Raw genomic sequence first — 57,671 nt, 5'->3', positions numbered from 1 at the left:
TCGTTTGCTTTCACGCTGTTTGCCATGGAGCGCATAAAATCGCTTACTGGTTTTTGTTTTGTTTCTTCGTTATCAAAGGCGTCTGGTGGTAATTGATTAAAGCTTAACAGGCCGCGCATCTGTCCTGTTTCATCGGTTACAATCAACACGCCGCCACCTTGAACCACAAGAAGCTCTCGCGCTTTAATCACTGTTTCAGTTTCGCGGATAGTGAAGAAGTCTCTGCTCATATGATCCGAGATACGCGCGGATTTAAGAAGGTATGTAGCCCGGCCGCCTTCAAGGCAGATGCCCCGGTTCTCAAGCTGCATCAGGAAGATGCTGCGCTTGTAGAAGATGTTTGAGATGGTGCTGGCAACCGCAGAAGCGATCATCACTGCGATGGTGACATTATAATCGCCTGTGATTTCAAACACGATCAGCATGGTTGAAATAGGTGCGCCCAGAACGCTTGATGCAACAGCACCCATACCGATTACGGCATAAAGTCCGGGTGTGGATGCAAACTCTGGCGAGATGGAGCCCACAATAATGCCGAACGAGCCACCAACCATAGCTCCAAGGAATAGTGAAGGGCTGAAAACTCCGCCACCAAATCGCCCGGCGATGGAGATAATCGTGGCTGCCATTTTAGCAAATACCAGCGCAACAAGCAGAGAAAAGCTGTAGTTTCCATTCAGTGCTTCACTTGTTGCTTCATAGCCAACGCTGAGAATTTCAGGATAGGCCAGTGCAATGCAGCCAAGAAGGATACCGGCAATGGCAGGATGCAGCCATATAGGGATCAACCGGAAATGAACCCGAATTTTATCGCTCCAGTTCAGGCCTGACATAAAGATAATAGCCATGATGGCAGAAACTATGCCGAGCATGAAGAAGGCTGGAAATTCCCAGAAACTAGTGATGGCATATTCAGCCGTATGGAAGACCGGAAAATCACCAAGGTGGGAGCGGCTTACAAGAGTTCCCGCAATAGCTGCGATAACGATGGGGGCGAATGTATGAAGCGCATAGTGACCAATAATCACTTCAAGTGCGAAAAATACCCCGGCAATTGGGGCATTGAATGAAGATGCAACAGCTGCAGCAACACCGCAGCCTAAGAGTGTTCGAGCGACAGCTGGATTAAGCTTCAGTGTTCGGGTTACCCATGAAGCAAGTGTGGCGCCCAGATGTACTACAGGGCCTTCGCGGCCAGTTGAAGCGCCTGCGCCTAGTGAAATAATGGTGGTGGCAGCGCTCAGGAAACCACTCTTTAATCCGACACGGCTATCATGAAGAGCAGCAGCTTCAATGACGTGCGGTACACCACGGGCCTGATTTTTATTAATGAAGCGAATGATCTGCCCGACAATAAGGCCGCCAATAGTGGGAACCGCTATGATTTGCCACGCTGGGAGTGATTTGGCACCGGTTGCCAATTCTTTTTCGCCAATTCCAAAACCTAAATGAAGAAGCCAGTCAATAGCGAGGTAAAAGCCTATGGCAGCATAGCCGGAGATGACACCCACAAGCACAGCAAGCAGAGTGATGGCGCCAAATTCCAGCCCTTCAGTGCTGAACATAGTTGCCCTGATATACCGGTTTATTTTACCGGAGATACTTCCCTCTGTATCAGCCATCTATGACTTTTTCCTGAACCCTAAAGCCTTACCTATATGGTCAGGTATACCGCGCTTTGAATTTGAAACAAGCTCTTGCAGCATTTTATATTTATCTTCAGGGAGTTTTTGGCTCTTTCGTGTGTCCATGTTTACGTAAATAGACATAGATTCCATAGTGGCGATTAGCTCACCAGTTGCGGCTTTTTCCATACCCACCCAGAAATGCATCCGCTTTTCATCGAGATCAAAAGGGTTTACATGGAGCTGGATTTTCTCGCCGGGTAATACTTCATTCAGGTAGGTAAGTTGTTGTTGAAGAGCAAACCAAGATGCGCGGTCGTTTTTGATGCCATCGGCGCCAAAACCGATACTTTCAAAAAAAGCCATTGCAGACCTGCTGAAATAGAAAAGGTAGCCGGTCACATTCATGTGTCCGTTGAAGTCTTCCCACTGTTTATCAACAGTAAAGTCTATTTTAAAATCAGTATGTTGCATATGTACTCAATCCGAAATTTGATGCAGCTTAGACAGCTGGATTGAAAAGGTTAAGAAAAAAGCGTCTAATGATTGCCTAAATCTTATAGTTAATTGAAACATAGGTCATTTTCGGTGACCTTCCATTGTCATTCTGAGTGCGGAGATCGGTTGTGAAGCATAGTTGGCCCTTGAAGATGCTGTATGGCTTTTTAGGCGGGGTTTTGATTGCGCTGGTAGGGATTTCCGTTGCTCTTAATTTCCTTGATTGGAATGAATACCGGGAAGAAATGTCTGCTATTGCATCTGATCAGCTCGATATGCAGGTTGATCTAGCTGGTGATGTTTCCTTTGCGCTTTTTCCGCGCCCCTCTGTTTCTCTCGAAACCATAAGCTTGGCACCAAATACTGAAGGTTTCTCTGAATCGGTTGCAACAGCTGAACGTATTCAGATGCGCCTTGGCTTCAGTAGCTTGTTTAAAGGTGAGGTTGCTATCCAAAGCCTGTCGCTTGACGGTGTGTCCGTCACTCTCGCGGAAACCGAAGGTGGTGCGTGGAAAGTGAAGGGTTGGCCTGTTGCAGAAAACCCTGAAAGCGCGAATGTGAATATGGCGTTTGAGCGTATGGGGATTTCGGGTGGTGCGCTTGTTCTTGAACATCAGAGCGGTGAAAAACGAACGCTGGAGAATATCAAATTTGATATTGAAGGTAGCCTGCCCAGAGGCCCGCTTGATTGGGTGGGTGGTTTTAGCAGCAATGGACAAGTGATTGAAGCGAGCGGCCGTATGCGCCCCGTTTCTGTGCGGGATGAGGTTTCCCTGAAAACAGATATTACTGTTGGTGGTTCGACCCTTGAAGTAGCCGGACGGATTAGTGGTACAGGTGATGTCACTGGCAGGGTCATTATGTCGGGCAGTGAATTGCAAACAGTGCTTTCGGCTCTTGCCTTAGCGGCAGGTAGTTCAGATGTTTCTGCACCCAATTTACCATTTGCTTTTGATGTTCAACTGGAAAAGCAAGGGGATATCACAAAGCTTGTAAGCCGTGAATTAATGGTTGGTGATACTAGAGGGCGTTTGGATGTAACGGTGGCTGACAGGAGAGGCATGCAGCATGTAACAGGTAATGTTGCGCTTGGTGTGATTGATGCAGACGCGTGGATTAAATCTCTTGTTTCGGTGCCTGTGAACAGTAATGAGGTTCAGCCTCAAGCATCAACTGACGGTATTATCCGTGGGGCACTGGACTTCACTATTGAAGGCGTGAAACTTGGAAGCGGTATTGGGCAGCGGGTAGATGCCGTTCTTTCCTTTTCAGAGGATGGAGCGTCAATAACATCGATGCAGGCTCTGCTACCGGGGGCAACAAGTTTCACGTTTGCTGGTGCGCTTAATGCAAAAAACGGCGGCGGTACTATTGCTCTGAATTCAGGTAATCTGAAAGGCCTGATGGTTTGGCTTAATCTGGAGGCTCCTGCTGAATTAACAGCAGGAAGATTGGCGGCAGCGAAACTTAATACAAAGCTATCACTAAATAACGGTAGTTGGACACTTGATGATATCACGGGGGAAATTGACACCACTAAATTTACCGGAGGAATCTCTGGAAAGGTATCCAGCCCGGTGCCAACACAGTTTTTACTACGCCTTGAGGAATTAAATCTGGATTCCTATTTGATTGAAACTTCAGGTGATAAATCTGATGAAGAGTTTCAATTCCCTAATCTGGAAACAGCTGTTGATCTGGAAATCAAAGAGCTTCTCTATAAAGGGGCTGTTCTTGAAAAGGTAAAGATTACAGCCGTAGTTTCGGAGAATAAGGTTGAGGTTTCTCATGCGGGGGCCGAACAACTTGGAGCTACTTTTATTACTAATGGTGGCGCTGCTCTCATCGGCAATCAGATAGAGATTAACCTGAATGGTGAAATGATTGCTTGGCCTATTTTGCAAGGCTCCTTCTTAAGTTCTGATTATAAATCTCAGGCACGAGCACTCGGCTTTCAATTGGTGAGCGGAAAAATTTCTCTTTCTGGGCCAATGGATAATATGCGTCTGGGATTAGATATTGGAAACGGTGCGGACAAATTATTATTGACCGGACAATTGGGTATTAGCGGTGGTGCCGTAACAGATTACAATCTTCAGGGAAGCATTAATCACCGAAATATCGCCGACTTTGCGCAGTTAATATCTGATGATTTGGATTGGAACAATGTCCCTGTTGAACTAGCGCTTGATCTGGAGAAAAAGGCTGCTTCAGAGGAAGTTGGGTTTAAAATTGGAGGCTCTGCTGCTGGCGCAAGGTTAACCCTTGAAGGCAATCGCGGCGCTGAGAATACATCTGCCCAGATTACGGTCAATCACGACAGGGCAGGCACATTGCTTTCAAGCCTTGGAATAGAAGCCTCGGTTCTCAACGCTGCAGAAAACTTGCTGGTTGATATGGCCTATAATGACAAAGCTGGTGATATTTCGATTTCCGTGAACGAAGTAAGGAATGGGCAGGGCCTTTTAAAGGGGCAATTCAGCCTTTCCTCAGCTAAAGTGTTGCAGGGGCAAGGGATAATTGAAAATTGGTCTGTGAACTCTTTAACTGAGGGGCAAAGTAATGGAGCACCGACAAAATTAGATCTCTCTAATTTCGGGAGTTATGTGGGAACAATTGGGTTATCTCTAAAAAACCTTACTATATTTGGGCAACGCCTTGAGGCCAATGATGTATCAATCGCTCTCGGTGATGCAACGGCTCAACTTCAGTTCGGGCGGGGAGCTACACTAAACGGAAAACCTTTAAGTGGTAATTTAACAGCTGTTCTTGAGGGTGAGCAGCGTTTTAATGGTACGCTGAATACTGATGGTATAGCACTGGATAGGTATTTGAAATCTCAAGGATATAAGGTGTTTGCGAGTTCTACCATCAAAGGTGGGTTAGAATTTAGCGGTGCGTTGAATGCAGGCAAGCCAGTTGCTGCAACTCTGTCTGCGACTGGAGATTTTTCAGGCGAGGGCGGTGCGCTGGAGTTTATTGGTGTGCCTAATCTTGTTGCCCAGATGCAGTCGGCTAAATCAAGCCGAGGCTTTTTGAATAATATTGGCGGGCTGCTGCGTACAGGTTCTACCCCACTTGATGTTTTAAATGCTAAATTTACGATGGATAGTGGGGTAATGCTGCTTGAACAGGCAAATGCTTCTGGCAGTTGGGGTAAGTTCAACATTGATGGGCAGCTTAATTTTGTAAGCGAGTTTATGTCTCTTAAAGGGCAATTGGAATTAACTCAGCCCAAAGATACTCCCACAATCCCTGTAAATTATCAGGGAGCATTTAATAACCCCAATGCACAGTGGGAAAGTCGTTTGTTCGAACGGTTTGTGATAGCAGGGATTGAGCGTCGCCTTAGAAGTGCTCTGTTCAAAGAGCGGGAAGCTGCTGGTGATGGAAAACAACAAACACCTGGCGCAGCTGTTTTCAGTCGGGCATTTGGTCTTTTGGGTGCTCTCCAAAAAGCGCAGGAGAAAAAGCGAGAAGAAGAACGGAAGAAGCAGGAAGCTGCTAAAGCTGCTTCTCAAGAGACTGAAGGACAAAAACCCTAAGCGCGCCGGAAAGCGAGCCTGCTCTGGCTTCATCCAGTTGGCGTACCAGTTCATTAACCGATAGATCTTGTTCTTTCGCAAGCGCGCGTAGATGCTTCCAAAATCCCCGTTCAAGCGAAATGGACGTGCGGTGGCCTGAGATGGTCACCGAATGTTTTTCAAGCTGGGCTTCTTCTAGATCAAACATAAAGTGTCTGTTGCATGGCAGTAGAGATGCGTCAAGTATCTTGCGGTTTTGACAGGTTTAGTTAATTTGAGAACATTAAGTGAACATTTTATTGGAAGTTCAATATGGCTGAAGCGTTTAAAAATGCATTTAACGAACAGGTTATCACCTTAATGGCTGATATTTTAAAACGTACTTATCCTGCATTCAGGCGTGATGATTTTATTTGCAGTTGTATGGAAACGCTTGAAGCGCTTGAGCTTAAAGAGCGTGTGGGGTTGATTGTTGATCGGCTTGATCGATTTTTACCCGCTGGTTTTGATGAATTTGCCAATATACTTTTAGGCGCTATGCATCCCGCAGAGGATAATACGGAACTTGCGCCTGTAGAATGTGATGAAACGGGCCTAAGAGGTTTTCCTGCTTGGCCGCTTATTGATGCAGTCACTAAACGCGGTATTGATGTGCCAGAAAAGGCGCTGCCGGTTTTGAAAGAACTAACGAAACGGTTTAGCGCTGAGTTTGCGATACGGCCTTTCATTGCTAAATACCCCGATTATTGCGCCTCAGTGTTTAGGGAATGGATTAAGGATAAAAACCGCCATGTACGGCGTTTGGTGAGTGAAGGGTCGAGGCCCCGGCTGCCTTGGGGGATACAGCTTAAGGCGCTTGTGACTGATCCTGCACCGATGTTGCCGTATCTGGAAGCGCTCAGGGATGATGAAGAAGAATATGTGCGACGCTCGGTGGCTAATCATCTGAACGACATCGCGAAAGATCATCCTGATTTGGTTGCTGGTATAGCGGCAGATTGGCTTAAGGATGCCAGTAAAAATCGAGAACGCTTGGTAAGGCATGCATGCCGTACGCTGATAAAACAAGGGCACAAAGGTGTTCTTCAGGCTTTCGATTATGGTGCTGTCGGTAAAATGAAAGCTGATATCCGTATCCACACATCCAAGGTGGTTTACGGTGAAGCGCTGGCGTTTGATGTAGCTTTTTCAGGTGGTGTGAAAGAGCAGGGAGTGATGGTTGATTATGCTATTCACTTTGTAAAAGCGAACGGGAGCACTGCACCAAAGGTTTTCAAATGGAAAGATACGAAACTAGATAAAACGGGTGCATTGAAAGCTGGTCGCAAACATGCCATCAAGCCAATCACTACAAGGAAATATTATGCTGGTGAACACCAGCTTGAGATCATTGTGAACGGCGTATCACTCTCAAAGCAACCGTTCACATTGGTAATGTGATTAATCTACCTGAACGTCTTCTGGTGCCCAGATGCAGATACCCTTGTTGTGGTATTCCACGCCCATGCGGCGGTAAAAAGCAATGGTGCTGAAGTTTTCTCGCTCTACACCCCAACGGATATGAACACCACGTTCTTTACCCATGCGGCCAATTTCCTTGAGGAGTTTGGAGCCAATACCGTGCCCACGGGCATCATTGCTTACATAGAGATCATCAATCTCGATCAGGTCTTCGCCAAACCAGATATGGAAACGTTCATAGTAGGTTGCCATTCCCACAACGTTACCTTCTTCTTCCGCAACTAAAATATTGAAGCGTTTGCCTTCACCAAAAGCTGCATCGGCAAACTGTTCTTTGGTGATTTGGAAATATTCCTCAGCTTCATCATTCACGGCCATAGCTTGTGCTAAGCCGTATGTTGCTTCCAGATCATCTGGTGTTGCGTCTCTGATTGCGAAACTCATAGCCCCTCACAAATTCTGGGGTCAGCATCATTACTGTACCCGTGCCCAAATGTTAGCTTGGGCGGAAGAAGGCTTTATGTCAACCAATGAAAAAGGGAAGCTGTATTAGCTTCCCTTCTCCTAAATGCGGTTGTTTTGAGCCGCCTTAATGTTCCAGCCGGCCTTCATAATCCATTGCGATACCATATTCTGGATCTTCGCTTGGTGCTACTTCAACCCTGTTTCCACCCTTTGTTAACAGGTGTTGGCAGTCTGCGCTAAGGTGGCGTAGTTTCAGCGTTTTCCCTGCTGATTTATAACGTTCTGCGAGGGCATCAATTGCCTGCAGACCCGAATGATCCCAAACACGAGTATCAATGAAATCAATCACGACAGTGTCTGGATCAGTTTTCGGGTTGAACAGATCATTGAAGCTGGAAATTGAACCAAAGAAAAGCGGCCCGTGCATTACGTAAATTTTCTGGCCTTTATCATCCACGCTTGTGTTTGCGCCAATCCGTTTCGCAGCCTGCCATGCAAATACAAGCGCCGAAACAATAACGCCTACTATCACTGCGATGGCAAGATCGCTGGCAACCGTTACGCCAGACACCAGAATAAGAACAAAAGCATCTGCTTTCGGGATTTTGTTGATAATACGGAAGCTGGACCATGCGAAGGTGCCAATTACCACCATAAACATCACACCAACAAGGGCTGCGAGTGGAATTTGTTCAATCAGGCTGCTGGCAAACAGAATAAAGATCAGAAGAAACACCGCAGCCAGTGTTCCAGCAACACGGGTACGACCACCTGAGTTTACGTTGATCATGGATTGACCAATCATGGCACAGCCGCCCATACCGCCAAAGAAGCCAGTAATAAAGTTAGCCGCGCCTTGTGCGAAACATTCTTGGCTGGTGCCGCCTTTTTCATCCGTAATTTCAGCAACTAGATTAAGTGTTAGCAAAGATTCAATAAGACCAATTGCCGCCAGGATTACTGCGTACGGGAAGATAATTTTGAATGTTTCAAAATTGAACGGCACATCAGGAACAGCGAAGTCAGGTAAACCACCGCTGATAGAAGCCATATCACCTACGCGCGGTACATCAATGTTAAAGCCAATCACGATGGCTGAAACAACAAGAATTCCGAGAAGCGGGGCCGGGAACGCCTTCACATACTTGGAACCAAGCCAGATAGTTCCCATTGTAAGGAAGCTGAGACCAAGCATCATTGTAAGCTGGTCTGTCGGCATCCATTCGCCAGTACCCGCCACTTTGAACTGGCCAAGCTGCGCTAGGAAAATAACGATAGCAAGACCGTTTACAAAACCTAACATTACTGGATGAGGTACCATCCTGATGAATTTCCCGAGCTTAAAAGCTCCGGCAAATATCTGGAGTATTCCCATAAGGATAACTGTTGCGAACAGATACTGTACACCGTGGGTAACTACCAAGCTTACCATCACAACAGCAAGTGCGCCTGTCGCGCCCGAAATCATGCCAGGGCGACCGCCGATAAGTGCTGTTACAAGGCCTACGATAAAGGCGGCATAAAGGCCTACAAGAGGATTAACTTGTGCAACAAAGGCAAACGCTACTGCCTCTGGTACTAGCGCCAAGGCAACGGTAAGCCCGGAAAGGGTTTCGGTTTTATACTCAGAGAGTGACAGCTTTGGAATAGCAAACGGTTTAGACACGGTGTTGGCCCTTGTGTTGGGGATTACTCTGCTTCCTGTGAGAGTCTTAAAGGCGGCTTCTAGGCCTTGAAACGACAGAAATCAAGGAAAACCAGTTATACACATAGCGTGAAAGGGATAATATATAGCTAATAGTTGCAACACTTTAGCGAGTCGTTTGTTTTAATCTTTATAGAATAAAATTAAAAGTTGATGTTCAATTTTAAAGTGTTCGGTGGTGCTTAGCTTTTTTGGTTAAATATGTATAATATAAGATATTGATAAATATAATGTAACTTTCTTGTTGGAGAATATTTTAATAATATTTTAAGGATTTTTCTTAGGTTGAATAACACTTAATGATAGCATCCTCCGAACTTTGCAGTGAGGGGGCAGATATGGCATCAAATACACCACCATATCAGATGGCAGCAAATCAATCGCGTACAGCACCATCAGATGATTTTTCAACAAGCTTATTGCTGGCTTTTCGAAGTAAGGCAAAGGCCTTTGCTTTTACCATGGCTATCATGGTCATTTTATTCGTTTTCTATACGTTTGTGCACATTTTTCGAGACGTTCCGGATAAACCGTGGGGCGATGCTTTTGAAATTATGCCCGTTGGATATCTCGAAGTTGATGTGAAAAAGGATATCTTAGCGAAGTTCTTCTCTCCAGAACGATCAAAAGAGATTGTTGAGGAATTGGATGCCAGTTTTAAAAAACAAAGGGAAGTTGCCTTTGAGGAGCGAAAATCTATCCTGGATAACGCTGGTAGATTAGCACGGCGTCTCGATATTAGTTTACCACAGATTTTGGATAGGGCTGGCATCGCAAAAATCAATGAACAAGGTATTCTGCCTGCTACTGATGCAGAATATAAAGCTGCAGACCTTACCGCTTTAACTGCGTGGTTTGAGGTAAACCGTAGTAAGTTCTATGAGAATAAGTCTACGCAGATTGAATATTTAATCGAAAGTCTGCGCAAACAAATCGCAAATGAAAAAAAAGTTGTCCAAAAGCTCTATGATGATGCTGTTGCAAAGGATTACGATTTAAAGTTCTTATGGCTCTATCATGATGGATATGGCTGGATCTTTGAATTGGTGTTTTGGTCATTGGTAGGGGTTTTGTTGAATACGCTTGTATCCCTATCCAAAGCTACTAGAGCGAGCTTGCCTGAATATAAATCAACTGATGGTAACCCAGCGACACCGTATAGCGCGACGCGTTTCCTTCTTGTGTTTCCACAGCTTCTTATTGCGCCAGTTGTAGCACTGATTGTGGTGGCATTTGTCATTGCCGGAGTAACTAACGCGCAGGTGAATCTATCAAATTTACCGTGGTTTCTAATTTTTGCTTTCTCCGCAGGCTTCGCGAGTGAACGTCTCACAGGTATTCTTAAAGAAGCAATCAATAAAATTATTCCTCGGTTCGGTTTGGCGGAAGCCAAGATCGATGTTCAATATGGGCAAGCTGCGAGGAAAAGACTGGCCGATGTCAGTTTTAACGACAACAAACCCGGAAACTTTGAAGAGTTTAAGGTGGTCTTGAAAGATGCTGTGAAATCCAATCTGGCACTGGAGGTTGATAAGGTTTCTGACAAAGCCAAAGCTGCAGCGGTGAGCAAATAGTGAGGGGAACTATAATGATTTTGAAGCTTTTTGATAAAATGCACCTAAGTGCTTCACCACAGAAACTACTGCTTATTTTAGGGGTGTCAGTAACCTTGGGCGCATGTGTGGGCAAGGACGGGGCGATACAGGTGGCCACGCAGGTTGAACATACCTCTGCGAATGCAAAACTGGCTGTTGAGCAATTGAAAAAGAACCATGAACAACAGGTGGCGGCGCATATTAAGACACGTGAGACACTGCGAAGTCTTTTAGAAGGTCGGTTGAACGAAGAAAATAAGCAGGCAGTTGAGCCCTTAAAACAAATTAAGGCAACAGCTCTCGCAAAGATCGACACGCTCTATTTTGAAACGATTACAGCCGTGCGGGCAGATAAGAAAACAGCTCTTCAGCTGTTGGACCAGCAGCTGGATAAAGAAATGCAAGAGCTGCAGCACCGGGCAAATGCTCTTGAACAGTTATCGCTTGCCGCGCGGGAAAAACAAAAGAAATTTCCAAACGACAAAGATGTGGCGCTTGAGGTGAAAGATGCTGACGCAAAATATATGGCTGCTGCCGCAGCGTATCTAGATATCAGGCTTACTGCATATGAAAGAGGTATTAAGGCCTTGGAAGCTGCAGAAGAAGAAGCTTTGGAAAAGCTCAAAGGTAAACGTCAGGAAATCTACGCGAAGATTGATGCTAAATATGTCAAAGCGCTGGAGGATATGCCAGTTCTTACAAAAGAAGATATTGATTTAGGCCCTGATCCAACAGTGCCTGAGGGTTATGATCTAGTACTTACATCGCAGGAAGCAATCTCAAACGGTGCTGTGCAAATTAAAAGGCAGCTTGAATCATCGGGTTTTGGAAAGAATTCATTCTTCCAGTTAGGTCTTCGCTCTTTTGGGCAGGGGCTGATAGCTGGAGCGTTCTCGTCGAAATCTGGCGCTGTGAGTGCTGATGATTTGAAGACTTCTGGTAAGGACCTTTTGGGAGCTGTTAAGGAAGAACTTGCTGACGATTTAGATGATGTAGAAGAAACCGCACGTTCTGTTTTTTCTGACTTTAAATCGGATGCGCTTGATGCCTTACAAAAGAAAGTGAAGGAAAGCATCGAGCCCGTGGTTGATAACGTTATAAAACAACCGGCAGCATTATAGGAGGGGATTATGAGTAAGTTTCGCTTAAATTGGGATATCGTAGAACAAAACATGGATGCTGAAACAGCTGAAGTTGTAGGCCGTACCAAAGTAAATGTTGATGCTGCGGTTGATAAGGTTGTTGAAGACTTTGTAGGGGCTGTAGCCGAAAAGTTAGATAAATTCACTAATGATAGCACCGGCGTGATTACCGCTTTTGATGCCGATATCGCAGAAGCCCGTAAGGAGTTGGATGATACGGTTACCTCGTTAAGAGCACAGTTACAGGCTATTAGAGATGCCGCTGGAGCAGTTCAAGGCAGTATTGAAAATAGTGATGAGATGCAGAAACAGATTAATGCACTGAATACCGCGACGGGCACCTTGAAAGGGGAGCTGGACGGTTTTCAGGAAAAGGTCACTAAATTTGGAAGCACAGCGGGGAAATTTATTGCTGGCAGAGTACGGACTACCTTAATCGGTATTTAACTGTTTGAAGTTAAAAAAAGCAGGCTGGTGTTTTCTCCGCCAGCCTGCTTTTTATTGTTTAAAGCGCTTGGAAGAAATCGTTGCCTTTGTCGTCTACAACGATAAAGGCTGGGAAGTCTTCTACCTCGATTTTCCAAACAGCTTCCATGCCCAGGTCTTCAAAATCAAGCACTTCCACTTTCTTGATATTGTTCTTTGCAAGGATCGCAGCAGGGCCGCCAATAGAACCCAGATAAAAACCGCCGTGCTCAGCACATGCTTTTGTTACATCGCGGGAGCGGTTACCTTTTGCAAGGCTGATCATGCTACCGCCAAGTTTCTGGAATGGGCCAACATAGCTATCCATACGGCCTGCGGTGGTTGGGCCAAAGCTGCCTGACGCATAACCCTCGGGTGTTTTGGCAGGGCCAGCATAATAAATGATGTGATCTTTAAAATATGATGGCATCTCAGCGCCAGCTTCCATATTCGCTTGTACACGTGCATGGGCCAGATCGCGGGCAACAACGATCGTCCCTGTAAGTGAAAGGCGCGTTTTGATTGGATACTGTGAAAGTTCAGCCAACACTTCTTTCATCGGTCGGTTCAGATCAACCTTTACCACTTCTTCAGAAAGGTTTTCTTCCGTTACATCTGGTTGATACTTGGCTGGATCAGTCTCTAGTTGCTCTAGGAAGATACCTTCCGGAGTGATCTTGCCTTTTGCCTGACGGTCAGCAGAACAAGAAACACCAATGCCTACAGGCAGGCTGGCGCCGTGGCGCGGCAGGCGAATAACACGTACATCGTGGCAGAAGTATTTACCGCCGAACTGGGCACCGATGCCGAGGTTCTGTGTCATCTTGTGGATTTGCTTTTCCATTTCCACATCACGGAACGCACGGCCTGTTGCATCACCTTCTGTTGGAAGATTGTCATAATCACGAGCCGAGGCCTTTTTCACTGTCGCCAGATTTTGCTCTGCAGAAAGGCCGCCAATACAAATTGCCAAGTGATATGGCGGGCAGGCGGACGTGCCTAGCGTTTTAATTTTCTCTTCAAGGAAAGCCAGCATCTTGTCTTCGCGCAGAGATGCCGGGGTTTGCTGGAACAGGAAGGTTTTGTTGGCACTGCCGCCACCCTTCGCCATGAAGAGGAAATGGTATTCGTTACCTGTTGTGGAATAGAGATCAATCTGTGCAGGTGTGTTATTCTTTGTGTTCACCTCTTTATACATGGAAAGAGGGGCCATCTGGCTGTAACGCAGGTTGGTTTCTGTATAAGTACGCATCACGCCTTGGGTAAGAGGCGCGCCATCATCCCCGTCTGTCCAAACGTGCTGGCCTTTTTTACCAACAATAATTGCAGTGCCTGTATCCTGACAGCTTGGAAGCACGCGGCCTGCTGCGATGTTAGCGTTTTTCAGAAGCTCTTTAGCAACAAAACGGTCATTGTCACTGGCTTCATCATCATCAAGGATATCAGCGAGCTGTTGAAGATGGCCGGGCCGCAAAAGGTGTGCGATATCTGCCATCGCTTCTTTTGCAAGTAGCTCCAGCCCCTTGTCATCAACTTTAAGAATTTGTCGTCCGTCAACCTCTATGGTTGAAACATAATCAGAGGTGATTTTTCTGTATGGTGTTTCATCAACACCAGGCTGGAATAGTTTTGAATACGTCCAATCAGACATAAGTGGCCCTTTCTGATGGTGCTCATAATCAAGCGGTGTGCACACGAATGTTGCACAGCAAAAATACATGATTTGCTTATAGAAAGGATTGCGCTTACGGGCCAGTTAAAACCGCACCGCCACGCTATTTTCTGCGGAAAGCGTCGAGTGCAACGATATTGTCACTATTTGCGTCGGTATCAGCTGCTTTGTTATCTACATTTTCTTCTGTAGCTGCTTTTTCAATGATTGGTTCAGGAAGATCATCGATTTCTTCCTCTGTATCCAGATCAGCAGGAATATCAGATGCATCGTGAAACTGAAGGGCAAATTGAACGCTTGGGTCTACAAAACCAACAATTGCATCAAATGGAATAATCAGGTTCTCAGGTGCTTGATTAAAGGACAACATGATTTCAAAATAATCTTCATGTACCTTCAAGTTCCAAAATTTATGTTGAACCACAATGGTCATTTCATCTGGGAAACGGCTGATCAGATGTCCTGGAATATCAACACCGGGTGCCTGCGTTTTAAAGGCAATATAGAAATGGTGATCGCCCGGCAGGCCATCATGTTCTACATCTTTTAAAACGTTACTGACTACCTGGCGCAGTGCTTGCTGTACCTTTGCATCGTAATCAATAGTGCTCTCAGCCATTTTAAAACCCGGTCTGTTTGTTGTTTTCAGCGGTCTTATAGTCGCATTCTGTAAATACTTGAAGGGAAAAATCCTTACCTGACTCTATTATTACCTTAACAATAATGTGCAACAAACATATTTCAGCGTTTTCAAAAGCGCGATGGAGATAGATTTTGATGGAGTGTTATGAAATTTTATAACATTTTATCGCACGTTCATCTCAACTCACCGCAACCTTATTGTTTATTACCAGTCCTGAATACGTAGTCCATTTTGAGGAAATTGAAACTACTGAGGGGATGAATGATGGGGAAGATTTCTAATATATCGCTCTTTTGTATTGGTGTTGTAGCTCTTGCGGGCTCGGCTGTCGCAGGGGATATAGAGGATAAGCTCGCAGACAAAGCTTTGTCTGCATACGGCGGGGATAAATTACTCAACCTTAAAGCAGTAAAATTACGCACCAAATATAAGCGGCTGACAAACGATCAGGGTTATATTGTGGGGGAATTTGATATCGATCATTATGACAACAGCGTGATTATTGATTTCGAAAACTCCCGCAAGGAATTCCGAGTTGAAATTGGACTAAGAGATGATCCCTATATTCAGCACCACATCTTTGATGGCGAGAATGCTCACCGTATTTATGCTGCATCAAAACAAATAGATAGAAATAATGGCCGTACTTTTACGTCGCTTGATTGGCGAACGCCGACAAGGTTTGATCCATTTCTCGCCAGATTGCTTTATGAAAATAAAGAACAGGCCAAGCATGAAGGAAATGGCGTTATTGCGGGTAAGCCTGTTGAAAAGATTAGTTTTCGGGCTGAAGGTCATCCTGAATATACGTTGTTTATTGATCCAGAGACAGGTCTTATCCATAAAATGACACGCCCACACTGGATACCTGGCAGTGTCTTTGCCTATAATTTTATTGAGCATACACATGAAGCAGGTATTCCCTTTGCGTCCCAACTTTATGTGACCAAAGGCGGTGTACCTGAAAACCTGTCAATCCTTCGGACAGCAGATTTTGATTATGATCTAAAAGGTGCTTTTCAAATACCTGAAGGATATGCAGATCTGCCTCAGGGGATTGATGTTTCTGAAATGGTTGTAGAGCGGTTGGCTGACGGCATTTACCATGCGGGTAAAGGGTGGGAATTCTCTTTGTTTATTGATGCCGGGGATCACTATATCGCGCTTGGTGGGTATGGTGGTCTTAAAGATCGGTTTGAGGCAGTTCAAAAAGCAGCTGGTAACGAGAAGCCATTAAAAATACTGGCTGTAAGTCATCATCATAGTGATCATATCGGTGGTACGGGGGATGCGTTTGATTTGGGGGCAACTATTGTGACTACTCAGAAAAACTATGATGCTATCAGACGGGTTTCTGCAAAGGATATCCCGGATGAAAGCTTTATAGCAGCGGGAGCTTCAGGCGAGATAGCTGGCGGGTTAGTAAAATATATTGATTTTCCAAATGGGCATGCAGAGCATCATCTGATGTTTTATGTGCCATCGCTTAAAATGATGCTGACAGGGGATTTCTTCTTTTCAAGGCAAGTGGAAGGGTCACCCAAAGGCAGTGAAACATTGGTGCGTTTTAAAGAAGCGATTGAAAAAGCAGGCTTTGATGCTGAATTGTTTGCGGCGGAACATAGTAGCAGAGTGTTAACTTTGGCTGATCTTGATGCAGCAATCGCAGATATGGCACCAAAACAGGTTTGCCCTGCATCATGGGAAATCTGTCAAGATTAGACATTGGAAGGCTAAGCGAAAAACAAAAAAAAGGCTCCCAAGCGGAGCCTTTTTATTAGCGGGCCGTTCTGTTGCTAGGTGGCCCAACCCCCACCTGAAGTCGTCAAACCTCAGGAATTTACATAAATGTAGTTTACTGTGACCGCTTACGCAGCAACAGCGAACTCGACGTCATTGTCGTTTGCATTTATAATAAGGTGGCCCATCACAGCGGTGCCATCCTGGGCAAAAGGCAAAACACCGTTCAATACACGTCGATCCTATTTCACCCCCATAAGAAAACATCTGTTTCTTTGGTGTGGTGCCACCAAGATAATGCCAAAAGGCTTAATGGTGGAGGTGCTGGGTACCGCCCCCAGGTCCGCAATACTTACTTAATGCGCCGTTTATTGCCATAGCTACCGAAGCAGCACCCTTGATATAGTGAATAAATTTGGCAATTAAAAGGCTTAAATCACTTGCGTCTTTAGTTTCAGTTTTGGGAATAGACATTGCCTCAATTGCTCCCAAGGATTATAGATTCCTAAACACCACCTGAGGGGAGCTTTCTGTGCAGCAATATCTGGATTTGATGAAACGTATTCGAGAAGAGGGCGTTTTTAAAGGGGACCGTACAGGAACCGGCACCTACAGTGTTTTTGGCCATCAGATGCGCTTTGATTTAAGCGAAGGGTTCCCGCTGGTTACTACGAAAAAGCTGCACTTGCGCTCTATTATCCATGAACTTCTATGGTTTATTGCTGGCGATACCAATGTGAAATACCTGAAAGATAACGGTGTTTCCATTTGGGACGAATGGGCGGACGAAAAGGGTGACCTTGGTCCTGTATACGGCCACCAGTGGCGCAGCTGGCCAACCCCGAGTGGTGAAACTGTTGATCAGATTAAAAACCTTATCGATCAGATTAAAAACAATCCGAACAGTCGCCGTTTGATCGTGTCAGCATGGAATGTAGCTGATGTTGACCATATGGCACTTCCGCCTTGCCACTGTTTATTCCAGTTCTACGTTGCAGAAGGAAAACTCTCGTGCCAGCTTTACCAGCGCAGTGCTGATGTGTTTCTTGGCGTACCATTTAACATTGCTTCATACGCGCTTCTTACTCATATGATTGCACAGGTTTGTGATCTCCAAGTTGGTGATTTTGTTCACACTTTAGGGGATGCTCATTTATACAGTAATCATATTGAGCAGACGGATTTACAGCTTACGCGTGATCCTTTACCGCTTCCTTCACTTTCGCTTAACCATAATGTGCGAGATTTGTTTAATTTCAAATTTGAGGACATTGAAATTGTCGGTTACGAGAGCCATCCGCATATTAAAGGAGCTGTAGCCGTATAGGTGTTGGAGCTAGGGAATTTTTAGTGGGTCGAGAAAAAGATAGAGAGGCAAGACAGCGACTTTTAGTAATCTTGGTAGCTGTTTTGGGTGTCATAATCACTGTTTTTGCGACGCGGCAAGCTTGGCTCAATGTTGAGCAAGAAGCAGATTCGGCATTTGCTTCAAAAGCTGATCTGTTTATTGATCGGCTTCACCGTGAAATCACCAGCAGCCTCAGTGCCGCTCAGGATTTATACGATTTTTACAATATGTCGAAATCTGTTCCTGAAGAAAGATTTCGCCTTCTGGTCTCTACAAACTCCACTCTTAAGCAGCACAGGTATTTCGTAGCAATCGCCTACCAATTGGAAATGACCGAGAAAGATGGTTTTCTGAGAGGAATGGCATCTTTCTACGGAAATGATTTTCAGTTGAAAGGCCCGGTTCTGGAGCGTGACACCACAAGGTTTCCTTTAATTTACCCTTGGTCCCCTGACGCTGAGTTGCAAACTCAATTGCTGGGAATGAATATTGGTGGCCACGAACAAATTGCAGCCTTTTTACGTGCGACGGGCAAAGAAGATAAGCCATCAGCAATTTTGCTACCTGATTTTCCCGAAATTGATCAGGGGGCAGAAATATCTGTTCTGTTGGTCAATCCATATGTGACCAAAGCAGGTGCTCTTTCCTATATTGTTCAGTTGGTTGATCTTCCCGGTCTGGTTAGAGAAATCGCGGATGATGTTGATAAAGAAGGCGAGCTTATTATCCAGCTGAATAGCAGTTGGTTCGATGCTGAAGATGATAATACGGCGTCAATTGCTGCGGGAAGTTCGGCGATATTAGATAACAGTCGAGAAGCCGCAGATGATCGTAGAGTTTCTACAGAGCTAACTTTCGGTGCTGGTGTTTGGACTGTTCAGGCATATGCGGTGGAGGGCAGTTTTAGGCCTTCTTATTTGGGAGTGATTGTCACTTTCCTTCTTTCGGCGGTTATCAGTATTTTACTCGTTTACGCAATTTGGATTCAGTCTGAACGCTCGAAACGTGTGGTGGAAATTGTAAATCGTCGTACCAGAGCATTAAAGGCAGCACACGAAGAACTCGAAGAACACTATAAGCTGCTACAAAACCTAAACAAAGATGTTGAGGAAGCACGCAGAGCGGCGGAGACAGCGAACCGGGCGAAATCTGAATTTCTGGCAACGATGAGCCACGAATTACGAACACCGCTGAATGCTATTCTCGGTTTTTCCCAGTTATTGGGTGAACAGGCAATCGGACCTATCGGAGATGAACGTTATATCGAATATGCGAAAGATATCCACCAAAGTGGCTCTCATTTGCTTTCGCTAATTAACGATATTCTTGATCTGGCTAAACTGGAATCCGGTAAGGTTCAGATTGAACGCCAGCAACTTTCTGTACGTGAACTTGTTGAACGGGTTCTAACGATACAGGGCCAGCAGGCTGAAGAAAAGGGAATCGCCTTCGGAGCCGAGGTTGATGCCAATATGCCTGATAAAGTGATGGGGGATGAATTACGCCTAAGGCAAATCCTTATCAACCTATCTACAAATGGCATAAAATTTACCCATGAAGGCTCCGTCGGTATTCGGATTATTGAAAAATCTTTCAAGTCGGGCCTCGCCGGCTGGGTGCTCGAAGTAGAAGACACGGGTATTGGCATCCCTGAAGAAAAGCAAGCGACACTCTTTGATCGGTTCACACAGGTAGATACAGCCCTTTCACGGCGTCATGGCGGTGTTGGACTGGGCTTGGCAATTTGCCGTGAACTTGTTGACCGCATGGGCGGGATTATCTCAGTGCAAAGTATGCCTGGGGTAGGAACTACGGTTCGCGTTCATTTACCGCTTGAAGAACCTGCGGAAGATACCGTAGATGATGATAGCATTATCTAAAATCTTCTGAAGGGTTCTTTGTATGATTTCCATCATTGTTGCTATGGGCGAAAACCGCGTAATCGGGGTTGATAATGATTTGCCGTGGCATCTTCCAGAAGATCTAAAATACTTCAAAAAGACAACGCTTGGAAAGCCCATCATCATGGGACGAAAAACCTTCGAATCTATTGGTAGGCCATTACCCGGACGGCAAAATATTGTTATCACTCGCAACGCGGACTGGACTGCAGAAGGTGTGGATGTTGTTTCAACTATCGAAGATGCTATTAAAGCTGCTGGTGACGTTGAAGAAGTGATGATTACGGGAGGGGCGCAAATTTATGCTGCCTCAATGGATTTGTGTGACCGTCTTTATGTTACTGAAGTTGGTTTAGCGCCAGAGGGCCATGCTTATTTCCCAAAAATTGAAGATAGGTGGAAAGCCGTTTCGAGGGAAGATCATGGAGCGCAGGACGGTAAGCCATCCTACGCTTTTGTTGTTTATGAGAAGGCTTAGATTGAAAGCTTGTCCTTTAAGGTCTCTGCAATCTCTAGATAAGCTTTGCTGATTGGGTTGTCTGGTTCGCATGCAACAATTGGTTGCCCGCTGTCGGCGCTTTCACGAACAGACATGTGAAGCGGAATGCCGCCAAGGAAATCGCAACCGATTGTTTTTGCGGTTTCTTTTGCTCCGCCGTGCCCAAAAATATGGCTTTCACTGCCGCATGATGGGCAAATAAAACTGCTCATATTCTCAATAATACCAAGGATTGGCACATCTGTTTTTTCAAACATTGTAATGCCTTTGCGAGCATCAATAAGTGCAAGGTCCTGTGGTGTGGATACAATCACAGCACCTGAAATAACTGCTTGCTGCACCATGGTGAGCTGTACATCACCAGTGCCCGGCGGCATATCTACAACGAGAACATCAAGTGGTTCCCAAGCCACATCTTTAAGAAGTTGTTGAGTTGCTCCCATCACCCGTGGCCCGCGCCATACCACTGGCTGGTCAACATCAATAAGGAAGCCAACAGACATCACCTTAATGCCGTATGCTTCAAGTGGTTGAATAACCTTGCCTTTAATGCCGGGTTTCTCATCGCTTCCCACGAGGGTTGGAACAGAAGGGCCGAAGATATCAGCATCCATTAAGCCAACTTTCAGCCCCTTGGCTTTAAGAGCAAGGGCGAGATTAATGCTGGTGGTTGATTTACCAACACCACCTTTGCCGCTTGCTACCGCTATCACATGTTTCACGCCTGGCAGATTTGTTGGAGTAGGGGCTGATTTACCGCCAACGCCCATTTTCGGAGCTTCTTTTTGAGGCTTGTTTGCGGAAACTACAACGTTTACTGCGCTTACACCCTTAACAGTTTTAGCTGTATTTTCCACAAGAGTGCGAAGTGTCTGCACATCATGGGGTGCATTATCTTTGAAATCCAGAATGATTCCAACCTGATCTCCATCTACAATCACAGCGCCTAATGCACCACTTTCGACGATATTTTGCTCCGAACCTTCTGGAATAATGGAAATAAGTGCTTCGGTGACAGCTTTTTTCAGCGTATCTGACATTAATTTACTTTCTTAACCAGGAAAATGTGCGACATTCGTTGCAGCTTTCAAGTGCCTAACTTATATAGAAATATAAGGTACGAGCAATCCGGTTAAAGAGGTTCGTACGCAATTAGCAAGACATACGGTGCCAAAGGGGAGAAGATTATGCCTTGGCAGAATAACGGTGACGGTGACAAACCAAACCCGTGGGGAAATAACGGCGGCGGTGGACCTCGTCGTGGTGGCGGTGGCGGAGAGCCTCCGCAAATTGATGATATCATCAAAAAAGGACAAGAGCAGTTTAAACAAGCTATGCCAAGTGGTTTTGGTGGTATCGGGCTGATTCTGCTGGTTGCGATTGCTTTTTGGCTCGCGAGTGGTCTTTACCGTGTGGAACCAAACGAGCAAGGTGTTGTTCTTCAGTTTGGTAAACGTACTGAACTTACTGGCCCTGGGCTTCATTGGCATTTACCGTATCCGGTTGAAACGGTGGAAGTACGTGGTGTTACAGATGAGAAGCAGATTCTTATCGGTAGTAGCGTAACTTCAAGCCGCCGTTCCGGACGCCAGACTGTAGCAGCCCTTGATGAAAGCTTAATGCTTACTCAAGACGAAAACATCGTTGATGTTCGTTTTAACGTAGTTTGGCGTATTAAGGATCTGGGTGATTACCTTTTCCGCCTTCAAGATCCAGAAGGTACAATTAAAGCGGTCGCTGAAAGTGCAATGCGTGAGCTGGTTGGTCAGAATCAAATCGTGCCGATCATCACAACAGCGCGTGGTCAACTTGAAGAAAATGCTCTTCAGATGATTCAGCGTACGCTTGATGAATATAGCGCGGGTGTTACTGTTCTTCGTGTGCAGATTATTGAATCCGAAGCACCGGATGAAGTAAAAGATGCCTTCCTTGATGTACAGCGTGCGGAAGCTGATCAGCAGCGTGCCCGTAACGTCGCTACAAAATACGCCAATGAGGTTATTCCTCAGGCGCAAGGTAAAGCAGAGCAACTTCTACAAGGTGCGGAAGCATATCGTGCTCAGACAGTAGCTCGTGCGGAAGGTGAAGCGGCACGCTTCCTCTCAGTTTATAATGAATATATTCGCGCGAAGGATGTTACGAAGAAACGTATTTACCTTGAAGCGATGGAAGAAATCTTGGCTGGCATGGATAAAGTTATCCTCGATAGCAAAGGCGGTGCTGTGCCGTACCTTCCGCTGAATGAACTCACTAAAAAAGGCGGAAAGGAATAAGCAATGAATAATAAACTTATTATTGGCCTAATCGCTCTGTTTGCTATTGTCTTTGTCGGCCTTAGCAGTGTGTTTATTGTGAATGAACGTGAACAAGCGCTTGTTGTGCAGTTTGGTAAAATTCAGCGCCCCGTACAGGAAGCTGGCCTTCATTTTAAAATCCCACTTATGCAGCAGGTTATTTTCCTCGAGAAGCGTGTTCTAAGCTTGGATGTGCGTCCTCAGGAAGTTCTGGCGGCTGATCAGCGCCGTATTCTCGTTGATAGCTTTGCGCGTTTCCGTATCGTTGATCCTGTACTTCGGTATCAGGCTGCAGCCAATGACCGTATTGCAGCTGATCTTCTTGAAAAGATCATGGAATCAACAGTGCGTCAGGTGCTGGCGAAAGAGCCTATGCAGAATATCGTATCTGGCGAGCGTGCACAGCTTATGCAGCAGATTAGTGATATCACTAACGAGCAGGCAAAATCTATTGGCCTGGAAGTAATTGATGTACGCCTGAAGCGTGTTGACCTGCCTGCACAAAACAGCCAGGCGATTTTCCAGCGTATGGAAACTGAGCGTCAACAGGAAGCTGCGGAGAAACGAGCTGAAGGTAACCGTGATGCGGTTAAAATTAAAGCTGATGCGGACCGTCAGGTAGCTGTGCTTGTAGCTGAGGCTGAAAAGCAATCCCAGATTGTTCGCGGTGAAGCCGATGGTCAAGCTGTGAAGATTTTTGCGGATGCATTTGGTAAAGATGAAGAGTTCTTCGAATTCTACCGTACCATGCAGGCGTACCGTAAAGCGCTTGGTAAAAACGATACAACGCTTGTCCTTTCACCAGACAGTGAGTTCTTTAAACTGTTTGTGAATTCAGAAAGCAAAAAATAAACCTTAAAAAGGACGGAGGTACTCCTTCGTTTGCTTCGTAAGGTAAGTGCCGGAGGCCTTGTTTCCTATGAAACAGGGCCTTGGGTTTAAGTGGGAAGGGGTTACTCTTGGCCTGAATCGGGCGTTTGTCGCAGGGATGTCTCCGTTAATCGCAAGCTACGCTTAATGGGGTTGACCCAACCATAGTTTGGTGATGCGATGTAGAAAGACAGCAGTATGCTGCGTACGGCCAGCAAGAGTAATAAATAATATAAGGAGTATGTGCGTGAGCACTTATAAGGTTACAGCGATTAATGCACAGGCACCGATGCAGGCACTTAAAGCCGCAGTCATCGCGATGCTTGTGATTGCGATGACTACGGTTTCTCTAAAGCCCGTAGTTGCGGCTGATTCTCCAGGTAGCTTTGCAAATCTTGTTGAGAAGCTTCAGCCAAGTGTAGTGAATATTTCCACCGTTCAAACAATTGAGCGTAATACACGTAGAAACGGTAATCGCCGTTTCCCTGAAGGCAGCCCATTCGGTGAATTCTGGGAACAGTTCCGCGATCGTTTTGAAGAAGATGATGAGCCGCGTCAGGCGCGCTCGCTAGGTTCTGGTTTCATCGTTGATGAAAGCGGTATTGTTATTACAAACAACCACGTAATTGATGAAGCGGATGAAATCACAGTTATTCTAACTGATGGTCAAGAATATGCTGCTGAAATCCTGGGCCGCGATGCACTTTCTGATGTAGCTGTTCTGAAAATTGAAGCTGGCAACGGCGAGAAGTTTGAAGCAGTTCAGTGGGGTGATAGTGATAAAGACCGCATCGGTGACTGGGTTGTTGCAATTGGTAACCCATTTGGCCTTGGTGGTACGGTATCGGCTGGTATCATTTCAGCACGTAACCGTGATATCAATAACCGTTCTGACGTTGAATATATCCAGACAGATGCACCAATTAACCGCGGTAATTCTGGCGGGCCACTTTTCAATATGGAAGGTGATGTGATCGGCGTGAACACTGCTATCTTCTCCCCAACAGGTGGTAACGTAGGTATCGGTTTCTCAATTCCTGCAAACGATGCTCGCCGCGTTGTAGAAGAACTACGTGAGTTCGGTAAAGTACGCCGTGGTTGGCTCGGTGTGGGTATTCAGCCTCTTAATGAAGATATCGCGAAAGCGATGCGTGTTGACGTTACTAAGGGCGCTCTTATCACACGTGTTGAGCCTGAAGGCCCTGCAGCTGACGCTGGTATCGAAGACGGTGATATTATCATTGAGTGGGATGGTAAGCCGGTTGTAGACAGTAATTCCCTTAGCCGTCTTGTTAAGCGCACTAAAATCGATCAGGCGGTTGATGTTGTTATCATTCGTGAGCGTGAGCGTCAGACAATTCGTGTGAAAACGGGTGAATTTATTAACCCTGAAGCGGAAGAGGAAGAGCAGGAAGAACCTCGTTCCAAGCGTGAGCGTGATAGCGACCGTGCCCTTGTTGAAGGTATGGAACTAGCACCGCTTAACGATAATCTTCGTCGCCGTTACAAGATTGCTGATGATGTAGAAGGTGTTGCCGTTGTGCGTGTTGCACGCCGAACACCAGCAGCTAATGCGGGTATCCGTGTTGGTGCAGTAATCGTACGTGTTGATCAGAAGCGCGTGGACAGCCCAGCTGAAGTTGAAGAGATTATCGAAGAAATTCGTGATGAAGGCCGTGAAAGCGTTCTTGTTCTCATCAACGTACGCGGCGTGTCGGCACACGTACCACTTCGTCTTCTGAAAGAAAAGAAAGATGCTGATAATTAATAATCAGCGTCTTTCGTAAATACCTTGATAGAGGGTCGGTTTTCCGGCCCTCTTTTTTTTTGGTGCCGTGTTTTCATAGATTTTTTGAAAAAATATCGCTCTACATATTGTAATGCATCATACTTGGTAATACATAGTAACTATGTTAAACAAGGTTACGCAATGACAGACCAAGAAAAATTTGAAGCAAAATGGGATGTACAACACCGGAAGGGTACCCTGGAACTGGTGATAATGGCTGTTCTGAAAGGCCGGGATTTGTACGGATTGCAGCTTCTTAACTTCCTACATGAGTTTGAAACTGTGACGATTACAGAGGGCACACTGTATCCTCTTCTGGACCGCCTCAAACGGGAAGGGGTAATCGATGCAGATTGGCGACAGGAAGAGGGTGCAAGGCCAAGAAAATATTATCGGCTTACCGAGCTTGGTGAAAAGGTGCTTCCTACAGTCAGTGCTCGTTGGCGCAAGTCAGCAGCAGATATTGAATGCATACTGGAGGGCGGACCTTCAGACTTTAACAAAGCACAATCAAACTAGGGAGAGAACATGATGTCTGATAGGGAATTGATTCACGAATACCTTAAATCACTCGGTCGCTATCTGTCCCGCCTTGATAAAGCAACCGCCGATGAGGTGATCCGCGAAATTGAAAGCCATATTTATGATCGGCTGGAAGAGCAAGGAGCGGAGGTTACGGTTAGCGATATACTAGATGATTTTGGTAATCCACGTGACCTTGCCAGTGCTTATGTCGATCACATCGTTGATGGCGCACCACCCCCAAAAGGTTTTAAAGCGATCGAAGCGGTGAAAAAAGGTGTGGGTAAAAGCCTTTATTACGGCACCGCAGTATTTGGGTATTTGGTGGCGGCCGCACTGGTTCTGTTGGGGTTAGCAAAGCCATTTTTAGCGGATAGCATTGGTGTTTGGACAGCACCGCACGGTGAAGCGTTCGTAGTGGGCATGATATCTAATCAACCGCCGGGAACTGCTGAGCTTCTAGGATGGTGGTTGGTGCCAATTGCTTTAGTGCTTGGTGCGGTAATTGGCCGTTTAACTGGCAAACTGCTCAGTATCCTTAAACGGCAGATGTAACCACTAACTTAAGACAACCGAATAAACCGAACGATGCTCATGATTATAAGTGAGCGCGAACAGGACACCTTTGCCTGGTGTTCACCTAACGATAACGACGCGGCGAGGCGTCCGTAAATGGAGAAAAATTATGTTTCATTGTGAAGGTAATATTTATTTATGCAATATTTTGCGCAAAAACTTGCATAAATAAATAGAAAGCGATATGCCTGACATACGCAGCCTAAAGTTTAGAGCGTTTGGATTGTAAGTGAGCGTGAACGGGGCACCACTGCCAAGTATTTGGCCAAGAATAACGACGCGGCGTAGCGTCTATAAATGGAGAAAAGTTATGAGACTTATCCTAACCAATTTGAAACATTTCTTTATCACGGCAACTTTGTTGTTGGTAACTCTTATCACTGCGGCGGTGGCCTTTGGTGTTGATATTGATATGGGCGACAATGATCTTGCGTATAAGCTTGGAGGCGAGGGTCCTCATGTGTTTTACGAAGGAGATAATATTGCTGCGCATTATATAAAAGGTGGCGGTAAAGAAGGCTTTTATATCGAGAAAGAATATATGGCGCCGGATGGCCAATTAGATGCAGAGGTGTATTTCCCTCTTGAGGATTCAACATTTAATCTAACAATAACCCCGCATGTGGAAACACCGAAAGCGGTATATAACGATGGAGAGCCGATTGTTGCCATCTCTGACGTTGAAAGTAACTTCAAGACTTTCCGGGATTTCCTTATTGCCCAGCAAGTGATTGATGCTGATCTAAACTGGACTTTCGGCAAAGGCCATCTTGTATTGGTTGGTGATTTTGTTGATCGCGGCGATTCAACAACACAGGTTCTTTGGTTTATTTATAAACTTGAACAAGAGGCAAAAGCGGCAGGTGGTACTGTTCATTTTATCCTTGGTAACCATGAGATCAAGAACTTGCAGGGGAATTTCCAGAAAGCGGCAGACAAATATTTCTATGTTGCTGCTGCCCTAAAAAAACAAGAGTTTGATCTTTTTGGGGATGATGCTCTTTTAGGGCGCTGGATGGCGAGCAAAAACACAATTGAGCGGATTAACGGATATCTGTTTGTTCATGGTGGATTGCACCCTGATATTGTTGAAGCGGGTTATAGCCTTGATGAGTTAAACACTATCGTACGCAATCAGTATCGTCAGGCCTATGTGCCAACGCAAGATGAAGCCGCAGAAGCGGTTTTGGTTCACAGACGTAAAGGTCCTTCTTGGTACCGTGGTTACTTTGAAGCGGATCTAAGTCAGGAAACTGTGGAAAAAGGACTAAAACACTTCGGCGCTAAGGCGGTAGTTGTTGGACACCAACCACAATGGTCAGTTGGGAAGCATTATGACGGTAAAGTATTCGCTGTGAATGTTAAGCACCCGAAAGACTATCGGGGCAGTTTCCCTAGCAAACGTTCTGAAGGCTTGCTTCTAAATGGTGTGGATGCGTTCCGTTTGTTGGACGATGGTACAAAAGAACAGCTTTAAGGGCGAAATATAAGGAGGGGCTGTTATCCAGCCTCTCTTTTTCTACTTGATTTGTGCAAGAAATTTCGGAAAAAATTGCGTAAATTAAAGAGGGAAAATACATGTCTGATATACGAAGCCCGCAGTTTGGTGCGATTTTATTCCGAGCGACTGAATTAATCAGTATTCAAGGTGCTGAGGTGTTTGATCAGTTAGGTATCAGTTTGCATGCCAACAAGATTTCTATTGTTCTTGCACTTTATACCAAGGGAGCAATGTCTTCGACGGAGCTATCAAAACACATCGGTATTTCGCGTCAGGTTTTGGAAAATCGCTTGAAAGGGAGTGTAAAAGATGGGTTTTTTACATCTTCTCCTGATGGAAAGGATTCTCGTAAGCGGGTCTATGATATTTCGGCTGCTGCGCGCCCCGAGGCCGAGCGGATTGTTGCGATCATGAAAGATTTTGAGCACGTCTATGATGTGATGTGGCAGGAAATCGGTATTGACCTTGAGCAGGGTGTGAAATTGATGGAGCGAGCGCTGAACCGCCAATCGCTGCTTTATAGACTATGTGACAAGTTTCCCAAATATAATGAAGAACTTATAGAAACGTAGAAGCGTAAAGAGATAAAAGATGTTGAAACCAATACTTGTTGCTGTCCTTATGAGTTTTCAGGTTCTCTCTGCAAATGCACAGGAGCAAGCTTATGCACAGTTGTTGCCGCAATATATCGAATGGGCAAAGGACGTAGATAAAAAAGGATTAGAGCTTGGCAAGCCACTTAATGAAACTGAGTTAAAACTAGCCAAAGATGTTGGCGTTCAATACCCAGAAAAAGTTAGAGTCATCTATGTAGATGAGGTCCCGTTTCCCTATGAAAATCTGGCACTGAAAGCCCTTGGTGAGAAGTTGGGACTTGTTGGCCCTGATGTTATCAATAATGCACAGGTCTTTGGGTATTCAATTTATGCCCGCGAGGGATATAAGCTTGATCGGCCTAAACTTGCACATGAACTTGTGCATGTGTTGCAAATTGAGCGTTCAAGCCTTGACCAAGTGATCGTTCAGCATATTCAGGATGTTGCCAGATACGGCTATAGAAATGCCCCGCTCGAAGTCGAAGCATTTAAGGCGAATATCAAGTATAAGCTGAAGTAAATTTAAATTAGCAGTTAGTTGGAGAAGTCCGCGTCGCTATACCCTTGAAAATAAAGTAGAGCTGTGAGGTCATTATATGTCACCGCTGCTCTGGCTGCTGCGCGGGTTTTTGGTTTTGCGTGATAGGCAACACCAAGCCCTGCCGCTTCAAGCATAGGAATATCGTTAGCACCATCACCAACGGCGATGATGTCTCTTTGCTCCAGCTCTAGCTTTTCAGCTAGTTCATTCAGCGTATCCAGTTTTGTTTGCGCACCACAAATAGGAGGCACGACCTTACCTGTAAGCTGATCATCAGCTATCTCCAAAACATTGGCGCGGGTCATGTCAAAGCCAACGCGTTCTGCTACTTGCTCGGTAAAGAAGGTAAAGCCACCTGAAACCAGCGCGGCATAGCCGCCATTTGCTTTCACTGTTTGGATAAGTGTGCGTGCACCACCCATCAGCTCAATCCGGTCTTCATAGCATTCATCCAGCTGGCTTGCTGTCAGGCCCTTGAGAAGAGCCACACGTTCTTTAAGGGCTTCTTCAAAATCCAATTCACCCCGCATGGCGCTCTCAGTGATTTCAGAGACTTTATCTTTAAGGCCAACAAAATCAGCGAGCTCATCGATGCACTCAACGGTGATGATGGTCGAATCCATATCTGCGAGCAGGAGTTTCTTCTTGCGTTTCTTAGTTGCCTGAAGAGCCCAATCTAAACCTTCAACCTTATTCAGCACGGGGGTAAGCATCTCACGGGTGCGGCGATGATCTTTGGTTTCAAAAATCAGGTCCATTGCTCTGTTTTCTGATAAGATGCGACCACGATATTCGTTGAGCGATAATAAATCGGTTACCTTGTTTTCAATATTTTCCAGTGAAATATCAAACGCGGGGTTGACGACGAGGGTCAAAGCGATATCCATGAAGCACCATCCTGAACAGAGTGAGGTATTTTTGAAACAGGCTCTTTTTATTGCAGGTCCGACCGCTAGCGGCAAGTCGGCATTGTCCTTAAAGTTCGCAAAAGATCTTAACGGTGTGATTATTAATGCTGACAGTATGCAGGTTTATAAAGACCTGCGTGTGATAACTGCATGCCCGAGTGAAGAGGATGAATTGCAGGCTTCACACAGGCTATACCGTTTTATGGATGGTAGTGAAGTTTGTTCCGCGGCTTACTGGTCTGAGCTCGCGATGACAGAAATAGAAAAAGCATGGGATGAAGGTAAATACCCGATCGTAATCGGTGGTACGGGGATGTATTTCAAATTCTTACTCGAGGGCGTGGCAAAAATCCCAGATATTCCGGATGACATTCGGAACGCGGTTCGGGAGGAAGCTGGCGAGCATGGTAGTGAAAAGCTACATGACGAATTAAAAGGATATGATCCCGTTATCGCGGAACGTTTATTCCCGGGCGATAGACAGCGTGTTTGCCGAGCGGTTGAGGTGTACCGGGCGACAGGTAAACCGCTGAGTGAATGGCAAAAGAATAATGAACCGGGCCCGATGACTGCACATGATAAAGCGGGTTGTGCCCATAAATTTATTCTCAAGCCGCCAAGAGATGTTTTGTATGACCGCTGCAACCGCCGTTTTGACATGATGCTCGGCGAAGGTGCGCTTGAGGAAGTTGAGGCGCTTATGGAGCGGAACCTTGATACCAGCCTACCGATTATGCGGGCGCTCGGAGTGCCGTCACTTATCAAACTTATCCGTGGTGAGGTGAGTGAAGAGGAAGCAATCGAAGATGCAAAGATGCAGACACGACGTTTTGCAAAGCGGCAGTTAACATGGTTCAGGAACCAATTTTCGCATTGGAATTGCCTAAATGCGCAATATTTGGAAAGCGAATATGATATTTTAATGAATAAAATATCCAAAAAACCTATTGACTGAGTAATAATCGTACAATAAAAGGGTTTTATCGACACCTAACCAGCCCAGGTGTTGATACTATGGAACCTTCAGCCCAAGTAGGTTCCAGACTGTGACGAGACCCACCCCCTGGGGGCGCTTTTTAGCGCCCCCAACTGTTATGAGGGAGGCACGAGTAGCCAAAGTGGGCACGTCATCGGGCTAGTAATTGGTATGGACTGAAAGCGATGACACAAGCTGAGGCTACGACAATTGATACGACGACCGAGATGAGTGGTGCGCAGATGATTCTGAAAGCGCTTACGGATCTTGGTGTGGAAGTCATTTTCGGATACCCGGGCGGCGCTGTCCTTCCAATTTATGATGAGATTTTCAAGCAGGATAAAATCAAGCATATCCTTGTGCGCCACGAACAGGCCGCAACCCATGCAGCTGAAGGCTATGCACGGGCAACAGGCAAGCCGGGTGTTGTTCTTGTAACATCAGGGCCGGGGGCCACGAACGCTGTTACGGGCCTTACTGACGCGATGCTTGATAGTATCCCGCTTATTTGTATTACGGGGCAAGTGGCGCGCCATCTTATTGGTAATGATGCTTTCCAGGAAGCTGACACGGTTGGTATCACGCGCCCCTGTACCAAGCATAACTATCTGGTAAAAGAAACATCAGATGTACCAACGGTTCTTCATGAAGCTTTCTATGTGGCTACAAACGGTCGTCCGGGGCCTGTGGTTATAGATATGCCGAAAGATGTGCAGATTGAAAAAGCAGCTTATCAAGTTTCCGAGCATGCAGAGCACCGCACTTACCGTCCACAGATGCACGGCGATGAAACAGCAATCCGTGAAGCCGTTAAAGCACTTTCCAAAGGTATGCGCCCGATTATTTATTCTGGCGGTGGTATCATTAATTCTGGCCCAGAGGCTTCAAAGCTGTTGCGTGAGTTTGCAAAACTTACGGGTATGCCAGTGACCAGTACCCTTATGGGACTTGGCGCTTATCCAGCAAGTGATAACCAGTTTCTTGGCATGCTTGGCATGCACGGTACATGGGAAGCAAACCATGCCATGCATGATTGTGACGTAATGCTTTGTATTGGTGCAAGGTTTGATGACCGGGTTACCGGCGCTATTGATAAGTTCTCGCCAGGATCGAAGAAAATCCATGTGGATATCGATCTTTCTTCTATCAACAAAAACGTACAGGTGGATATCCCTGTTGTTGGGGATGCGAGATCTGTGCTTGAGCGCATGATTGCTATCTGGAAAGAAGAAAACTGTTCGGAAGGGCAGCCGCCACTGAATGCATGGTGGGATCAGATTAATCATTGGCGTGCACGCAAATGCTTAAACTATGAAGATAGTGAAGATATTATCATGCCGCAAAAAGCGCTTGAGCGATTGCAGCATTTTGTAAAAGATCGTGATGCGGTTATTTCAACAGAAGTTGGCCAACACCAGATGTGGGCCGCACAGTTCTTGGGCTTTGACCGTCCCAATGCATGGCTTACTTCTGGTGGCTTAGGGACTATGGGCTACGGCCTGCCTGCGGCTATCGGGGCACAAATCGCCTTTCCTGATAAGCTCTGCATTGATGTGGCTGGTGAAGCTTCTATTCAGATGAATATCCAAGAACTTGGCACCATGGCGCAATATAAATTGCCCGTGAAAATCTTCATTATGAATAATGAATTTATGGGCATGGTGCGCCAGTGGCAGGATCTTTCCTATGAAGGTCGCCATTCTGAAAGCTATTCCGATTCCCTGCCTGATTTTGTGGCCCTTGCAGAAGCTTACGGCATGAAAGGTATTATGGTTGATCATCCTGATAATCTGGATGCTGCCATTGAAGAAATGCTTAATCATGATGGCCCTGTAGTGATGGATTGCCGGGTTGCCAAGCTTGAGAACTGTTTCCCGATGGTTCCAGCTGGTGCTGCTCACAATGAAATGATGTTACCGGGTGACGGTGTAAGCAAACCAAAAGATGACGAAGCGCTCGCTGTCGTTTAATCTGGCACGGAAAGATAATAAGATGGATGGTTCGATGAAAGAAATTGGCCCAATTCAACGACATACAATCAGTGTCATTGTTGATAACGAAGCAGGGGTTCTTGCCCGCGTAATTGGCCTGTTCTCTGGCCGTGGTTATAATATTGAAAGTCTTACTGTGGCTGCCGTTGGTAAAGGCGAAGCGCGCTCGCGTATTACTGTTGTCACCTCTGGCACTTCTATGGTGATTGAGCAGATTAAAGCGCAGCTAGACCGCCTTGTACCTGTACACAGAGTAGCCGACTTGACGATAGATGGCCCGTTTGTAGCCCGTGAGCTTGCCCTTGTGAAGGTTTCAGGCACGGGTGACAGGCGTGTTGAAGCGCTTCGGCTTGCAGAGGCTTTCCGGGCACGCGCAGTTGATAGCACAACAGAGAGCTTTGTGTTTGAACTCACCGGATCAGCGGAGAAGATCAACGCCTTTATTGATTTGATGAAAGAATTAGGCCTCGTTGAGGCCGCACGAACAGGGGCTGTTGCCCTTAGTCGCGGCGAAGCCGGGCTATAACTTATATTTAGGTAAACGGGGTTTCCCTTTTAAGGACAAAAGACATGCGTGTTTATTTTGATAGTGATGCAGACGTAAATTTGGTGAAGGATAAAACCGTTGCCATCGTTGGCTATGGTAGTCAGGGCCATGCTCATGCTGGTAACCTGCGCGATAGTGGTGTGAAGCGTGTTATTGTTGCGCTGCGTGAAGGTTCAGCAACACGTAAGAAAGCGGAAGCTGCTGGTTTCGAAACTATGACAGCGACAGAAGCAGCACGTGAAGCTGATATGGTGATGATGCTGGCACCAGATGAGCATCAAGCAGCAATTTACGCCGATGAACTTGCTGAGAATATGAAAGAGGGTGCGGCCCTTATGTTCGCGCACGGCTTGAATGTTCATTTCGGTTTGATCAATGCCCGTAAAGATCTTGATGTGATTATGGTTGCACCGAAGGGCCCAGGCCATACGGTGCGCGCGCAGTATGCAGTTGGCAAAGGCGTTCCGTGCCTGATCGCTGTTGATCAGGACGCTTCAGGTAAAGCACACGATCTATGTCTTTCTTATGCATCAGCTATTGGCGGTGGCCGTTCAGGTATTATCGAAACCAATTTCCGTGAAGAGTGTGAAACTGATCTCTTTGGTGAGCAAGCTGTTCTGTGTGGCGGTATCTCTGAGCTTATCAAGGCAGGCTTTGAAACGCTTGTTGAAGCGGGTTATGCACCAGAAATGGCTTATTTCGAATGTCTGCACGAAACCAAACTTATCGTAGACCTGATCTATGAAGGTGGTATTGCGAACATGCGTTATTCAATTTCAAACACAGCTGAATATGGTGACTATAAAACAGGTCCACGTATTATCACTGATGAAACGAAAGCGGAAATGAAGCGAGTTCTTGAAGATATTCAGAAAGGCCGTTTCGTAAAAGATTTCATCACGGATAACAATGCAGGTAACCCGGAGCTGAATGCACATCGCGGTCTTGCTGAGCGCCACCCGATTGAGGAAGTGGGTTCCAAATTACGCGGTTTGATGCCGTGGATGAAAGAAGGCAAGCTTGTAGACAAAGAGAAAAACTAAAATAGTTTTTCCTATCTGAGTTGAAAAGGCGGCCTTTACAGGTCGCCTTTTTTTATTACGTAATACAGATAGAATAACAGCGAGGAAATTATGGATATTTTTCCAATTGAAACAGAACGGCTTATTATTCGGCGGTTCAGAAAAGATGATGCGGAAGCCTTTCACAGTTGGCGGGATGATGAAGAGGTTGCGCGTTATACCCTATGGGATTACCCGTATTCGCTAGAGAGGTCTCAGGCCTTTTGTGAAAAAATGTCAGCTATTGAACCTTTTCCTGAAGGAGAATGGTTCCAGCTTGTGATTGAAGAAAAGTCCAGTGGTAAAGCGGTGGGGGACATTGGTCTTGGTATCAAGATAGACGGTAATCCTGATATCGGTATCGGCTATAGCTTAAATCGTTCAGCACACGGTAACCGTTATGTTGGTGAAGCGCTGAAGGATGTAATCCCAGCGGTTGCCAAGGCGGTTGGTGTGAAACAGGCCAAAGCAGAAACCGATGCCCGTAACATTGCGTCCGAAAAAGTGCTCTTGAAACTTGGTTTCGAACAATCTGAGCTGCATGAAAAAGCGTCGTTCGTGAAAGGTGAATGGTGCGATGAGTATTATTATGTCCTGAATATTGAGTGATGAATGGCAAATATACTTTGTTTGACGTTTTTTTAAGAAATTTACGCAATAATATTACTTAATAAACTGTATTGCTAAAATATTATAATGTGATAAGTGTTTGTTTCGAACTTATTATTGCGTAAATGGCAGTGTGAAACCACAATATGAATGAAGCAATGAGACATAAGAAAAAAGCGCGGGCGATTGCTATCTCTCGTGCGCAGCAGAAAATGAAAGCGGAAGCTTTTGCATTTGCTATGTCTGGGCTTCTTCTCAGCCTTCTCCTTCTTGGTGCTGGTCGACTTATCGGCCCTTAAACACTTGAATAAAGCCTTAGTGCTTTGTGTTTAAGGGTATCGCCAAACTCGCAACAACTTAGATTAACAGCAATATCAGGATTAAGGCCATGTCACACAGTGAAGCAAACCGTGTGAGAATATTTGACACCACCTTGCGTGATGGAGAGCAATCTCCGGGCGCATCCATGACGCTAGAAGAAAAATTACGTATCGCAGAAACCCTTGAAGCCATGAAAGTGGATGTAATTGAGGCTGGCTTTGCAATTGCCTCAAACGGGGATTTTGAATGTGTACGGCAAATTGCGGAACGCATTAAAGATTCCACAGTGTGTTCGCTTGCTCGCGCTGCCCTCGGCGATATTGACCGAGCTGCTGAAGCTTTGAAACCTGCTAATTCAGGTCGTATTCACACCTTTATCGCAACAAGCCCACTTCATATGAAAGTAAAGCTGAATATGGAGCCTGAGGCGGTTATTGAGGCGGTGCACAAATCGGTGAGCCATGCACGTGGTTTTGTGGATGATGTGGAGTGGAGTGCGGAAGACGCAACCCGCACAGAGCTTGAATTTCTTTACCGCGCGGTGGAAACTGCGATTAAAGCTGGTGCCACAACAATTAACCTGCCGGATACGGTTGGGTACGCAACACCGGCGGAATATGAACATATGTTCCGTTCGGTTATTGAGAATGTACCGAACTCTGATAAGGCTATCTTTTCCACCCACTGTCATAATGACCTTGGTTTGGCTGTTGCCAATTCGCTTGCAGGTGTTGCGGGTGGCGCGCGCCAGATAGAATGTACGATCAACGGCATTGGTGAACGTGCTGGTAACGCGGCGATGGAAGAAGTGGTGATGGCACTTAAAACTCGCGGCGATGCATTACCTTATTATACTAATATTGAATCCACCGAGATTATGCGTGCTAGCAAGCTTGTTTCCACGGTAACGGGTTTTACGGTTCAGAATAATAAAGCGATCGTTGGTGCAAACGCATTCGCTCATGAAAGTGGTATCCACCAGGACGGCGTTTTAAAGAACGCTGAAACCTATGAAATTATGACCCCAGAGAGTGTAGGTGTTACAAAATCCTCACTTGTGATGGGTAAGCATTCAGGGCGTCATGCGTTTGCCGATAAACTTGCGGAACTTGGGTATGAGCTGGGCGATAATGCATTTCAGGAATGTTTCCGACGCTTTAAAGAATTAGGCGACCGTAAGAAGAATATCTATGATGAAGATATCGTTGCTCTTGTAGATGATGAAGTAGCTACATGGGCTAACCGTATGCAGGTGATCTCGGTCAATACGCACTCGTCGACCAACGGTACAGCTATCTCTGACATCACAATGACTATTGATGGCGACAAGCATAAAACAGTTACCTACGGCGCAGGACCTGTAGACGCCGTGTTTAATGCCATTAAAGAAACCATTGAAATGCAACCACACTTACAGCTTTTCCAGGTGCATGCTGTAACGCAAGGTACAGACGCTCAGGCAGAATGCACAGTAAGGCTTGAGCATGATGGCCGCACTGTAAACGGGCAGGGTGCCCATGAAGATACCGTTACTGCCGCCGCTAGGGCTTATGTGTCTGCGGTTAATAAGCTAATGGTGAAGAGGCAGAAAACCGCGCCTGAACCCATGTCTGCTTAAGGCCAGAAAGATAAACGACCGAACGGCCTCCATTGCGGGGCCGTTTTTGTACAGGGTTGCATTAATGCATTACATGGCTAAAGTTTGGTGCATTAGTGCAATTAATGTTGATTTTTTATGTCTGATTTAAATGAAGTTCTTGAAGAAGAAAAACAAGCACCTGAACCATATGAACTAACCGGATCTCGTGCAACGACTGCCTTTTTCGTTTGGTTTGTATCTCAGTTAATTTTTGGCTTTATCCTTGGTGTTTACAGTGGTTTTTACGGGGAGGATAGCCCAATAACCACAGACGATATTGGTGTTCTTTCAGTTTATGGTACGGCGGTGTGCCTGTGTTTTTGGGTATTTAAAGACGTTTCAAAGGGCGGTGTTGACTACCAAAGAGTAATTGGTTTTCAAAAGGGTGACTTTACAATTGCGAACGCGCTTTTTTGGGTTTTTATTGCTTTTGTCGCAATAAGAGTTGCAAGTGGTTTATATGCGTCCCTGCAGCCAGAAGCAGTTGAACTTATTCAAAACGGTGCTGGAGAAAAGATGCTCACCGCTTCAAAGGACGGCGGCATTGGTATCATGGCAATATTAACCTATTTAATGGTGATTATTGTTGCGCCGATTATCGAAGAAATTGTGTTTCGAGGGTATATCCAGAATTCACTTGAGAAGAAATATAATCCCCAGATTGCGGTACTGATAACTTCTGTGCTTTTTGCCATCATCCATTTTAATCTCGCTGTTTTCCCTCTTTATTTCATTTTGGGTGTGGGGTTTGGGGTGTTGTTCGTTAGAACCAGATCTCTATGGACTGTGATTTTACTTCATATACTGAACAATTCATTGGCGGTGGTTTATCAGCTGTTCTTCGTTGCCTGATAGCGCATTCATTCAGAAAACGGCGTTTGCTATTGCAGGACCTTGCAGCCTGATTTCCCTCTCTTATATCGAAAGATAGGGAAGGGGAGAGGGTATATGAATACAAATCAAGGTCAGGTAGATAAGGGTAGCATGATTGTCATCGCCATATTGCTGGTGATCGCATATCCGGTATTGCAGATTATTGTGGCTCTTCTTGTAGCCGTTGTGGCGGCCATTTTACAAATAGAAATGACAGAGCTAGGCTTGATCGCCAGCACGATATTTTTAACGATCTTGACGCTTTCGGTATTTGTGGGGATGGAAAGAGCGAATGCTTATGGAAGCGTTGGGTTTAAGCCTATTCAAATCAGCGGCAAGAAAACCTCTATACTCGTGGGTACTGTTCTCTTTGCCTTGTTAGCCTTTGGATATGCGTATGATACCTTTGTTGAGACTGATGGGCAGCCTGAAACTGAAGCTTTGATCATTATGGCGGGAGATTCTTTAGGCTCGTTGTCTTCTATACTTCTTCTCATGTGTATCGTGGTCTTTGCACCGGTTATTGAGGAAATTATTTTTAGAGGATATCTGCAAACAGCGCTTGAACAGAAGATCGGATCTATTATGGCGTTGATTGTAAGTTCATTTGTATTTGCTGCGGCACATTTTGATCTAGACACTATGCCAATATTATTCGTCGCGGGCCTGACATTCGGGTACATATTCCAGAGAACAAAGTCTATCTATCCTGCCATGCTTTTGCATGCCACTAACAATGGTATTTCATCCGGTATCTTGATTTTTGCTCCTGAGCTGTATCACGAACGTTATACGGCCTTCATAAATTGGCTTTAATTTAAAATAATTTGTGTGATTTAAGCCCGAAAAGGCTAAAAAAATGCAGAAAAATCAAAAACTCGCCCTAATCATGTGTAATGGCTCTTGTCTGGAAGAGATAAGTGCCGCATAACCGCACTAGGGAGTCGTCTTCCACAGTAATTGGAACCGCAAAAATAAGAGGCGCTAAATGCTATCAAAGCTGCTCGGTATGTTTTCATCTGACATGGCTATCGATCTGGGGACAGCCAACACACTTGTTTATGTGAAAGGTAGAGGGATTGTTCTGAATGAACCATCTGTTGTTGCTATCAAAAATGAACAAGGTAGAGACCGGGTTTTAGCGGTAGGTGACGAAGCGAAGCTTATGCTTGGCCGTACACCAAGTGGCATTCAGGCTATCCGACCTCTTCGTGATGGTGTGATTGCGGATTTCCACGTTGCTGAGCAGATGATCAAACATTTTATTCAGAAGGTACATAACCGTTCGTGGGCAAGCCCGCAGGTGGTTGTTTGTGTTCCTTCAGGCTCTACAGCAGTTGAACGTAAAGCTATTCAGGAATCAGCTGAGCAAGCTGGCGCTCGTAAAGTATATTTGATTGATGAACCGATGGCTGCTGCGATTGGTGCTGGCCTGCCTGTTACAGAACCGCAAGGTTCGATGGTAGTTGATATTGGTGGTGGTACAACAGAGGTAGCTGTTCTTTCTCTCTGTGGTATCGTTTATGCAACATCCGTTCGTGTTGGTGGTGATAAAATGGATGAAGCGCTGATTGCTTATATTCGCCGTAATCACAACCTTCTTATTGGTGAAGCAACAGCTGAACGTATCAAAAAAGAAATCGGTACGGCTCTTATTCCAGAAGATGGAGTTGGTGAAACGCTCACTATCAAAGGGCGTGATCTCATGAATGGTGTGCCGAAAGAAATTGAAATTAATCAGCTTCAAGTCGCGGAAGCTCTTTCCGAGCCAGTAAGCGCTATTGTGGAAGGTGTGAAGGTAGCTCTAGAGCATACAGCGCCTGAACTCGCAGCGGATATTGTTGACCGTGGCGTGGTACTAACTGGCGGCGGCGGCATGCTCAATGATCTTGATACAGTAATTCGCCGTGCAACGGGCTTGCCTGTTACAATTGCAGAAGAACCACTCACATGTGTTGCACTTGGTACTGGCCGTGCGCTTGAAGATGAAACGCTGCGTTTGGTACTTACTGAAAGTTACTAAACCATTAGGCTAAAACGGCGTAGTGAGGGGAAGAGCGCTGGCGACGAGACTGCAATCAGCGAATTTTTCTGGTGGTGGGGCGAGACGTTCAAACCGCGGCAGAGATGCGCTGTGGCTTTATCTGGTTATCGCAATCATATTCCTTGGGATGGAAGTATTTAATACTGCTGTCCCGGCGCAGGTACGTGCGTATGCAGGTGATGTTGTTTCTCCTATCCTTACGCTACTTGAAAAGCCTGTTCGTGCTGTACAGTCCGGGCTCGAAAGAATTGTTGGTGTTTCCGACATTTATCTAGAAAATGAAACACTTAAAGATGAAAACGCTCGCCTGAAACAGTGGCGGGAAGCTGCAATGCAGTTAAGTCGTGAAAACGAACAATTACGCACAATTCTTAAAGTACCAAAACGAGAAGTAACACCGGCAGCAACAGCGCGTGTGATTGGTGTTGGCGGCGGTGCGTTTGAGCGTAGTATCCTTATCGGGGCAGGTAGCCGTGACAACGTACGCTATAATTTGCCTGTAGTGGATAGTGAAGGTCTTGTGGGCCGTGTGCTTCATGTAGGTTTTCTAAGTAGCAGAGTTTTATTAGTTACTGACCTGAACAGCAGAGTACCTGTAAGATTGGAACGTTCAGGTGAGCTCGCGATCGCAGAAGGACAGAATGAAGTTTTCATGCGACTTCGCTTTTTTCCAGAAGAAGCTGATATTCGTGTAGGTGACAGATTTTTAACATCTGGGCATGGGGGTGTTTTTCCTCCGGATATTCCTGTCGCTCGGGTTTCAAATATTGATGCAGATATTATCACACTGGAACCGCTTGGTTTGCTTGATAAGCTTAACTATGTACGTGTGATGGATTATCAGGCTGTACCTGAGGATGTAGAGCTTTTGGAGGCGGAGCAGGGCAATGAATAAAATACGCTCTCCGATGGTTGCTAGCGGCCCTGCGGGATTACTTCCTGTAGTTTCGGCATTTTTCCTTGCTATTTTAATGCTTGTACCTATTGGAACAGGCGCTGCTAATGTGGTTGTCCCCAATCTGGTTCTGATAGCTGTATTCTATTGGCTTTCATCACGTCCACTTCTCATGCCGTACGGTGCATGTGCCATTTTAGGGTTTTGGCTCGATTTATGGCTTTCGGTACCACTTGGTCTGAATATGTTGATTTTACTGTTTACGCGCCTTTTTGTGCTCAATCAGTTGAAACACTATAAAGGCCGGAACAAATTGGTGCATTGGATTGTTTTTGGACTAATGTCCTTTGGCTTATACGCAGTTTCCTGGGTGATAGTGTCAGCTGTTGAAAGGTCCCTCATTCCTGTGCAACCACTTTTAGTGCAGTGGTTGGTAACAGCTTTTTCATATGCGCCGGTTGCCTTTTTTCTGGGACGGATAAGACGTTTGGTCTTACGATAAGCTATGGCACGTGAAGGATTAAGATATCATGCATTCAGTCGCCGGGCCTTTATTCTGGCCGGGGCACAAGGCCTTGCTGTAACCGCACTCGGTGGACGGCTTTATTATCTTTCTATTGTAAATGGTGAGAAATATAAACTTCGCGCAGATAAAAACCGTATCTCCGTCAGGCTTTTAGCTCCTGTTCGTGGGGAGATATTTGATCGTAAGATGCGGAAGATTGCGACCAATCGTCGTGATTTCAGTGTATATCTTATTCCTGAACAAGCAAAAGAAGTCGCTAACACGCTAACCAAACTTAACAGAATTGTAAAAATCAGTGACCGCAGACTGAAGCGTATTGAACGTCAAATCAAACGACAACGTAAGTTCTTGCCTATTACTGTTGCGAAGGGGTTGGATTGGAAAACATTCAGTCGGGTAAATGTAGATATGCCCAACCTTCCGGGGGTTGAAACTAACGTTGGTCTCTCGCGGTTTTATCCGAACGGGCAATCAGTTGCGCATATTGTTGGATATCTGGCTAGTCCGGGTGAGAATGATGTTGGACGAAATCCTCTCTATCAGTTACCGGGCGCCAAGGTTGGCAGGCAAGGTATAGAAAAACGGTTTGAAGAAGAATTGCGCGGCGAAGCAGGAACACGCCGGGTAGAAGTTAATGCCATTGGCAGGGAAATTCGCGAACTACCTCCAAGGCAGGAAGCTCTTAAAGGCCAGGACCTTCATCTTACACTTGATATGGATTTGCAGGAATTCACCCTTGATCAGTTGGGAGAGGAATCCGCTGGGGTCGTTGTGATGGATGTAAAAAACGGCGACGTACTCTCGCTTGCATCGGCACCTACTTTTGATCCTAACGAGTTTACATCAGGCATTAGTAGTGCCAATTGGCAAGGTTTGTTGAATGACCCCAGGAAGCCGCTGCTTAACAAATGTATGACAGGCCAATATCCACCGGGTTCTACGGTAAAGATGGTTATTGCACTTGCTGCACTGGAACAGGGTATTATTACCCCGGAAACCAAGTTCTTCTGTAATGGGAAGCACCGATTAGGGAATAATTTATTCCACTGTTGGCAACGAAATGGTCATGGTCATGTAAATCTCTTGGACGCGATTTCCAAAAGCTGTGATGTCTATTTTTATGAAATAGCTGAGAAGCTTGATATTGATATTATTGCTGAGATGGCAAAGCGATTTGGTTTGGGGCAAACCTATGCACTTGGCGTAGACGGGGAAAAAGAAGGTCTTGTTCCTGACCGCCAATGGAAGCGGGTTATTCAGAACCAGCCCTGGCATTTGGGTGAAACACTGAATGTGTCCATTGGGCAGGGGGCAATGTTGGCAACGCCTCTTCAGCTTGCTGTAATGACATCTCGTATTGCTTCAGGCAATGAAGTAACACCACGTCTAATTCGCTATACTGATGAACTTGATTTTGACCCAAACTTCAGCCCTATGGAAGTGAACCCTCTTATGATGCGTTTAATGCGGCGCGGCATGGAGATGGTGATGGAGCCAAAAGGCACAGCGCATGATTACAGGCGTTCCAAGTCTGCCATAAAGCAGGCTGGTAAAACTGGTACCGCTCAGGTGAGGCGTATTAGCCGGGCAGAGCGAGAGAGCGGTGTATTAAAAAATGACGAAAAACCTTGGGCAGCACGTGATCATGCACTGTTTGTAGGATATGCCCCGGCAGAAAATCCTGAAGTAGCGGTTTCCGTACTCGTACAGCATGGTGGTGGTGGTGCTAGTAAAGCCGCTCCGATTGGCCGAGCCGTATTAGATAAAGCATTAGAGCTTAAAGATAAGCCAGCATTACCACCTGTTGAACAGGGAGAGGCATAATGGGTAGTGCGCGTATGTTTGGCCCCAGGCGGGCCGAAAAGAATGCGTTTCAGCGGCTTCTAAGTCTGAATTGGGGAATGATCCTCGTTACCTTGCTTATCGGCTCTGTCGGTGTAGCTATGCTCTATAGTGTTGCTGGAGGCGCCTGGGATCCATGGGCTTCCCGGCATTCTATGCGCTTGGGCGTTGCCTTTATCATCATGCTTATTGTTGGTGTAATGGATATCCGTTATTGGATGGCACTTTCCTATCCCGCGTGGGGGGTAGGGGTTTTGTTGCTGGTTGCTGTGGAATTGGTAGGGGATTTTGGTAAGAATTCCCAACGCTGGCTCGACATTGGGTTCATGAGGTTACAGCCTTCGGAACTTATGAAGATCGCCTTGATTATGGCTTTAGCTAGATTTTATCACGCTCGGCCATTTCATCAGAGTAGGAAGATAACAACCCTGTTTACGCCGCTTATTCTGATAGCCATACCAGTGCTGCTCGTTGTGCGGCAACCTGATTTTGGTACAGGTATTACCCTTGTTGCCGGCGGTGTTGCTATCATATTTTTAGCCGGCCTTCCGACATGGTTTTTTATAGCAGCCGGCGTCTCTGTAGTTGCAGCATCACCTATCGTTTGGTCATTGATGAAAGAATACCAAAAGGGCAGAGTACTTACATTCTTAAATCCAGAATCTGATCCAACTGGCGCAGGATACCAAATTACACAGTCAAAAATTGCGCTTGGGTCAGGCGGAATGACAGGCAAAGGCTTCCTTGAAGGGACGCAGAGTCATTTGAATTTTCTTCCTGAAATGAAAACCGATTTTATCTTTACGGTATTGGTTGAAGAATTTGGACTGCTCGGTGCTGTGGCAGTTCTCTTGTTATACACAATTGTTCTTACTTATGGCTTGCTGGTAGGTATTGGCTGTAGGAACCAGTTTGGGCGATTATTGGCGGCTGGGCTTTCGATGACCCTTTTCTACTATGTGTTTATTAATATTGGCATGGTTATGGGAATGATGCCTGTGGTAGGCGTGCCTTTACCTCTTATTTCTTACGGCGGTTCTGCGATCCTGACATGGGCAATCGCGTTTGGGCTTATTCTTTCTGTTGCTTCTCATAGGCATGTTTCTCTTGCCCCCAGAGGTAGTGGTATTATCTAATTTGTTGCACACGTTTTTTTCAGTTTGCAATTCCTGTTCAATTTGTAATGCTCAAAATTACAAGAATAAGGGGTAGGAAAATGAAACAGATTAAAGCGGCAATTATGGGTGTACTTCTCGGTACATCCGCACTTTCGGCAGATGATATATCAGGTGCTGTTCAAAAAGATTACAGTTATCTAGATAGCCTCTACAAACATTTGCACAGCAACCCAGAACTTTCCTTCAAGGAATTTAATACGGCAGAACGTATTGCCAAGGAACTTCGCGAGGTTGGCTTTGACGTAACTGAAAAAGTTGGGCGTGTTGGGGTGGTTGGTGTTCTAAGAAATGGTGATGGCCCGACTGTACTTGTACGAACTGATCTAGACGCTTTACCTGTGACTGAACAAACTGGGTTTTCATTCGCAAGTAAGGCGATGGGGGTGAATGAAGCAGGTGATACTGTTGGCGTAATGCATGCCTGTGGTCATGATATTCATATGACATCATTTATTGGAACGGCCCGGCAGATGGCCCGTATGAAAGACCAGTGGAAAGGTACGTTGGTGTTTATCGGGCAACCAGCAGAGGAAACGGTTGGTGGTGCCCAGGCAATGCTTGAGGATGGCCTTTTCGAAAAGTTTCCAAAGCCTGATTATAATATCGCCCTGCACGTGAGTTCTGCAATGGCATCAGGAACAGTTGGTATGACACAGGGATATGCTTTGGCCAATGTTAATAGCGTAGATATCGCTATCAAGGGTATTGGTGGACACGGTGCTTATCCACATACAACAAAAGACCCAATCGTTTTAGGGGCTCAGATTGTAACTGCGCTTCAGACTTTGGTTTCAAGGGAAACATCCCCACTTGATTCAGGGGTGGTAACTGTCGGTTCGTTTCATTCCGGTACCAAGCACAATATTATCTCAGACGGTGCGCATTTACAGTTAACGGTTCGATCCTATACCGATGAGGTGCGTGAAAACCTGCTGACAGGTATTAAACGAATTGCAGAAGCTCAAGCAATGTCAATTGGGTTGCCGAAAGAGCTCTGGCCTGAGGTAACATACAGTCAAGGAACACCCGCGACATATAATGAACCTGATTTTACCGGCAAAATACATGCGGCAATGACCGAAAAGTTTGGCGAGGATCGCGTTATTTGGTCATCTCCGGTTATGGGAGCTGAAGATTTTGCTTATTATGGACGTACTGAAGATCAAATTCCCAGCCTGATGTTCTGGGTTGGGGCTGCTGACCCTGCAGATGTTAAGGCTGCTCAGGAAGGTAAAAAAAAGCTACCAAGTCTACATTCACCTTTCTTTAAACCTGATTATCAGGCTACTATTACACAAGGAGTAGAGGCAATGACTCTCGCTGTAATGGATATTATGTCTGATGGCGAATAATAGTTTGCTTCTATAAAGCGCTTCATTCTGGGTGAAAGTGAAGCACTGTCGCTTGAAGTGTCTTATTCTGTGCACTTCAAGCTAAATATAGAGTTTGGGGTGCTAGTTTATGCAGGATACGTCGATTGATATTCAGATGGTGGATATTATTCGCTTGATTCAGAATGCAAAAAATACTGAGGAAATTAACGGTATTTTTGAAGGTTTGCTTCATGAATATGGATATGAACAATCGACGTATATTGAGGTAGTAACACCCGCTGATTTTGGTGCCTTAACAGTGGCTCCAACAACTGCTTCTGATAAGGCTTGGCTTTCTAAACATGCCGAACAAGAAGTACTTCATTATGGTGAAGAGACAGTAGAGCATTTTCATACCCGGTATCCGTTTACATGGAACACGCTTTTGGAGAATATTGAGATATCTCCTCTTGCTAGAAGGTTTTATGATAAACTACATCATTTCTTTGATGGAAAAGATGGGTTTGTAGCACCAATTCATGGGCCTGAAGGTTCCATTACGGTTCTGGTGGTGTATGGCAAAAAGCCAGATGTATCTGCAGAGACGATCAGAGCTCTCGGTACTGTCGCGTTTTTCCATCAGGCTTCGTTGGAGCGTATTCATAACGTAGAAAGAAAGGGAGGAAATAGTAACCTGCTTGAATGTATTAAATGCATTGCTCTGGGGAAGACTGATATAGAGATTTCGCATCTGTTGGGTATTAGTGAAGATGAAGTTAGTTTTCAGATCAATAGAGCAATCAATGGTTTAGGTGTTTCTACACGGGCGCAAGCTATAGAAGAAGCCGCCAGACGAAACTTGATCACCTTATAGATCTTCGCATGTTTCAAGTTTATTATATTGGTATTTAGATGATTAAAATTATCCCTTTTGAAAAACAGCATGAATATAAAGAATTATTCGATCATATGTATTGTATGCGCCATAAACTCTATGTGGAAGGTCGGAAAATCCGGCACTGGGGAAGTGCTGATGGAAGAGAAAAAGATGCCTATGATGCTGAAGGAACTATTTATATTGTAGCGCTTGGGCCTGATGGTGAATTAGAAGCAGGATTAAGGTTGGTACCAACAGAAAGGCCTCATCTCCTTAAAAATGAATATGAAGCGTTTTGCAGTGTAGAAGAAGCACCAACTCAGGCAGATGCTTGGGAGATGTCTCGGGTATTTGTATCTAGCAATTCACGCTACAACAAAGATGGTATTCCCCTTAAAGGCTTACTCTTTTGCGCTATGGTTTCATATGCTCGAAGTAACGGAATTAACTATATCACAGGCATTAATGATAGCTTTTTTCTGCCACGTGTACTTGAATGCGGCATCAAGGTTGTTCCGCTTGGGTTGCCTAAGCGTACAGAATGGGGTGAGTTAATTGCTTATAAAATGTTCCTTGATGATACGAGCCTTCATAAATCCTTGAATTATTACCATGTGCCGAAAGATGCCATGGAGTTGGTGGATGCTAATCGTTTGCACGATGAAGGTGAACCATACCTAGTTGATGAAACTGATATTGTTTTTTCCCAGCTCATAGGTAGGAGAACGCCCCATATTAAACGTATGGCGGAAATTATGCCTCGTCTTGGTTCTTCAAATCCAGATGAAGTTGCAATTGCAGAATTGGAATTGGATAAACTAATTAGTGATGTACGTGCACATATCGTTGCAAATTCACAATTCTCAGGCGGAAGTTCACACCTGAATTAGATGAATTTCAAAAGTTGATGAACAGAATGCTGGAAACCTGCCAAATACTTAGTTAATATTAAAGGGAACTAGCTAAGGAAAATAGTGTGTCTCATAAACACGATCATGATCTTTGCATTGATAATGCAGTTGCAAAAGCAGAACAAATTTGTGCGGAACGTGGTTCACGCTTTACCGATCTTCGTCGCCGTATTCTGATTATGATATGGAAGGGACATAAAGCAGTAAAGGCATATGATCTTTTAGATCAACTGGCGAATGAAGGTGGTTCCGCTAAGCCACCGACTGTGTATCGTGCTCTGGATTTTTTGATGGAAGAAGGACTGGTACATAAGATCGAATCTCTCAATGCTTATATTGGGTGTCCTCATGCAGGCGATTATCATGTTAGCCAGTTTTTAATTTGTGACGAATGTGAAAATGTTGAAGAGGTGACCAGCACTGAACTGTCACAAGCTGTTGTTTATGCATCAAAAAAAGCCGAATTCCAAATTCAACGCCAAACGTTGGAACTTCATGGCACCTGTAGATCCTGCGCAGGTAAAAATAAAGCAGCCTAATATTTTAGGCTAAAATACAATAAAGACTCGTGTTTTAGCCTTTTCGTCGTTAAACGGCATAGCCTTATGGCAGAATTAGCAGATATTATAAAATCAGCACAGGAATTTATCATGCTGGCGGAGCAGCAGCTTCGTGATGATGAGCTTCTTGAAGCTGAAAACACAGCAAGGGCGGTAATTGCTATTGCTCCGCGATATGCTCCGGCTTGGCGTGCCCTTGGTGACGTTTTATCTGCCGTTCCTGGTAAGCGAGCAGAAGCGGCGCAGGCTTATAGCCGTGCTCTTGAATATGATCCATCTGATCAAAACTCGATCATCGCTCGTGATGCCTTGAGTGATAGAGAAACTTCCGCACCGACAAATGCTGATAAAGGTCCAGGTATTCCACAGCTTGCTGCTTTGGGGGATAAAGATAAATACATAGCGGCTGCTCGCTCTTCGGAAGCTGCAGAGCGCTGGAAAGAAGCGAAGGAATATTGGGAATATGTTCTCAAGATAGATCCTTCTGACACATGGGTTTGGAGCCAATATGGCCATTTGTTGAGTGTTCATTTGCATGATTACCAAGCCTCCGAGACGGCGTTTAGAAGGGCGATAGAAGAAGATCCAACGGATGACTGGGCTTGGGGAAAGTTGGGCATCATGCTCGCTGACTTTCTTGGGAAGGTCCCGGAAGGACAGGAGTACCTAAGAGAAGCCATCAGGCTTGACCCAACAGAACCATATTATCACGGCTGGCTTGGTTGGTCGCTTTACCGCCAGAGCGAAAATTTCGTGGAGGCCGAAAAAGCGCTTAAAGAAGCAACAAGATTATTACCGGGATATCAATGGGCATTTTTCCATTTGGGTTATGTTCAATATGCCATTGGTGGGAAGGTTAAAGAGGCCAAAGCGTCTTTTGAAAGGGCGCTAAAGCTCGATGATACTGATACCGCATCCATGTTTTATCTGGCGGCTCTTTATGATGAACAACTTGATGCAAAATCCAAGGCGATACAGCTTCTTGAGCGTTTGGTAGAAATTGAACGGGATCATTCTCCGGCTCGCTATAAGCTTGCTTTGCACTTTGAGGAAAGTGAAAAAACTTTTGATAAGGCTGCAGGGCATTACAAAGCGATTATTGAGAATGACCCAAAGGATATTACGGCTCGGCGTTATTTAGGCGCGCTTTATCATGAGAAGATAGGGAACTATCAAGAAGCAGCTAAAAATTATAAGCATGCATTGCAATTTGCCCCAGATGATAGTGATTTAAATTACCGGTTGGGTGTGCTGCTTGGTAGTGACCTGAAACGGTGGGATGAAGCGGTAGAATATCTGAAAAATGCAACGGAAATTTCGCCTGATATTGAACTGGGTTGGGCCAAGCTTGGTGAAGCATATACTTCGCTGGGAAAATTAGGTGCTGCTCGTAAGTCTTTTGAAAAGGCCCTTGAACTGGAACCAGAATTTTACTGGGCACATAAAGAACTGGGTTATCTTCTGTCAGATCATATGAGTGAGTATGACTTGGCGTTTAAGCATTTTGAAACAGCTATAGAAATTGAGCCTGAAGATATTTGGTGCCGTATTGCGATTGGCAATATTCACCATCATCAGTTCAAACAATATGCTGAAGCGGAAACTATATATAAAGCTGTGCTTGAAATCGAACCTGAAGAGATTGCAGCGGTAGCTGAACTCTCGGTCTTATATCTTTCTATGTACAGGTATAATGAAGCGTTTGAATATGCATCACGATTACGGATTGCGTATCCAGACGTAGGGTTCGCACATTCTCTTTATGCTTGTTGTCTTCGTTATATTGGTGGGGCACCTGATGAGGTGAAGCAGCTATTTCGAAGTGGGCTGGATTTAAGCCAGACACACTGGAACTGGCATGAATATGGTGAATTTCTGCTTTATGATGAAGGCAATATGGAAGATGCAGAAGAAGCTATCCTTTCCTCATTAAAGCATGATCATGATTGTTCTACTGTATATTCTGACTTAGCGCTTATTCGTTATGTACAGGGCCGTGAAGCTGAAGCCAGGCAGTTGTGCGAGAAAACGTTGGAGCTAGAGCCAGATAGCGCAGAAGCCTGGCGTTTATATGGGCGGTTTTTGTGGTTAACCGGCGAAGATGTAACGACTGCGGAACAATCACTCGAAAAGGCTACCATGTTGGCGCCAGACAGCTTTGAAGGTTGGATGATGTTGGCGGAGTTCTTAAAGGTACAGGTTGATAGAGATGCAGAAGCAACGGAAGCAGAGGTGAAAGCCTTGGAGCTTGCGCCTGTTGGATTGGATTATAAAAAATGGGCTCGCCAACAAGCGAACCCATATATCCTGAAGTACCGTAAAACCGGGAATTAACAGTTTAAATATGGCAGCTGCTCATGCCGCGCTTCATCAAATATTTCTGATGATATTCTTCCGCGGCCCAAAAAGTAGCCGCTGGTTCGATAGCTGTTACGATATCTTTTTTGAAACGGCCCGATGCGATAAGAGCTGCTTTAGCTTCTTCAGCCGCTGCTTTTTGAGCGTCATCTGCGTAAAAAATAACAGAACGGTACTGTGAACCAACATCGGGTCCCTGCATATTTAGCTGCGTTGGGTTATGGTTGTTGAAGAAAACGTCTACGAGCGTATCAAAACTAACTTTATCAGCGTCGTACGTTACTTCCACTACTTCGGCATGGCCTGTGGTATCTGTACATACTTCTTTATATGTTGGACGCTCCTTAGAGCCGCCCATATAGCCTACAAGGGTTTCTTCAACGCCGTCCAGCGTACGAAAAACTTCTTCGACGCCCCAGAAACATCCGGCTCCAAAAGTTGCTTTTGCCATTATTTTGACCCTTTTTTAAATTCTAACTTTAGGCCAATATATGGAAGTGATATGTGGAATTGTCGAGAGGCAATCGGTCAAATAATTGGGAGCAAGGGCGTGAAGCGGATTTTAAAAGCATCGGTATTCGTTATTTCACTAGCAACATCTGCAAGTGTGATGGCGCAATCCGCCAAAGATAGCAAAATCCCTCAGGAACTTCTTGAGCTTGACCGTAAACGTTGTGAAACCGGGTGCCTTGAACAAGTTGGGGAACAGGTTTGTAAGATGCTCTGCGAATGTACCATCAGTGAATTTCAAAAACGGTTAGATTTTGATAAGTATCTTGAGCTTTCAGCACAGTTGTCGCGTGAAGAGATTTCTCCCGAGAACCGTTTGCTTTTAGATGTTATTGCCAAGAGATGTACGGCTGTCGTTGAGAAATCTGGTATCCAGATAGAGCAAAGCCCGCCAAAAGAGGCTGATCAACCTAAGCAGAACTAAATGTAGTTGTTTAAGTTTTGTATCAAAAAAGGGCCTTTAGAGGCCCTTTAAAGTTGTTAGTCTATAAAATAGAAATTAGCTGATTTTACGCGGGCGACCTTCGTCATCAACTGCAACGAATACGTAAACACCTTCAGTTACCTTGTGGATGTCGCGCTGCGGACCACGTTCCGCGAATACCTCTATATTTGTAGTGATTGACGAGCGGCCAATTTTTGTAATCTCAGCGTACACACTGATCACATCACCTACTTCAATGGGGCAGTGGAATGTCATGCCCTCAATCGCAACAGTTGCTACATTACCTCCGGCACGGCTTGAAGCTACGTCAGCACCCGCAAGGTCCATTTGTGAGAGAACCCAACCACCAAAAATGTTGCCATTCACATTCAGGTCTGATGGTTGCGGGATGGCGCGGATTGTTACACGTCTGTCTGTAGTCAAAGCTTTGCTTCCTTATTTAGAGCCATGTAGAGGCGCGACTTCTAGGTCATCGCCCATAGCTTCTAAATAAAGGGTTCTGCTTGGGAACGCAAAGTCCGTTCCTGCACTAGCTACTATGCGTTTTATTTCTAGCAGTAAGCCTTCTTTAATCGCGAGCCATTCCAGCCAGTCTGTTGTGTTTGTAAAGCAGTAAAGGAGGATGTCTATAGAACTATCAGAGAAGCGATCAATACGTACAAAGGTTGCTGTATCTTCAGGACGCGCGAATGCGGTATTTTTATCCAGATATTCTTCGATCCCTGTGCGTACTGCTTCAAGTTGTTCGGCTGTAGCGCTATACTGAAGGCCAATCAGCCATTTAATGCGGCGGAAGGTCATACGGGAAAAGTTGGTAACAGCGGAATCTGCAAGCGAGGCGTTTGGTACATAAACAGGCGCCTTATCAAAGCGTCTTACGGTAGTTGTACGGAAGCCAATATGTTCAACAGTGCCTTCCACAACACCTGATACCAAAATCCAGTCCCCAGGATGAAAGCGTTTTTCGCCAATGATAAATAAGCCTGCAATCAGGTTCTTAAAGAGGTCTTGCGCACCAAGTGCTACAGCAACGCCAAATAGGCCGAGGCCAGCGATCAGCGGGCCAACCTGAATGCCCCAAATTTCCAGAATGGTAGCACCGCCGAGTAAAGCAAAAGCAAGCTTAATAGCTTTTGATAGCCATTCTATCATTGAGCGGGTCAAGAAACGTTCTGCGGTTTGCAAAAGCTCGCTGACAGGGTCTGATGCTCTGTAAAGCGCCCAAAAAATAACAAACGCGATTAAAGATCTATTCACGTTAGAGGCAAATTCAGAAGATTCTTGATCCAAGTTTAAGGAACTTGTCGCGAAGAAAATGCCAAGCAAAACGGGTATGAAACGAATAGGTTGCTCAAGAGCATCTACAACGGTGTCATCCAGATCCGTTTTAGTTTTGCTGGCTAAGCTTTTAATGCGGTTGATGAAAAAGCGTGTGAGCAGATTTCTTAAGATAAGAAATAGGGCGAGAATAGAAACTGCAACTACAATATGGCCAATATCAACGCCGTATAGGCCATTTTCCCAAACTTCTTTTACCAGAGATAGGAATTCATCGAAGCTTCCTGTATCCACGCTTTTACCTCAATTATTAATCGTCACTGTTTTCCTTAGCCTGTGATGATGTGTAGACCTCATCATCATGCCCATGTTTGTTAGAGAAAAACAAAAGAGCCATCAAGCCAGCACCGACACCATAAGTGAATAAAATTCCAATGCCCATAGCAATATGACCGTGAATGGACATTTCAAACTCTGTGAAATAGATAATGCCAAAGTGTGTAATGACGCTTACCACAATACAGGCAGCGACAATTTTCAGGATAGTTTGGAGCATAGTCTCACAGCTTTCATTTGCGCCCTATGAGATTTCTTTATTGAGTGCTTCCTTGAACTCTTCAATAAGGGCAGCGTTAATACCAAAGTCACTTAGCCCTAATGCAGAAGTGGCCCTGATATCAAGTTTACTACCTGCGGCATCTTCGCGCACGCGGATAACGACATTACTTTTCAGCCTGAACCATGGAGATGTGTAAACGGCTTCTAAATGGCCAGTTTGTGTATTTAAAGCGGCTATATTCCATCCACATTTTTTGACCGCCAGTTGTGCTTTATCAAACAAACCTGATTTATCCAGCGGACTGATAACTGGCTGAATATAGGGGTAAGCTGAGGTGTGTAGCTGAGCATAATTTGCTGAAAGCCTGCTACCGACAAAGTCTTCTGGCGAATTACTTTCATAGGTTCTTTCTGCAAGTGTGGTGAAAAATGGGGGATCGCTTATATCTGTAGTTATATCATGCAGAATGGGGGACTTTCGGATTGATTGATCAACCTGCCACATAGTTGCCGCCACGGTGACTGCCAGAAGCGCCGCTGAAATGCCGCGCCAACTCGTTCGAACTCTTGAACTGAACCTGCCGTGCAGGATGCCAAAGAAAGTGAGGAAGCTTCCTGCAATAAGAAGCTTTTGATCCAAATCTAATAATTTGATTCTCAAATCAAAAAAGTCATTTGGTGACATGCTGTCGTTTTGCCAGACCCCGAGAATTGGCCCTGCGCTTACAAACACCAGAATGGTCATTATCATCAAGATGAGACCAAGTGTAGAAAATATAGACGGTTTTTGTCCGGCTTTCTTGAAAAAAATCCGAGACATAACTTCCCCTTACGTAAAATCAATACGTTGGTCCCGAATTTTGCCCCAAAACTTCATAGCGCAGACTAAGGGTGATGAAAAGAGGCTTTCTGATCGCGGCCAATGTTTCATTTTCTAGTCTGGTTTTGCGTATTTCGCTAAAAAAGTGCATAATGGTTTAGCGCATCAGCGCAACACTATCCTCCGCTATCAACAAAAAGGGGATTTATATGAATGTTAGCCGAATTTTGGAGACTAAAGGATCAAGCGTAATTTCGCTTGGCGTAGACAGTACTGTTTTAGATGTTGCAAAACTTTTAGGGGAGCGCCGAATTGGTGCGATACCTATTTTATCATCAGGGAAACTGGCAGGAATTATTTCGGAACGTGATATTATGCGGGGCCTCGCTATAAGAGGTGGTTCCGTGCTTGCTGATCCCGTTGAAAGTTTAATGACCAAATCCGTGTTTACCTGTACAGGCGATGATTCTGTTGGCCATCTCATGGAAATGATGACAGAGCGCCGTATTCGCCATATCCCTGTGCTGGACGGTGAAAAGGTCGTCGGGATTATTTCCATCGGGGATGTAGTGAAAGTTCAGATGGAAGAAACCAAGCAGGAAGCAGACGCCCTTAAAGAATATATCAGTACCGCTTAGGTCTTAATTAAACGTTCGCTAATTTCAGCGATGCGGGCTGCATTTTCCTGCCAAATATAGCCTCTTTCAGGGATGGTTGTTTTGGCGTTGTTACCAATACGGTCCCGTAGCTCTTTATCTGTCACAAGTCTTAGGATTAGTGCTTCGATTTGTTCGAAATTGCCAGGTGTAAAGAAAAGTGCATTTTCCTGATCAGTCAGTATCTCTTTAATATTTGGCTGATCAGGGGCGATAATGGCGAGCCCTGAATACATATATTCGAAAATTTTCAATGGGCTGGCATAATCTGTTACAGCTGGTTGTAAGGCGATATCCATAGCCGCCAGATGCTCTGGAATATCTTCTCTTTTTACGAAACCAGTAAAATGCACTCGGTGGCTTACACTAAGTGTTGCAGCTAATTCCTTACACGTAGCAACGGAAGGACCTTCACCAACCACAAGTAAGTGAGGGCTTTCTTCTTCACTGAAATTGGAAATAAGTTCGACCACTCTTTCCAGTTTATGCCATTCTCGCAGGAAGCCGGTGAAACCAAGTACTGTTTTGCCTTCAAGCCCATATCGTTTGCGAATGGCGTTTTGATCTATGTTTTCATAATCTTCATAGTTGATGCCATTATGCATTACGGTGATCTGGTTTTCCCTTACACCTTTTTCCCGCAATTTATCGGCAAGCACGTTGGATACTGGAAAGTTCATATCGGCTGCACGCCATGTATCTTCTTCCATTTTCGCAGCTATGCCTTTGAGGTGAAGTCCGTTATATCTAGAGCGTTCTTCCATAAGTGGGGCATTCACTTCAACGAGATAAGGAATACCTGTTTTTCGCTTTAATTTGGAACCTGCGGTGAGGAATAGATTATGCCGTTCATAAAGCACATCGGGGTTATGTTCTTCGTATGCTTGTTTTAGCTTTTTATAGGCATGCCTACCGTATAGTAGTTCCAGAAATTCCTGAGCGAAATGAGGTAAAACCTTTCGTACAAGATCAAGAAACTTATTCTCGTCCCCAAATTCCTTGGGGCGCAAAGAGGGGCCGACAAATATCAGCTCATGTCCAAGTGCTTTAAATGCTTTTGTCAGTTCATGAATATGAACGCTCTGCCCATCTTGAGCAGCGATGCGGTGATGATAAAGTATCTTCAGTTTTTTAGGCACTTAAATAAATCTCATTTGTCATTTTCAAACCGGAGAATGTCGCCCGGTTGGCAGTTTAAATAATCGCAGATTGCTTCAAGTGTAGCAAAGCGCACGCCTTTTACCTTTCCGGATTTAAGAAGGCTTAAATTGGCTTCGGTAATACCCACAGCTGAGGCTAGATCTTTCGATTTAACCTTACGTTCGGCGAGCATAACATCTAGTTTTACAATGATCGGCATGTGTTGTCCCTAGATGATCTGCTGAAGTTCTTCTTTTTGAAGGCGGCCAGCCTTCACTACCTGTGCAGCAATAATCGCGAGAAAAGCAGGTATCAGGATCACAACTTGGCTTGAAGAAATAGTAAGAGCAAAGGTGCGTTCGCCTTCAGGGTTGTTCATCGTCAAGACGAGAATAAGTAAAGTATTCTCCATCAATCGTGCGAGCGTGTAAAAGAACAGCGTTTTCCCCAGTTGCAGACAAAGCTTTTCTGTTAGAGCGCTAAACCACTCATGGTTACCAATTTGAAGAGATAATCGGTAAATAAGAATCATAGACCAACACAAAAGAGCAACAGAAGCTAAGGTAACTGTAAAACCTAGTGCACGTTGTTGAGTATCGAGGCGTTCAAAGCCGCCATATTGGTCAACAAGCTCGTGAGTAGCTATTACTTCGCTCAAAGTGGAGGGATAGAGCCAGTAAAGCACATGTAGAATGGACATCATTGATACTAAAATGATGATCAATATTCTCAGGGCTAATAAGTTTCTGCCAATGTTGTCCATTTTTTGCCTTATTCACTTGCATAATTATTATTGTTTTACGATAAATGCTTATCGATTTGTGGCCATATTAGGGGGTTTCATCATAATGAGCAATGGCTATTCAGGGCTTAGAGCGGGTGTAGGGAGAAGAGCAGTAAAAGCTCTCTGTTACTCTTTATTATATATACATATATGCACACCGGTTCTTCATGCGCAGGATGTCGAAGATGAAAAGCCAGCAACGAAGCCTTCAAAGCATACCGAGCAATCCCATATTCCAGGCACTCCTCTTCAAGTGCCCGTTGTGCCTAAAGCGATAATGAGAAAGCCTGAAGAGATTAAAAATGAAAAGGAATTTTTCAAAGCGCTTGGGAATAACTATATCCTGATGGAAGACGGTTCTGTTTTATCTGCCGCTGATTGGATGCTTGGGGCATTGCGGAAAGATAGGTCTGGACATTTGATGGATGATTATGAGCGGCGTCTCTTTTTGGGGCAGGCAGCTAGGGCAGCGCTAGGGCTTGATGAAACACTAGTTCATAACAGTCTTACCGATAGCGGACCTCTTGTTTCATACGATGCAAGACCAACCATTTCGAAGCCTACTCAGATTCTTGAGGGGATATACCGTTACTTTGTTCCTGGCCGGAATAAGAACTATAGGCCTGAGGTGTCTGGTGGAGCTTTTCATCCGCTGGCTAAGACAGGCGGTACAGGGCCTTACCTTTTCGAGAAACAGTTTAACGAATCTATTATGTGGACCGCGCAAGAGTTCAAGGACCACGGTACTTTTCAGATTATGCTTAGGGATGCGCAGAAGAAGCTTGAAAAGCAGTAGCGGCGATTCACATACATTAGGCACTTAACTGAACAGTTTCAGACTCGTTCTATCCTCAAAATGACATAGATTCTCCGATTCATTCGACTATTCACAAAAGGTAGCTTAAGGAAGCTTCGCCTGAGCGCGTATTTTTGAAATATTCGTAAAGTTTTTAGGCGTTTAAACGCGAAAATCAGGTTTTTTCGAAAAACATGAAATTAGTTGTTTACAGGTTGGTTAGGTAGGCCTATAACCCGCCTCACACCGACGGGGCGCACCGCTCAAGTGTTCGCCGCGACGG

General features: G+C 45.2%; 56 protein-coding genes and 1 other RNA gene (1 of these 57 running past the window's edge). 39 read left to right on the top strand and 18 right to left on the bottom strand.

Translation table 11 applies throughout. From position 1 onward, the window contains the following. Positions 1–1,622, bottom strand: the 5' portion of a protein-coding gene (locus tag MF542_RS03670) for a chloride channel protein (RefSeq protein ID WP_247016083.1). It extends 163 nt beyond the left edge of the window; 1,622 of the gene's 1,785 nt are visible here — the first part of the coding sequence; it begins with the start codon at positions 1,620–1,622; the stop codon falls past the left edge of the window. Beyond that, on the bottom strand, positions 1,623–2,099 hold the full coding sequence (locus MF542_RS03665) for an acyl-CoA thioesterase (RefSeq protein ID WP_247016081.1): 477 nt from the start codon (positions 2,097–2,099) through the stop codon (positions 1,623–1,625). 152 nt (positions 2,100–2,251) lie between these two features. On the opposite strand from MF542_RS03665, the gene MF542_RS03660 reads away from it, so the two are divergent. After that, positions 2,252–5,668: an AsmA family protein gene (locus MF542_RS03660; protein WP_247016079.1), complete on the top strand. Its 3,417-nt coding sequence runs from the start codon at positions 2,252–2,254 to the stop codon at positions 5,666–5,668. Here MF542_RS03660 and MF542_RS03655 read toward each other — a convergent pair. Beyond that, positions 5,628–5,855, bottom strand: coding sequence for a ribbon-helix-helix domain-containing protein (locus MF542_RS03655; RefSeq protein WP_247016077.1), 228 nt, complete (start codon positions 5,853–5,855; stop codon positions 5,628–5,630). The two genes, MF542_RS03660 and MF542_RS03655, sit on opposite strands and share 41 nt — an antisense overlap. A 104-nt stretch (positions 5,856–5,959) precedes the next feature. Between MF542_RS03655 and MF542_RS03650 the strand changes: the two genes are divergently transcribed. Further along, complete coding sequence (locus tag MF542_RS03650; protein WP_247016075.1) at positions 5,960–7,087, top strand: DNA alkylation repair protein; 1,128 nt, start codon at positions 5,960–5,962, stop codon at positions 7,085–7,087. On the opposite strand, the gene MF542_RS03645 is transcribed toward MF542_RS03650, so the two are convergent. Beyond that, positions 7,088–7,552, bottom strand: a complete 465-nt coding sequence (locus MF542_RS03645) for a GNAT family N-acetyltransferase (RefSeq protein WP_247016073.1) — start codon at positions 7,550–7,552, stop codon at positions 7,088–7,090. Positions 7,553–7,697: 145 nt separating this feature from the next. Then, positions 7,698–9,239 (bottom strand): SulP family inorganic anion transporter, encoded by a 1,542-nt coding sequence (locus MF542_RS03640; protein ID WP_247016071.1) that lies wholly within the window; start codon positions 9,237–9,239, stop codon positions 7,698–7,700. Positions 9,240–9,616: 377 nt separating this feature from the next. Here MF542_RS03640 and MF542_RS03635 point away from each other — a divergent pair, with 377 nt between their 5' ends. From MF542_RS03635 to MF542_RS03625, 3 genes are read left to right on the top strand one after another with little or no spacing between them, the layout of a single operon-like run. Further along, complete coding sequence (locus MF542_RS03635; RefSeq protein WP_247016069.1) at positions 9,617–10,852, top strand: hypothetical protein; 1,236 nt, start codon at positions 9,617–9,619, stop codon at positions 10,850–10,852. Between the two features lie 14 nt (positions 10,853–10,866). Next, on the top strand, positions 10,867–11,994 hold the full coding sequence (locus MF542_RS03630; RefSeq protein WP_247016067.1) for a hypothetical protein: 1,128 nt from the start codon (positions 10,867–10,869) through the stop codon (positions 11,992–11,994). Between the two features lie 9 nt (positions 11,995–12,003). Beyond that, positions 12,004–12,462: a hypothetical protein gene (locus tag MF542_RS03625; RefSeq protein WP_247016065.1), complete on the top strand. Its 459-nt coding sequence runs from the start codon at positions 12,004–12,006 to the stop codon at positions 12,460–12,462. 58 nt (positions 12,463–12,520) lie between these two features. Here the strand turns inward: MF542_RS03625 and MF542_RS03620 are convergent, their stop codons facing one another. Together MF542_RS03620 and MF542_RS03615 are read right to left on the bottom strand one after the other, a co-directional pair. Then, entirely contained in the window at positions 12,521–14,131 is a 1,611-nt protein-coding gene (locus tag MF542_RS03620) for a fumarate hydratase (RefSeq protein WP_247016063.1), read from the bottom strand. Between the two features lie 124 nt (positions 14,132–14,255). Beyond that, on the bottom strand, positions 14,256–14,771 hold the full coding sequence (locus tag MF542_RS03615; RefSeq protein ID WP_247016061.1) for an SspB family protein: 516 nt from the start codon (positions 14,769–14,771) through the stop codon (positions 14,256–14,258). 288 nt (positions 14,772–15,059) lie between these two features. Here MF542_RS03615 and MF542_RS03610 point away from each other — a divergent pair, with 288 nt between their 5' ends. Then, positions 15,060–16,517: an MBL fold metallo-hydrolase gene (locus MF542_RS03610; protein WP_247016059.1), complete on the top strand. Its 1,458-nt coding sequence runs from the start codon at positions 15,060–15,062 to the stop codon at positions 16,515–16,517. Between the two features lie 57 nt (positions 16,518–16,574). Here MF542_RS03610 and ssrA read toward each other — a convergent pair. Then, positions 16,575–16,967, bottom strand: a transfer-messenger RNA (tmRNA) gene (ssrA, locus tag MF542_RS03605). Positions 16,968–17,067: 100 nt separating this feature from the next. Between ssrA and MF542_RS03600 the strand changes: the two genes are divergently transcribed. Genes MF542_RS03600 through MF542_RS03590 form a run of 3 tightly spaced genes read left to right on the top strand, consistent with a single transcriptional unit; the run spans position 17,068 to position 20,262 of the window. Continuing rightward, on the top strand, positions 17,068–17,862 hold the full coding sequence (locus MF542_RS03600) for a thymidylate synthase (protein WP_247016057.1): 795 nt from the start codon (positions 17,068–17,070) through the stop codon (positions 17,860–17,862). 23 nt (positions 17,863–17,885) lie between these two features. Beyond that, positions 17,886–19,763, top strand: coding sequence for a sensor histidine kinase (locus tag MF542_RS03595; RefSeq protein WP_247016055.1), 1,878 nt, complete (start codon positions 17,886–17,888; stop codon positions 19,761–19,763). 22 nt (positions 19,764–19,785) lie between these two features. Next, positions 19,786–20,262, top strand: a complete 477-nt coding sequence (locus MF542_RS03590) for a dihydrofolate reductase (RefSeq protein ID WP_247016053.1) — start codon at positions 19,786–19,788, stop codon at positions 20,260–20,262. Here the strand turns inward: MF542_RS03590 and MF542_RS03585 are convergent. After that, positions 20,259–21,323: an Mrp/NBP35 family ATP-binding protein gene (locus MF542_RS03585; RefSeq protein ID WP_247016051.1), complete on the bottom strand. Its 1,065-nt coding sequence runs from the start codon at positions 21,321–21,323 to the stop codon at positions 20,259–20,261. The two genes, MF542_RS03590 and MF542_RS03585, sit on opposite strands and share 4 nt — an antisense overlap. A gap of 147 nt (positions 21,324–21,470) precedes the next feature. Here MF542_RS03585 and hflK point away from each other — a divergent pair, with 147 nt between their 5' ends. The 8 genes from hflK (at position 21,471) to MF542_RS03545 (ending at position 28,951) form a co-directional block, all read left to right on the top strand. Then, positions 21,471–22,556 carry an FtsH protease activity modulator HflK gene (hflK, locus tag MF542_RS03580; protein ID WP_247016049.1) on the top strand — a complete coding sequence of 362 codons (1,086 nt, stop codon included), beginning with the start codon at positions 21,471–21,473 and terminating at the stop codon, positions 22,554–22,556. Between the two features lie 3 nt (positions 22,557–22,559). Then, complete coding sequence (hflC, locus tag MF542_RS03575; RefSeq protein ID WP_247016047.1) at positions 22,560–23,429, top strand: protease modulator HflC; 870 nt, start codon at positions 22,560–22,562, stop codon at positions 23,427–23,429. 265 nt (positions 23,430–23,694) lie between these two features. After that, complete coding sequence (locus MF542_RS03570) at positions 23,695–25,215, top strand: Do family serine endopeptidase (protein ID WP_247016045.1); 1,521 nt, start codon at positions 23,695–23,697, stop codon at positions 25,213–25,215. A gap of 162 nt (positions 25,216–25,377) precedes the next feature. Then, on the top strand, positions 25,378–25,755 hold the full coding sequence (locus tag MF542_RS03565) for a PadR family transcriptional regulator (RefSeq protein WP_247016043.1): 378 nt from the start codon (positions 25,378–25,380) through the stop codon (positions 25,753–25,755). A 9-nt stretch (positions 25,756–25,764) separates the two neighbouring features. Next, entirely contained in the window at positions 25,765–26,313 is a 549-nt protein-coding gene (locus tag MF542_RS03560) for an HAAS signaling domain-containing protein (protein WP_247016041.1), read from the top strand. A 331-nt stretch (positions 26,314–26,644) separates the two neighbouring features. Next, positions 26,645–27,811: a metallophosphoesterase gene (locus MF542_RS03555; protein ID WP_247016039.1), complete on the top strand. Its 1,167-nt coding sequence runs from the start codon at positions 26,645–26,647 to the stop codon at positions 27,809–27,811. Between the two features lie 101 nt (positions 27,812–27,912). Further along, positions 27,913–28,407 (top strand): MarR family winged helix-turn-helix transcriptional regulator, encoded by a 495-nt coding sequence (locus MF542_RS03550; protein ID WP_247016037.1) that lies wholly within the window; start codon positions 27,913–27,915, stop codon positions 28,405–28,407. A gap of 49 nt (positions 28,408–28,456) precedes the next feature. Continuing rightward, complete coding sequence (locus MF542_RS03545; RefSeq protein ID WP_343264850.1) at positions 28,457–28,951, top strand: hypothetical protein; 495 nt, start codon at positions 28,457–28,459, stop codon at positions 28,949–28,951. A gap of 14 nt (positions 28,952–28,965) precedes the next feature. Here the strand turns inward: MF542_RS03545 and serB are convergent, their stop codons facing one another. After that, positions 28,966–29,859 (bottom strand): phosphoserine phosphatase SerB, encoded by an 894-nt coding sequence (serB, locus tag MF542_RS03540; RefSeq protein ID WP_247016033.1) that lies wholly within the window; start codon positions 29,857–29,859, stop codon positions 28,966–28,968. Between the two features lie 31 nt (positions 29,860–29,890). Between serB and miaA the strand changes: the two genes are divergently transcribed. The 19 genes from miaA to MF542_RS03445 all read left to right on the top strand — a co-directional run bounded on the left by miaA (position 29,891) and on the right by MF542_RS03445 (position 50,377). After that, positions 29,891–30,835 carry a tRNA (adenosine(37)-N6)-dimethylallyltransferase MiaA gene (miaA, locus tag MF542_RS03535; RefSeq protein WP_247016031.1) on the top strand — a complete coding sequence of 315 codons (945 nt, stop codon included), beginning with the start codon at positions 29,891–29,893 and terminating at the stop codon, positions 30,833–30,835. A gap of 206 nt (positions 30,836–31,041) precedes the next feature. Continuing rightward, positions 31,042–32,826 (top strand): acetolactate synthase 3 large subunit, encoded by a 1,785-nt coding sequence (locus tag MF542_RS03530; protein ID WP_247016029.1) that lies wholly within the window; start codon positions 31,042–31,044, stop codon positions 32,824–32,826. A gap of 34 nt (positions 32,827–32,860) precedes the next feature. After that, positions 32,861–33,373, top strand: a complete 513-nt coding sequence (ilvN, locus tag MF542_RS03525) for an acetolactate synthase small subunit (protein ID WP_343264849.1) — start codon at positions 32,861–32,863, stop codon at positions 33,371–33,373. A gap of 44 nt (positions 33,374–33,417) precedes the next feature. Beyond that, positions 33,418–34,437: a ketol-acid reductoisomerase gene (gene ilvC, locus MF542_RS03520; RefSeq protein ID WP_247016025.1), complete on the top strand. Its 1,020-nt coding sequence runs from the start codon at positions 33,418–33,420 to the stop codon at positions 34,435–34,437. 90 nt (positions 34,438–34,527) lie between these two features. Then, positions 34,528–35,064, top strand: a complete 537-nt coding sequence (locus MF542_RS03515; RefSeq protein ID WP_247016023.1) for a GNAT family N-acetyltransferase — start codon at positions 34,528–34,530, stop codon at positions 35,062–35,064. 158 nt (positions 35,065–35,222) lie between these two features. Continuing rightward, the gene (locus tag MF542_RS03510; RefSeq protein WP_247016021.1) at positions 35,223–35,363 is read left to right on the top strand and encodes a hypothetical protein; all 141 of its coding nucleotides are present in this window, start codon (positions 35,223–35,225) and stop codon (positions 35,361–35,363) included. 89 nt (positions 35,364–35,452) lie between these two features. After that, complete coding sequence (locus MF542_RS03505; protein ID WP_247016019.1) at positions 35,453–37,003, top strand: 2-isopropylmalate synthase; 1,551 nt, start codon at positions 35,453–35,455, stop codon at positions 37,001–37,003. A gap of 117 nt (positions 37,004–37,120) precedes the next feature. Further along, entirely contained in the window at positions 37,121–37,876 is a 756-nt protein-coding gene (locus tag MF542_RS03500; RefSeq protein ID WP_247016017.1) for a CPBP family intramembrane glutamic endopeptidase, read from the top strand. A 96-nt stretch (positions 37,877–37,972) separates the two neighbouring features. Next, positions 37,973–38,713 (top strand): CPBP family intramembrane glutamic endopeptidase, encoded by a 741-nt coding sequence (locus tag MF542_RS03495; protein WP_247016015.1) that lies wholly within the window; start codon positions 37,973–37,975, stop codon positions 38,711–38,713. Between the two features lie 172 nt (positions 38,714–38,885). Further along, positions 38,886–39,920 carry a rod shape-determining protein gene (locus MF542_RS03490; protein WP_247016013.1) on the top strand — a complete coding sequence of 345 codons (1,035 nt, stop codon included), beginning with the start codon at positions 38,886–38,888 and terminating at the stop codon, positions 39,918–39,920. Between the two features lie 22 nt (positions 39,921–39,942). Beyond that, complete coding sequence (mreC, locus tag MF542_RS03485; RefSeq protein WP_247016011.1) at positions 39,943–40,836, top strand: rod shape-determining protein MreC; 894 nt, start codon at positions 39,943–39,945, stop codon at positions 40,834–40,836. After that, positions 40,829–41,338: a rod shape-determining protein MreD gene (gene mreD / locus MF542_RS03480; RefSeq protein WP_247016009.1), complete on the top strand. Its 510-nt coding sequence runs from the start codon at positions 40,829–40,831 to the stop codon at positions 41,336–41,338. The genes mreC and mreD overlap by 8 nt, the downstream gene beginning before the upstream one ends. Before the next feature lie 3 nt (positions 41,339–41,341). After that, the gene (gene mrdA / locus MF542_RS03475; protein ID WP_247016007.1) at positions 41,342–43,186 is read left to right on the top strand and encodes a penicillin-binding protein 2; all 1,845 of its coding nucleotides are present in this window, start codon (positions 41,342–41,344) and stop codon (positions 43,184–43,186) included. Further along, positions 43,186–44,340 (top strand): rod shape-determining protein RodA, encoded by a 1,155-nt coding sequence (gene rodA, locus MF542_RS03470; protein ID WP_247016005.1) that lies wholly within the window; start codon positions 43,186–43,188, stop codon positions 44,338–44,340. Before mrdA ends, rodA begins: the two co-directional genes overlap by 1 nt. An 80-nt stretch (positions 44,341–44,420) precedes the next feature. Next, positions 44,421–45,734 (top strand): amidohydrolase, encoded by a 1,314-nt coding sequence (locus MF542_RS03465; RefSeq protein WP_247016003.1) that lies wholly within the window; start codon positions 44,421–44,423, stop codon positions 45,732–45,734. A gap of 109 nt (positions 45,735–45,843) precedes the next feature. After that, positions 45,844–46,569, top strand: a complete 726-nt coding sequence (locus MF542_RS03460) for a helix-turn-helix transcriptional regulator (RefSeq protein WP_247016001.1) — start codon at positions 45,844–45,846, stop codon at positions 46,567–46,569. A 38-nt stretch (positions 46,570–46,607) separates the two neighbouring features. Continuing rightward, on the top strand, positions 46,608–47,462 hold the full coding sequence (locus MF542_RS03455; RefSeq protein WP_247015999.1) for an acyl-homoserine-lactone synthase: 855 nt from the start codon (positions 46,608–46,610) through the stop codon (positions 47,460–47,462). Between the two features lie 86 nt (positions 47,463–47,548). Next, complete coding sequence (locus MF542_RS03450) at positions 47,549–48,022, top strand: transcriptional repressor (RefSeq protein WP_247015997.1); 474 nt, start codon at positions 47,549–47,551, stop codon at positions 48,020–48,022. Between the two features lie 66 nt (positions 48,023–48,088). Continuing rightward, on the top strand, positions 48,089–50,377 hold the full coding sequence (locus MF542_RS03445; protein WP_247015995.1) for a tetratricopeptide repeat protein: 2,289 nt from the start codon (positions 48,089–48,091) through the stop codon (positions 50,375–50,377). Positions 50,378–50,381: 4 nt separating this feature from the next. Here MF542_RS03445 and msrA read toward each other — a convergent pair whose 3' ends face one another. Further along, positions 50,382–50,852: a peptide-methionine (S)-S-oxide reductase MsrA gene (msrA, locus tag MF542_RS03440; RefSeq protein ID WP_247015993.1), complete on the bottom strand. Its 471-nt coding sequence runs from the start codon at positions 50,850–50,852 to the stop codon at positions 50,382–50,384. A 99-nt stretch (positions 50,853–50,951) separates the two neighbouring features. Here msrA and MF542_RS03435 point away from each other — a divergent pair, with 99 nt between their 5' ends. After that, a complete protein-coding gene (locus tag MF542_RS03435) occupies positions 50,952–51,335 on the top strand; it encodes a hypothetical protein (protein WP_247015991.1) in 384 nt (127 codons plus the stop codon). Between the two features lie 75 nt (positions 51,336–51,410). Here the strand turns inward: MF542_RS03435 and MF542_RS03430 are convergent, their stop codons facing one another. The 4 genes from MF542_RS03430 to MF542_RS03415 are packed head-to-tail and all read right to left on the bottom strand — an operon-like array spanning position 51,411 to position 54,012. After that, positions 51,411–51,779 (bottom strand): acyl-CoA thioesterase, encoded by a 369-nt coding sequence (locus MF542_RS03430; protein ID WP_247015989.1) that lies wholly within the window; start codon positions 51,777–51,779, stop codon positions 51,411–51,413. A 12-nt stretch (positions 51,780–51,791) separates the two neighbouring features. Further along, on the bottom strand, positions 51,792–52,928 hold the full coding sequence (locus MF542_RS03425) for a mechanosensitive ion channel family protein (RefSeq protein WP_247015987.1): 1,137 nt from the start codon (positions 52,926–52,928) through the stop codon (positions 51,792–51,794). A 16-nt stretch (positions 52,929–52,944) separates the two neighbouring features. Further along, complete coding sequence (locus tag MF542_RS03420; RefSeq protein WP_247015985.1) at positions 52,945–53,190, bottom strand: hypothetical protein; 246 nt, start codon at positions 53,188–53,190, stop codon at positions 52,945–52,947. A gap of 24 nt (positions 53,191–53,214) precedes the next feature. Beyond that, positions 53,215–54,012, bottom strand: a complete 798-nt coding sequence (locus MF542_RS03415) for a DUF1499 domain-containing protein (RefSeq protein ID WP_247015983.1) — start codon at positions 54,010–54,012, stop codon at positions 53,215–53,217. A gap of 209 nt (positions 54,013–54,221) precedes the next feature. Between MF542_RS03415 and MF542_RS03410 the strand changes: the two genes are divergently transcribed. Then, positions 54,222–54,650 carry a CBS domain-containing protein gene (locus MF542_RS03410; RefSeq protein ID WP_247015981.1) on the top strand — a complete coding sequence of 143 codons (429 nt, stop codon included), beginning with the start codon at positions 54,222–54,224 and terminating at the stop codon, positions 54,648–54,650. Here MF542_RS03410 and MF542_RS03405 read toward each other — a convergent pair. Genes MF542_RS03405 through MF542_RS03395 form a run of 3 tightly spaced genes read right to left on the bottom strand, consistent with a single transcriptional unit; the run spans position 54,647 to position 56,571 of the window. After that, positions 54,647–55,807, bottom strand: coding sequence for a glycosyltransferase family 4 protein (locus MF542_RS03405; protein WP_247015979.1), 1,161 nt, complete (start codon positions 55,805–55,807; stop codon positions 54,647–54,649). The two genes, MF542_RS03410 and MF542_RS03405, sit on opposite strands and share 4 nt — an antisense overlap. A gap of 11 nt (positions 55,808–55,818) precedes the next feature. After that, the gene (locus tag MF542_RS03400) at positions 55,819–56,028 is read right to left on the bottom strand and encodes a helix-turn-helix domain-containing protein (RefSeq protein ID WP_247015977.1); all 210 of its coding nucleotides are present in this window, start codon (positions 56,026–56,028) and stop codon (positions 55,819–55,821) included. Positions 56,029–56,037: 9 nt separating this feature from the next. Beyond that, positions 56,038–56,571, bottom strand: a complete 534-nt coding sequence (locus MF542_RS03395; RefSeq protein WP_247015975.1) for a hypothetical protein — start codon at positions 56,569–56,571, stop codon at positions 56,038–56,040. 85 nt (positions 56,572–56,656) lie between these two features. Here MF542_RS03395 and MF542_RS03390 point away from each other — a divergent pair, with 85 nt between their 5' ends. Further along, complete coding sequence (locus MF542_RS03390) at positions 56,657–57,388, top strand: hypothetical protein (protein WP_247015973.1); 732 nt, start codon at positions 56,657–56,659, stop codon at positions 57,386–57,388. Positions 57,389–57,671: the final 283 nt, after the last annotated feature.

This window comes from Kordiimonas laminariae, assembly GCF_023008165.1.
GTDB classification, from domain to species: Bacteria; Pseudomonadota; Alphaproteobacteria; order Sphingomonadales; family Kordiimonadaceae; genus Kordiimonas; species Kordiimonas laminariae.
This window is presented reverse-complemented; position numbering and strand designations above follow the sequence as displayed.

Excerpts from the sequence above, each read along its gene's own strand:
- MF542_RS03665 (WP_247016081.1), bottom strand. The coding sequence starts at position 2,099 with ATGCAACATACTGATTTTAAAATAGACTTTACTGTTGATAAACAGTGG.
- MF542_RS03655 (WP_247016077.1), bottom strand. The coding sequence starts at position 5,855 with ATGTTTGATCTAGAAGAAGCCCAGCTTGAAAAACATTCGGTGACCATC.
- MF542_RS03650 (WP_247016075.1), top strand. The coding sequence starts at position 5,960 with ATGGCTGAAGCGTTTAAAAATGCATTTAACGAACAGGTTATCACCTTA.
- MF542_RS03645 (WP_247016073.1), bottom strand. The coding sequence starts at position 7,552 with ATGAGTTTCGCAATCAGAGACGCAACACCAGATGATCTGGAAGCAACA.
- MF542_RS03635 (WP_247016069.1), top strand. The coding sequence starts at position 9,617 with ATGGCATCAAATACACCACCATATCAGATGGCAGCAAATCAATCGCGT.
- MF542_RS03630 (WP_247016067.1), top strand. The coding sequence starts at position 10,867 with ATGATTTTGAAGCTTTTTGATAAAATGCACCTAAGTGCTTCACCACAG.
- MF542_RS03625 (WP_247016065.1), top strand. The coding sequence starts at position 12,004 with ATGAGTAAGTTTCGCTTAAATTGGGATATCGTAGAACAAAACATGGAT.
- MF542_RS03620 (WP_247016063.1), bottom strand. The coding sequence starts at position 14,131 with ATGTCTGATTGGACGTATTCAAAACTATTCCAGCCTGGTGTTGATGAA.
- MF542_RS03615 (WP_247016061.1), bottom strand. The coding sequence starts at position 14,771 with ATGGCTGAGAGCACTATTGATTACGATGCAAAGGTACAGCAAGCACTG.
- MF542_RS03610 (WP_247016059.1), top strand. The coding sequence starts at position 15,060 with ATGGGGAAGATTTCTAATATATCGCTCTTTTGTATTGGTGTTGTAGCT.
- MF542_RS03590 (WP_247016053.1), top strand. The coding sequence starts at position 19,786 with ATGATTTCCATCATTGTTGCTATGGGCGAAAACCGCGTAATCGGGGTT.
- MF542_RS03585 (WP_247016051.1), bottom strand. The coding sequence starts at position 21,323 with ATGTCAGATACGCTGAAAAAAGCTGTCACCGAAGCACTTATTTCCATT.
- hflK (WP_247016049.1), top strand. The coding sequence starts at position 21,471 with ATGCCTTGGCAGAATAACGGTGACGGTGACAAACCAAACCCGTGGGGA.
- hflC (WP_247016047.1), top strand. The coding sequence starts at position 22,560 with ATGAATAATAAACTTATTATTGGCCTAATCGCTCTGTTTGCTATTGTC.
- MF542_RS03565 (WP_247016043.1), top strand. The coding sequence starts at position 25,378 with ATGACAGACCAAGAAAAATTTGAAGCAAAATGGGATGTACAACACCGG.
- MF542_RS03560 (WP_247016041.1), top strand. The coding sequence starts at position 25,765 with ATGATGTCTGATAGGGAATTGATTCACGAATACCTTAAATCACTCGGT.
- MF542_RS03555 (WP_247016039.1), top strand. The coding sequence starts at position 26,645 with ATGAGACTTATCCTAACCAATTTGAAACATTTCTTTATCACGGCAACT.
- MF542_RS03550 (WP_247016037.1), top strand. The coding sequence starts at position 27,913 with ATGTCTGATATACGAAGCCCGCAGTTTGGTGCGATTTTATTCCGAGCG.
- MF542_RS03545 (WP_343264850.1), top strand. The coding sequence starts at position 28,457 with ATGAGTTTTCAGGTTCTCTCTGCAAATGCACAGGAGCAAGCTTATGCA.
- serB (WP_247016033.1), bottom strand. The coding sequence starts at position 29,859 with ATGGATATCGCTTTGACCCTCGTCGTCAACCCCGCGTTTGATATTTCA.
- MF542_RS03530 (WP_247016029.1), top strand. The coding sequence starts at position 31,042 with ATGACACAAGCTGAGGCTACGACAATTGATACGACGACCGAGATGAGT.
- ilvN (WP_343264849.1), top strand. The coding sequence starts at position 32,861 with ATGAAAGAAATTGGCCCAATTCAACGACATACAATCAGTGTCATTGTT.
- ilvC (WP_247016025.1), top strand. The coding sequence starts at position 33,418 with ATGCGTGTTTATTTTGATAGTGATGCAGACGTAAATTTGGTGAAGGAT.
- MF542_RS03515 (WP_247016023.1), top strand. The coding sequence starts at position 34,528 with ATGGATATTTTTCCAATTGAAACAGAACGGCTTATTATTCGGCGGTTC.
- MF542_RS03510 (WP_247016021.1), top strand. The coding sequence starts at position 35,223 with ATGAGACATAAGAAAAAAGCGCGGGCGATTGCTATCTCTCGTGCGCAG.
- MF542_RS03505 (WP_247016019.1), top strand. The coding sequence starts at position 35,453 with ATGTCACACAGTGAAGCAAACCGTGTGAGAATATTTGACACCACCTTG.
- MF542_RS03500 (WP_247016017.1), top strand. The coding sequence starts at position 37,121 with ATGTCTGATTTAAATGAAGTTCTTGAAGAAGAAAAACAAGCACCTGAA.
- MF542_RS03495 (WP_247016015.1), top strand. The coding sequence starts at position 37,973 with ATGAATACAAATCAAGGTCAGGTAGATAAGGGTAGCATGATTGTCATC.
- MF542_RS03490 (WP_247016013.1), top strand. The coding sequence starts at position 38,886 with ATGCTATCAAAGCTGCTCGGTATGTTTTCATCTGACATGGCTATCGAT.
- mreD (WP_247016009.1), top strand. The coding sequence starts at position 40,829 with ATGAATAAAATACGCTCTCCGATGGTTGCTAGCGGCCCTGCGGGATTA.
- mrdA (WP_247016007.1), top strand. The coding sequence starts at position 41,342 with ATGGCACGTGAAGGATTAAGATATCATGCATTCAGTCGCCGGGCCTTT.
- rodA (WP_247016005.1), top strand. The coding sequence starts at position 43,186 with ATGGGTAGTGCGCGTATGTTTGGCCCCAGGCGGGCCGAAAAGAATGCG.
- MF542_RS03465 (WP_247016003.1), top strand. The coding sequence starts at position 44,421 with ATGAAACAGATTAAAGCGGCAATTATGGGTGTACTTCTCGGTACATCC.
- MF542_RS03460 (WP_247016001.1), top strand. The coding sequence starts at position 45,844 with ATGCAGGATACGTCGATTGATATTCAGATGGTGGATATTATTCGCTTG.
- MF542_RS03455 (WP_247015999.1), top strand. The coding sequence starts at position 46,608 with ATGATTAAAATTATCCCTTTTGAAAAACAGCATGAATATAAAGAATTA.
- MF542_RS03445 (WP_247015995.1), top strand. The coding sequence starts at position 48,089 with ATGGCAGAATTAGCAGATATTATAAAATCAGCACAGGAATTTATCATG.
- msrA (WP_247015993.1), bottom strand. The coding sequence starts at position 50,852 with ATGGCAAAAGCAACTTTTGGAGCCGGATGTTTCTGGGGCGTCGAAGAA.
- MF542_RS03420 (WP_247015985.1), bottom strand. The coding sequence starts at position 53,190 with ATGCTCCAAACTATCCTGAAAATTGTCGCTGCCTGTATTGTGGTAAGC.
- MF542_RS03415 (WP_247015983.1), bottom strand. The coding sequence starts at position 54,012 with ATGTCTCGGATTTTTTTCAAGAAAGCCGGACAAAAACCGTCTATATTT.
- MF542_RS03410 (WP_247015981.1), top strand. The coding sequence starts at position 54,222 with ATGAATGTTAGCCGAATTTTGGAGACTAAAGGATCAAGCGTAATTTCG.
- MF542_RS03400 (WP_247015977.1), bottom strand. The coding sequence starts at position 56,028 with ATGCCGATCATTGTAAAACTAGATGTTATGCTCGCCGAACGTAAGGTT.
- MF542_RS03395 (WP_247015975.1), bottom strand. The coding sequence starts at position 56,571 with ATGGACAACATTGGCAGAAACTTATTAGCCCTGAGAATATTGATCATC.
- MF542_RS03390 (WP_247015973.1), top strand. The coding sequence starts at position 56,657 with ATGAGCAATGGCTATTCAGGGCTTAGAGCGGGTGTAGGGAGAAGAGCA.